The organism is Mesorhizobium sp. C432A, assembly GCF_030323145.1.
Taxonomy (GTDB): domain Bacteria; phylum Pseudomonadota; class Alphaproteobacteria; order Rhizobiales; family Rhizobiaceae; genus Mesorhizobium.
Map to the genome: position 1 here is coordinate 5,958,345 of NZ_CP100470.1, position 57,671 is coordinate 6,016,015.

At 62.1% G+C, this 57,671-nt stretch carries 42 protein-coding genes and 3 pseudogenes (2 of these 45 cut by a window edge); 19 read left to right on the forward strand and 26 right to left on the reverse strand.

Annotated features, from left to right (window positions below):
• From NLY33_RS29195 to NLY33_RS29205, 3 genes and pseudogenes are all read left to right on the forward strand, one after another.
• On the forward strand, window positions 1-383 hold the 3' portion of the coding sequence (locus NLY33_RS29195) for an SDR family NAD(P)-dependent oxidoreductase (RefSeq protein WP_245261085.1). Its footprint begins 319 nt before the window's first position; 383 of the gene's 702 nt are visible here — the last part of the coding sequence; the start codon falls outside the window, past its left edge; the stop codon is at window positions 381-383.
• A gap of 32 nt (window positions 384-415) precedes the next feature.
• Window positions 416-1,015 (forward strand): NADPH-dependent F420 reductase, encoded by a 600-nt coding sequence (locus NLY33_RS29200; protein WP_023708105.1) that lies wholly within the window; start codon window positions 416-418, stop codon window positions 1,013-1,015.
• A 137-nt stretch (window positions 1,016-1,152) separates the two neighbouring features.
• Window positions 1,153-1,783: pseudogene (locus tag NLY33_RS29205) on the forward strand (class I SAM-dependent methyltransferase).
• 270 nt (window positions 1,784-2,053) lie between these two features.
• Here NLY33_RS29205 and NLY33_RS29210 read toward each other — a convergent pair.
• Together NLY33_RS29210 and NLY33_RS29215 are read right to left on the reverse strand one after the other, a co-directional pair.
• Window positions 2,054-2,647, reverse strand: coding sequence for a DJ-1/PfpI family protein (locus NLY33_RS29210; RefSeq protein WP_023667783.1), 594 nt, complete (start codon window positions 2,645-2,647; stop codon window positions 2,054-2,056).
• Between the two features lie 158 nt (window positions 2,648-2,805).
• The gene (locus NLY33_RS29215; RefSeq protein ID WP_023704694.1) at window positions 2,806-3,504 is read right to left on the reverse strand and encodes a GntR family transcriptional regulator; all 699 of its coding nucleotides are present in this window, start codon (window positions 3,502-3,504) and stop codon (window positions 2,806-2,808) included.
• 172 nt (window positions 3,505-3,676) lie between these two features.
• On the opposite strand from NLY33_RS29215, the gene NLY33_RS29220 reads away from it, so the two are divergent.
• The 3 genes from NLY33_RS29220 to NLY33_RS29230 are packed head-to-tail and all read left to right on the forward strand — an operon-like array spanning window position 3,677 to window position 7,237.
• Window positions 3,677-4,906 (forward strand): iron-containing alcohol dehydrogenase, encoded by a 1,230-nt coding sequence (locus NLY33_RS29220; protein WP_023704693.1) that lies wholly within the window; start codon window positions 3,677-3,679, stop codon window positions 4,904-4,906.
• A 58-nt stretch (window positions 4,907-4,964) separates the two neighbouring features.
• The gene (locus tag NLY33_RS29225; RefSeq protein ID WP_245261083.1) at window positions 4,965-6,413 is read left to right on the forward strand and encodes an NAD-dependent succinate-semialdehyde dehydrogenase; all 1,449 of its coding nucleotides are present in this window, start codon (window positions 4,965-4,967) and stop codon (window positions 6,411-6,413) included.
• Complete coding sequence (locus tag NLY33_RS29230) at window positions 6,410-7,237, forward strand: alpha/beta hydrolase (protein WP_023708103.1); 828 nt, start codon at window positions 6,410-6,412, stop codon at window positions 7,235-7,237. The genes NLY33_RS29225 and NLY33_RS29230 overlap by 4 nt, the downstream gene beginning before the upstream one ends.
• Window positions 7,238-7,569: 332 nt before the next feature.
• Here NLY33_RS29230 and NLY33_RS29235 read toward each other — a convergent pair whose 3' ends face one another.
• On the reverse strand, window positions 7,570-8,466 hold the full coding sequence (locus NLY33_RS29235) for an NAD(P)/FAD-dependent oxidoreductase (protein WP_023704690.1): 897 nt from the start codon (window positions 8,464-8,466) through the stop codon (window positions 7,570-7,572).
• A gap of 129 nt (window positions 8,467-8,595) precedes the next feature.
• Between NLY33_RS29235 and NLY33_RS29240 the strand changes: the two genes are divergently transcribed.
• The 3 genes from NLY33_RS29240 to NLY33_RS29250 all read left to right on the forward strand — a co-directional run bounded on the left by NLY33_RS29240 (window position 8,596) and on the right by NLY33_RS29250 (window position 11,487).
• Window positions 8,596-9,225, forward strand: coding sequence for a TetR/AcrR family transcriptional regulator (locus NLY33_RS29240; RefSeq protein ID WP_023704689.1), 630 nt, complete (start codon window positions 8,596-8,598; stop codon window positions 9,223-9,225).
• A gap of 527 nt (window positions 9,226-9,752) precedes the next feature.
• Window positions 9,753-10,928: a zinc-dependent alcohol dehydrogenase gene (locus NLY33_RS29245; protein ID WP_023704688.1), complete on the forward strand. Its 1,176-nt coding sequence runs from the start codon at window positions 9,753-9,755 to the stop codon at window positions 10,926-10,928.
• 10 nt (window positions 10,929-10,938) lie between these two features.
• A complete protein-coding gene (locus NLY33_RS29250) occupies window positions 10,939-11,487 on the forward strand; it encodes a hypothetical protein (RefSeq protein WP_023704687.1) in 549 nt (182 codons plus the stop codon).
• A 256-nt stretch (window positions 11,488-11,743) separates the two neighbouring features.
• Here NLY33_RS29250 and NLY33_RS29255 read toward each other — a convergent pair whose 3' ends face one another.
• A complete protein-coding gene (locus NLY33_RS29255; RefSeq protein ID WP_156932581.1) occupies window positions 11,744-11,968 on the reverse strand; it encodes a hypothetical protein in 225 nt (74 codons plus the stop codon).
• A gap of 981 nt (window positions 11,969-12,949) precedes the next feature.
• Here NLY33_RS29255 and NLY33_RS29260 point away from each other — a divergent pair.
• Complete coding sequence (locus NLY33_RS29260) at window positions 12,950-13,207, forward strand: hypothetical protein (protein WP_245261076.1); 258 nt, start codon at window positions 12,950-12,952, stop codon at window positions 13,205-13,207.
• A gap of 156 nt (window positions 13,208-13,363) precedes the next feature.
• Here NLY33_RS29260 and NLY33_RS29265 read toward each other — a convergent pair whose 3' ends face one another.
• Together NLY33_RS29265 and NLY33_RS29270 are read right to left on the reverse strand one after the other, a co-directional pair.
• Window positions 13,364-14,560 (reverse strand): IS256 family transposase, encoded by a 1,197-nt coding sequence (locus NLY33_RS29265; RefSeq protein ID WP_023700062.1) that lies wholly within the window; start codon window positions 14,558-14,560, stop codon window positions 13,364-13,366.
• A 257-nt stretch (window positions 14,561-14,817) separates the two neighbouring features.
• On the reverse strand, window positions 14,818-15,237 hold the full coding sequence (locus NLY33_RS29270) for a hypothetical protein (RefSeq protein ID WP_245261240.1): 420 nt from the start codon (window positions 15,235-15,237) through the stop codon (window positions 14,818-14,820).
• 451 nt (window positions 15,238-15,688) lie between these two features.
• On the opposite strand from NLY33_RS29270, the gene NLY33_RS29275 reads away from it, so the two are divergent.
• The 3 genes from NLY33_RS29275 to NLY33_RS29285 all read left to right on the forward strand — a co-directional run bounded on the left by NLY33_RS29275 (window position 15,689) and on the right by NLY33_RS29285 (window position 18,694).
• Window positions 15,689-16,300, forward strand: a complete 612-nt coding sequence (locus NLY33_RS29275; protein ID WP_245261241.1) for an EF-hand domain-containing protein — start codon at window positions 15,689-15,691, stop codon at window positions 16,298-16,300.
• A gap of 1,211 nt (window positions 16,301-17,511) precedes the next feature.
• Window positions 17,512-18,171: a L,D-transpeptidase gene (locus NLY33_RS29280; RefSeq protein ID WP_023748784.1), complete on the forward strand. Its 660-nt coding sequence runs from the start codon at window positions 17,512-17,514 to the stop codon at window positions 18,169-18,171.
• Between the two features lie 10 nt (window positions 18,172-18,181).
• Entirely contained in the window at window positions 18,182-18,694 is a 513-nt protein-coding gene (locus NLY33_RS29285; protein WP_023667764.1) for an OmpA family protein, read from the forward strand.
• 306 nt (window positions 18,695-19,000) lie between these two features.
• On the opposite strand, the gene NLY33_RS29290 is transcribed toward NLY33_RS29285, so the two are convergent.
• The 10 genes from NLY33_RS29290 to NLY33_RS29335 all read right to left on the reverse strand — a co-directional run bounded on the left by NLY33_RS29290 (window position 19,001) and on the right by NLY33_RS29335 (window position 26,804).
• Window positions 19,001-19,870: an SDR family oxidoreductase gene (locus NLY33_RS29290; protein ID WP_023707232.1), complete on the reverse strand. Its 870-nt coding sequence runs from the start codon at window positions 19,868-19,870 to the stop codon at window positions 19,001-19,003.
• Window position 19,871: 1 nt separating this feature from the next.
• The gene (locus tag NLY33_RS29295; RefSeq protein WP_023695159.1) at window positions 19,872-20,036 is read right to left on the reverse strand and encodes a hypothetical protein; all 165 of its coding nucleotides are present in this window, start codon (window positions 20,034-20,036) and stop codon (window positions 19,872-19,874) included.
• Between the two features lie 23 nt (window positions 20,037-20,059).
• Window positions 20,060-21,826, reverse strand: a complete 1,767-nt coding sequence (locus NLY33_RS29300; RefSeq protein ID WP_023707233.1) for a thiamine pyrophosphate-dependent enzyme — start codon at window positions 21,824-21,826, stop codon at window positions 20,060-20,062.
• 10 nt (window positions 21,827-21,836) lie between these two features.
• On the reverse strand, window positions 21,837-21,980 hold the full coding sequence (locus NLY33_RS29305; RefSeq protein ID WP_023686882.1) for a hypothetical protein: 144 nt from the start codon (window positions 21,978-21,980) through the stop codon (window positions 21,837-21,839).
• A gap of 132 nt (window positions 21,981-22,112) precedes the next feature.
• Window positions 22,113-22,301: a hypothetical protein gene (locus NLY33_RS29310; protein ID WP_023707234.1), complete on the reverse strand. Its 189-nt coding sequence runs from the start codon at window positions 22,299-22,301 to the stop codon at window positions 22,113-22,115.
• 174 nt (window positions 22,302-22,475) lie between these two features.
• Window positions 22,476-22,721: a hypothetical protein gene (locus tag NLY33_RS29315; RefSeq protein WP_023707235.1), complete on the reverse strand. Its 246-nt coding sequence runs from the start codon at window positions 22,719-22,721 to the stop codon at window positions 22,476-22,478.
• Between the two features lie 13 nt (window positions 22,722-22,734).
• The gene (locus NLY33_RS29320) at window positions 22,735-22,950 is read right to left on the reverse strand and encodes a hypothetical protein (protein WP_023686879.1); all 216 of its coding nucleotides are present in this window, start codon (window positions 22,948-22,950) and stop codon (window positions 22,735-22,737) included.
• Between the two features lie 187 nt (window positions 22,951-23,137).
• On the reverse strand, window positions 23,138-24,265 hold the full coding sequence (locus tag NLY33_RS29325; protein ID WP_023707236.1) for an NAD(P)/FAD-dependent oxidoreductase: 1,128 nt from the start codon (window positions 24,263-24,265) through the stop codon (window positions 23,138-23,140).
• Between the two features lie 60 nt (window positions 24,266-24,325).
• Window positions 24,326-25,867 (reverse strand): amino acid ABC transporter permease/ATP-binding protein, encoded by a 1,542-nt coding sequence (locus NLY33_RS29330; RefSeq protein ID WP_023695154.1) that lies wholly within the window; start codon window positions 25,865-25,867, stop codon window positions 24,326-24,328.
• Between the two features lie 94 nt (window positions 25,868-25,961).
• Window positions 25,962-26,804 carry an ABC transporter substrate-binding protein gene (locus NLY33_RS29335; protein WP_023818616.1) on the reverse strand — a complete coding sequence of 281 codons (843 nt, stop codon included), beginning with the start codon at window positions 26,802-26,804 and terminating at the stop codon, window positions 25,962-25,964.
• 213 nt (window positions 26,805-27,017) lie between these two features.
• Here NLY33_RS29335 and NLY33_RS29340 point away from each other — a divergent pair, with 213 nt between their 5' ends.
• On the forward strand, window positions 27,018-28,112 hold the full coding sequence (locus tag NLY33_RS29340) for a LacI family DNA-binding transcriptional regulator (protein WP_023707239.1): 1,095 nt from the start codon (window positions 27,018-27,020) through the stop codon (window positions 28,110-28,112).
• Window positions 28,113-28,289: 177 nt separating this feature from the next.
• On the opposite strand, the gene NLY33_RS29345 is transcribed toward NLY33_RS29340, so the two are convergent.
• The 9 genes and pseudogenes from NLY33_RS29345 to NLY33_RS29385 all read right to left on the reverse strand — a co-directional run bounded on the left by NLY33_RS29345 (window position 28,290) and on the right by NLY33_RS29385 (window position 38,398).
• A complete protein-coding gene (locus tag NLY33_RS29345) occupies window positions 28,290-29,762 on the reverse strand; it encodes an NAD(P)/FAD-dependent oxidoreductase (RefSeq protein WP_245262872.1) in 1,473 nt (490 codons plus the stop codon).
• Window positions 29,705-30,568, reverse strand: coding sequence for a PfkB family carbohydrate kinase (locus NLY33_RS29350; RefSeq protein ID WP_023686873.1), 864 nt, complete (start codon window positions 30,566-30,568; stop codon window positions 29,705-29,707). Before NLY33_RS29350 ends, NLY33_RS29345 begins: the two co-directional genes overlap by 58 nt.
• Window positions 30,565-31,419: a sugar phosphate isomerase/epimerase family protein gene (locus NLY33_RS29355; RefSeq protein ID WP_023686872.1), complete on the reverse strand. Its 855-nt coding sequence runs from the start codon at window positions 31,417-31,419 to the stop codon at window positions 30,565-30,567. Before NLY33_RS29355 ends, NLY33_RS29350 begins: the two co-directional genes overlap by 4 nt.
• A gap of 21 nt (window positions 31,420-31,440) precedes the next feature.
• On the reverse strand, window positions 31,441-32,301 hold the full coding sequence (locus tag NLY33_RS29360; protein ID WP_023707241.1) for a carbohydrate ABC transporter permease: 861 nt from the start codon (window positions 32,299-32,301) through the stop codon (window positions 31,441-31,443).
• Complete coding sequence (locus NLY33_RS29365) at window positions 32,298-33,257, reverse strand: carbohydrate ABC transporter permease (RefSeq protein WP_023682778.1); 960 nt, start codon at window positions 33,255-33,257, stop codon at window positions 32,298-32,300. Before NLY33_RS29365 ends, NLY33_RS29360 begins: the two co-directional genes overlap by 4 nt.
• A gap of 11 nt (window positions 33,258-33,268) precedes the next feature.
• The gene (locus NLY33_RS29370; protein WP_023686870.1) at window positions 33,269-34,591 is read right to left on the reverse strand and encodes an ABC transporter substrate-binding protein; all 1,323 of its coding nucleotides are present in this window, start codon (window positions 34,589-34,591) and stop codon (window positions 33,269-33,271) included.
• A gap of 28 nt (window positions 34,592-34,619) precedes the next feature.
• On the reverse strand, window positions 34,620-35,633 hold the full coding sequence (locus NLY33_RS29375) for an SIS domain-containing protein (protein WP_023686869.1): 1,014 nt from the start codon (window positions 35,631-35,633) through the stop codon (window positions 34,620-34,622).
• Window positions 35,634-35,806: 173 nt separating this feature from the next.
• Entirely contained in the window at window positions 35,807-36,829 is a 1,023-nt protein-coding gene (locus NLY33_RS29380; protein ID WP_023724728.1) for a LacI family DNA-binding transcriptional regulator, read from the reverse strand.
• Between the two features lie 372 nt (window positions 36,830-37,201).
• A pseudogene (locus NLY33_RS29385) lies at window positions 37,202-38,398 on the reverse strand (IS256 family transposase).
• A gap of 1,472 nt (window positions 38,399-39,870) precedes the next feature.
• On the opposite strand from NLY33_RS29385, the gene NLY33_RS29390 reads away from it, so the two are divergent.
• The 4 genes from NLY33_RS29390 to NLY33_RS29405 are packed head-to-tail and all read left to right on the forward strand — an operon-like array spanning window position 39,871 to window position 45,453.
• Window positions 39,871-41,319: a TolC family protein gene (locus NLY33_RS29390; protein WP_023704343.1), complete on the forward strand. Its 1,449-nt coding sequence runs from the start codon at window positions 39,871-39,873 to the stop codon at window positions 41,317-41,319.
• A gap of 37 nt (window positions 41,320-41,356) precedes the next feature.
• Complete coding sequence (locus NLY33_RS29395; RefSeq protein WP_023691465.1) at window positions 41,357-43,489, forward strand: type I secretion system permease/ATPase; 2,133 nt, start codon at window positions 41,357-41,359, stop codon at window positions 43,487-43,489.
• A gap of 43 nt (window positions 43,490-43,532) precedes the next feature.
• Complete coding sequence (locus tag NLY33_RS29400; RefSeq protein WP_023667951.1) at window positions 43,533-44,822, forward strand: HlyD family type I secretion periplasmic adaptor subunit; 1,290 nt, start codon at window positions 43,533-43,535, stop codon at window positions 44,820-44,822.
• On the forward strand, window positions 44,812-45,453 hold the full coding sequence (locus NLY33_RS29405; protein WP_023667950.1) for a ribbon-helix-helix domain-containing protein: 642 nt from the start codon (window positions 44,812-44,814) through the stop codon (window positions 45,451-45,453). The genes NLY33_RS29400 and NLY33_RS29405 overlap by 11 nt, the downstream gene beginning before the upstream one ends.
• An 85-nt stretch (window positions 45,454-45,538) precedes the next feature.
• On the opposite strand, the gene NLY33_RS29410 is transcribed toward NLY33_RS29405, so the two are convergent.
• The gene (locus NLY33_RS29410; RefSeq protein WP_023704344.1) at window positions 45,539-46,483 is read right to left on the reverse strand and encodes a transglutaminase-like cysteine peptidase; all 945 of its coding nucleotides are present in this window, start codon (window positions 46,481-46,483) and stop codon (window positions 45,539-45,541) included.
• A gap of 4,112 nt (window positions 46,484-50,595) precedes the next feature.
• Here NLY33_RS29410 and NLY33_RS29415 point away from each other — a divergent pair.
• Window positions 50,596-57,671 (forward strand): annotated as a pseudogene (locus NLY33_RS29415) (cadherin-like domain-containing protein); its annotated part runs 910 nt beyond the window's last position; the annotation flags it as partial.

The following is a 57,671-nucleotide window of genomic DNA, read 5'->3' on the forward strand; positions in this document are numbered from 1 at the left end:
CCCTGTTCAAAGACGGCGGTTCGATCATCCTGAATTCTTCAGTGTCGAACGTGTTGGGGCTTCCAGGGTTTAGTACCTACGCCGCGAGCAAGGCGGCTGTACGCAACTTCGCGCGCGCTTGGACACTGGAATTCAAAGACCGCAAAATCCGCGTCAATGCAATGAGTCCGGGACCAATCGAGACGCCGGCCTTGGAGACAACGACTGGCCTTACCCCTGAGCAAGCCGAGCAAGCGGCCGCCCAGTTTGCGTCACAGATCCCAATGGGTCGCAGGGGCAAACCAGAGGAAATCGCTGCTGCCGTCACGTTCCTCGCCTCCGATGAAAGTTCTTTCGTCACCGGCGTGGATCTCGCCGTAGACGGAGGCATGGCGCAAGTCTGACCCCGGCATTAGCACCAGATCGGAGAAGTACTATGAACTATGCAATCGTAGGATTCGGCAATATCGGACAGGCCCTTGCCAAGGCGTTTGCCCGAAACGGCATCGAAGTTTCCGTTGCAACCACACGCGACCCGGAAAGCTTTGCCGCCGATGCGGCCGCGATCGGACCCACGATCATCCCCAAAAAACTGGCGGAAGCCATCAAGGCGGACATCATCTTTTTGGCTGTCCGCTTCGAGGCGCACCCGGATCTCGCGAAGGCGCTCCCCACCTGGCAGGGGAAGACGATCATCGATGTGACCAATGCCTATGGCGTGCCCCCGGAGGAACTGGGAGGACAACCTTCTTCCAAGTTCATTGCGCAGGCCTTCTCTGGCGCAAAACTGGTCAAGGGCTTCAACCATCTGGTCGCCCCGGTGCTTGATCAGGATCCGGCCGTACATGGTGGCCGGAGGGTCGTGTTCCTGGCAAGCGACGATGATGCTGCCGCAACACAGACTGGGGAGCTTGCGGAAAATCTCGGTTTCGCGCCGATCAAGCTTGGCGGGGTGTCGGAAGGTGGCCTGCTGGTCCAGGCGCGCGGAGACAGCTGGGGTCATCTGATCTTCAAGGACTTGGTCAAATTCGACTGACGAGCGCGACGTCCCCACCGGCAAAGAAACCACGCACTCGATCGGAACTCGGATCGGATCAAGCGCGATCCGATCCGAGCAAAATGGAGAAATCACTATGAGCACCGAGAAGAATATCCACTCCTAAGGAGATTTCGATGTACGACCAATCCAAGGTATCCGAGTTAATCCGGTTCGCACGAATCGAGGCGGGCTCCACCGTGATCGACGTCTACCCTGGCGACGGAGACTGGACGCGCCTCTTCTCCGACATCGTCGGATCAGAGGGGCGGGTCTACAGCTTCGTGCCGGCCGAAGTCGCCCACTTCAAGAACGATCCGGTCGGCCTCATGCGGACGCTCGCGAAGGAGCCGGGCCGAGAGAACGTCGAAGCCGCCTCGGCGGATCTCGTCGCGATGCCGGAGGTCACGCCGCCAGCGGATGTCCTATGGCTGCACCTGTTTTACCACGATCTTCACACCGCCCTGGTCCAGAAGAAGGGTGCGACGGCGGCCGACTTCAATCGAGCTGTCTACAAGCGGCTGAAACCCGGTGGGTCCTACGTCATCGTCGACCACGCCGCCGCCGCTGGGTCGGGCACGAGCGACCCGGTCGCTGCATCGGATCGACCCTGCATTCGTCGGCGAGGAGGTGGAGGCGGCCGGCTTCGTACTGGACGCGGAAAGCACCGTGCTGGTGAATAAGGATGACCCGCACTCGATCAAGGTGTTCGATCCCGCGATCAAGGGCGAGACCGATCGCTTCGCGTTTCGGTTCGTGAAGCCCTGACAGCTCCCGGGCGCCGACTTCATGTCGACCTCCCATTGAGTCCATCAACTCGGGTTCGCACCCGTCAAGCTGGGAAAGCTCAACGAGGATGGCGCGCTGGTGCACGCACGCGATGCGGCAGCGCCTTGAAGGCGTCCGAGGTGATGATGGCACAAGGTTCTGGAGCACACCTGCCGCAGGTTCCTGATCTGAACTTGATGAAATGACGGAAGTCGCCGCGCCGTTGAGGGAGCCGGCGCATCCCCTCAGGGATGCGCCGGGACAAACGGTTCAAGAATGGTGGATTTCCGTTCCCAGCACCTTCAGGCATTCACGGATGAACGCCGCAAGCGCGGTCCAGCCTTTGGCTGAAACCATGGTCCCATCGACATAGGCGTCGGTGGGAGACAAATCGATATAAGTGCCGCCGGCAAGCGTCACCTCCGGCTCGCAAGCGGCGAGCGCCGCCACCTTCTTGCCGCGCACGACGCCGTCGACCGCGATCAGAATCTGGACGCCATGGCAGATCGTGAAGATCGGCTTTTTCGCCTCGTGGAAATGGCGCACCATTGCCTGTATCCGCTTGTCGGTGCGGATGTATTCGGGGCCACGACCGCCGGCGCAATAGACAGCGTCGTACTGGCTCAGCTGCTTCTCGGCGTCGGCAAAGGTCTTGTTGATCAGCGCGTTGTGGCCGGGCTTTTCGGTGTAGGTCTGATCGCCCTCGAAATCGTGCAGCGATGTCTTGATCATGTCTCCGGCGCTTTTGTCGGGGCACACGACATGAACGGTGTGTCCCACCGCTTCCATCGCCTGCTGATAGACGAAGATTTCATACTCCTCGGTGAAATCACCGGTCAGCATCAGGATTTTTTTGGCTGGCATGTCTTTTCCTCTCGGCTTGTTTCAGGGGCGAGGTGCACTGCGCCTCCTTCCCGGTATCGAAATCGGCTCAGAACGGGGAGTAGAATTCGTAGGCGGCAGGCTGGGCGAACAGCGGCGCGCCGCGCTTGAGGGTGCCTCGGGCAAGCAACATCGCCAGGCTACTCGAACGCAGGCAGGAGCCTGTCCCGCGAATTTTCGATGTGCGCACGCATGGCTTTTTCGGCGGCGTCCGGATCGCCCGCGGCAAAGGCAGCGAGAATAGCCTCGTGCTCGTCGAGCGCCTCTTCGGTCACCCTGGAGTGATACATCAGGCGGAAGATATGGAAGTGGGTATGCTGGTGATTCAGCGTCTCGCGAATGAGTTCGTTCTGGGCGAACTCGACGATCTTGTCGTGGAAGATCGCATCCTGACGGGCGAAGTTCGAATAGCGCAGGCGTTCGTCTTTCCCCACCCGCCGAGCCATGACGCCGGCCGTCTCCTGCAGCGCGGCAAGGCGCTCGCCGTCCATTGTTGCGGTGGCTTTGGCCGCGGCGGCAGGTTCAAGCAATAGACGCAGCTCGTAAAGCTCGTCGAAGCGCCGGCGGGTGATTTGCGGGGCGGCGCGATAGCCGATCAGGTGGGTTTTCAGAACCAGCCCTTCCCCCTCCAGCCTGCCAAGCGCTTCACGAATGGGGGTATGCGAGACGTTGAATTCCTTGACGAGATTGTCGACGGTGATGCGCGATCCCGGAGCAATCCTCAAAGACATGAGCTGCGCGAAGATTGCTTCGTAAACGTCGCCAGCCAGACTGTTGGCGCGCTGAATACGACCGGTCGCACGGGCTTCATTGTCAACCGTCAGGTCCGTGTTCTGCATCGTTTGCCTCTTGACAGAACCACCCACTAACATGATGCTCCGCGAAACTCAATCCTATATCCTATACGATTTTATGAGGATATCGCATGATCATGACCTGCAGCGCCGAGGTCGGCCTCTGGCACGAAGCCAAGCCTGTCGGCTTCCAACCCGTCTTCGCAGGATCTTGTGCATGAGCTTGTTTGCAGCGGCGCGCCTGCCGAGCGAGATTCTGTTCGGCAAAGGCCAGCGCCATGTCCTCCCTGCCATCGCCGCCAAATATGGGCGCCGCGCGTTCGTCTGTACCGATGAGCGCTTCGCGGCGACGTCGCAGTTCGCCGAGATTCTCGCTGGCTTGCACAACGCGGCGATCGAGACGTTGGTCTTCGACCGAACGCTGCCGGATGTGCCGCGCGACAGCGTCGCCGCCTGCATTGCGCAAGCGAAAGATTTCAAGCCGGACATGGTGATCGGCATCGGGGGCGGCAGCTGCCTGGACATGGCCAAATGCGCTGCACTTCTGCTCAGCCATGGCGGCAAGCTCGAGGACTACTATGGCGAGTTCAAGGTACCCGGCCCTACCCTTCCGGTAATCGCAGTGCCGACGACGGCTGGAACAGGCTCCGAGGTGACCCCCGTCGCCGTGATCTCCGACCCGGATCGGACGCTGAAAGTGGGTATCGCCAGTCCGCATCTCATCGCGGCAGTGGCGCTTTGCGATCCGGATCTGACGGTGACCTGTCCACCGTCCTTGACGGCGATCGCCGGCGCCGACGCGCTGACGCACGCAATCGAGGCCTATACAGCGGCCAAACGCGGCGTCGACCCTCATTTACCGCAACAGCACGTGTTCATCGGCAAGAGCGCTCTGACCGACCATTTCGCGCTTCTGGCCATCAGGCTGCTCGGCCGCAGTCTCGAAAAGGCATATCGCGACGGATCGGACGAGGATGCGCGCGCCGACGTCATGATGGGAGCGCTGGCCGCCGGTTGCGCCTTCGGTACGGCGGGAACGGCCGCCGCCCATGCGGTGCAGTATCCCGTTGGCGCGCTTACCCACACCCCGCATGGCCTGGGAGTGGCCACGATGCTGCCCTACGTGATGACCTACAATCTGGCCGCAGCAGCCGCGGAGATTGCGGAAGTCGGCACTGCTCTCGGCCTTTCCCATCAGGGCGGCGGCGACGCCGATGCCTTGGCGCACGCCACCATCCGTGAGGTGAGCCGGCTGTTCGGCGCCATCGGCATCACACCGACATTGGCCGAACTGGGTCTTCCCGAAGACAAGATCGACTGGACGGCTGAGCAGGCGCTGGGCATCGACCGGTTGATCAAGAACAATCCCCGCCCGTTCGACCTTGCCGCGATGCGACGGCTGGTCAGGGCTGCTTATGGCGGCGACATGTCCGCCACCATGATGTGACCGACCAGGAGTTCATCCAATGAACATTGCCGCAGGCATATCCGACGAGGATCAAGATATGTTCGACTACGCCACGGTCTCGCACGGTCTCTACATTGGCGGACGCTGGCGGCCTTCATCGGAGGGTCGCGTGATCGAAGTGGTCGATCCCTCGACTGAAGCCGTGATCGCTGCGGTTCCCGATGCAACGCTCGCCGACGCCGCCGCCGCCGTCGACGCTGCCGCGAAGGCGGCGGCCGGCTGGCGCGAGACCCCGCCACGCAGGCGATCGGAAATCCTGCGGCGCTGCTTCGAACTGATGACCGAACGGATGGAGACGTTGGCTGCGCTGATCTCGCTGGAGAACGGCAAGGCGCTGCGCGATGCGCGCGGTGAAGTCGCCTACGCCGCTGAGTTTTTCCGCTGGAACGCCGAGGAGGCGGTCCGCATCAGCGGCGAGTTCGGCCTTGCACCCTCGGGCGCGAACCGGATCATTGTCGACTACCATCCCATCGGCATTTGCGTGCTCATCACGCCATGGAATTTCCCAGCCGCCATGGCGACACGTAAAATCGCTCCGGCGCTGGCGGCCGGCTGTACGGTGATCCTGAAGCCCGCCAGCGAGACGCCGCTGACGGCCTATGCGCTTGCGGCGCTCTACGAGGAAGCCGGCGTGCCGCCCGGCGTCGTCAACGTCCTGACGACCTCGACCCCCGGACCGGTGACGGCGGCCATGCTGGCCGATCCGCGCGTGCGAAAGCTGTCCTTCACCGGCTCGACCGGCGTCGGGCGCGTGCTGCTGGCCGAAGCCGCAAAGCACGTCATTTCCTGTTCCATGGAGCTTGGCGGCAACGCACCCTTCATCGTCTTCGACGACGCCGACCTGGAAGCCGCCCTCGACGGTGCGATGGTTGCCAAGATGCGCAACGCCGGCGAAGCCTGCACGGCCGCCAACCGGCTTTACGTCCAGGCCGGCATCCATGATGCCTTCGCGGAAGGCTTGAGCAAACGCATGGCGGCACTCAACCTGGGCCCGGGCACAGACTCAGACACAGAATGCGGGCCGATGATCACCAGGAAGGCTGTGCACAAGATCGACCGGCTTGTGCAGGACGCCGTTGCCCGCGGCGCCAAAATCCTGTGTGGCGGCGGCGTATCTGAAGGCAGAGGCTTTTTCTATCCGCCAACGGTGCTCAAGGACGTGCCGGCCGACGTTGCCATGGCTCACGAGGAGATCTTCGGTCCCGTGGCGCCGATCAGTCGCTTCGACAGCGAGGCGGAGGTCATCGCCAAGGCCAACGACACAGAATACGGTCTCGCGGCCTACATCTACACGCGCGACCTGGCCAGAGGAATGCGCGTGGCATCAAAGATCGAGTCGGGCATGATCGCGCTCAACCGCGGCCTGATGTCGGATCCGGCGGCGCCCTTCGGCGGAGTCAAGCAAAGCGGGTTGGGGCGAGAAGGCGGCCAGAAGCATGGCGTTGCCGAGTTCATGGAGGCCAAGTACATCGCCGTGACCCTGTGAGCGGACATCACGCCAAAGATCCGTTTCGCATTCGCGATCATGTGGTCGAGTTCGACGACATGGTCGCCGAGATCGTTCGCAGAAGCGAGGACACCAGGGCGAATGTTCCCATGGTCGCCGATGTCGCCTACGGGGCTGACGCCACCGAAACCGTGGATCTGTTCTTTCCCGAGGGCAAACGGGACCGCCTGCCGGTGCACATGTTCATCCACGGGGGCTATTGGCGCATGTTCTCCAAGCGCGACTATTCCTACGTCGCCGAGACCGTTACGAACGCAGGTGCGATCGCGGTCATTGTCGACTACGCGCTGATGCCGACCGTCAGGATGGCCAGGATCGTCGACCAGGTGCGCCGCGCCAAGCGATGGGTATTTGACAATGTCGCACACCATGGCGGCAATCCCGGCCTGCTGACCGTTAGCGGTCATTCCGCCGGTGCGCATCTGGCAACAATGCTTTTCGACGGTGACGAGCGGGCTTCCGGCATCAAAGCTGCGCTGCTGCTTGGCGGCCTTTACGACCTGAAGCCATTGCAGATGTCGTTCCTTGCCCCCGAGATCGCGATCACCGAGGAGGAGGCCCGCCGATTCTCGCCCATCGATCACAGTTTCGATCCATCCGTGGGCGTAGATATCTTGGTCGGCGCCGATGAAACGCCGCCGTTCCACAGCCAGGCCGCACTCTTCACGGACCACCTTGACACACAGGGACTGACTGTTTCGCGCACGACCCTTGGCGGGGCCAATCACATGAGCAGCGTCCGTGACCTTGGCTTGGCTGGTACCGAGGCCTCGTCACTGCTGGCCCGCGTCGTGGCCGCCTGAGACTTCCGCCAGAAGCGCTGCTGGACGCGACCGTTCTGCAAAGTAGCGTCGCAGCATCGGGTACCGACAGCGGTGGCGAATCTCCCGCCACCGGTCCCCATACCGTAAGCCCGCCGTCGATGTCGACGTCGACGTGGTTCATGCTTTCCAGCGTGATTGAGCTTGATAACCGATGTCGGCGATCGCCGTCATGCAGGCAGCCCAGTTGAGTTCTCAAGGCTGGCCGGCCAGAGACGCCCCTCGGGGGAGAGCGAGCCGACGTTCCGTAACACCGGCCCGCAACCTTCAGAATACGATAGCCCGCGGCACCCCGGAGAAGGGAATCTGCGCTCTCACACCAGCATCGACTGCTGGGCGAAGATGCCCGCCATCGCGCCGTGCGATATTGCCAGGGTGACCGATGGCGGCGTGAGGGGGTTGGCGAGGTCGCCCGCGGCGTAGATGCCGGGCATGCTGGTTTCGCGGCGCTCGTCGACCTTGAGGATTACGCCGAGGGGCGTATCGACCGTGGCGAGGCCCAGTGATTCATGCAGGCTAGCGGACGGCTTGTTGCGCGGATGCGCGAACAGGATGTCGACCGCGACCTTGGGGCCGGTATCGAGCTTGACGGTGGCGTTATGCCCCCCGTGATGGGCGATCTCGCTGATCCGGCCGTCGACGACAGGTATGTTGCGGCGCGCCAGACCGGCCCGGATATCGGGCGGAATGTCGTGACCATCAGCGAAGACCGTCAACCTGTCGGTCCAATCGTGGAACAGCCTGACCTGATTCATCGACTGTGGGCCGGACCAGACGAGGCCCCAATGCTGGCCGGCGACTTCAAAGCCGTCGCAATAGGGGCAGGGCACGATGGACGTGCCCCAACCTTCGGCAAAGCCCGGAACATCAGGCATCTGGTCGGCGACGCCATAGCTCAGGATCAGCCGGCGCGCGCCGAGGCTTCCGCCATCGCCAGTGAGGACGGAGAAATCGTCGATGGCCCCGGAGAGGCTGTCGGCCCGGGCATTGACCAGCCTGATCGTGGGATAGCGCGCCAGCTGCCGCCGCGCCTCGGCCAAGATGTCCAGCGGTGGCTTGTGATCGTGGCCGAGCAGGCCATGCGAGTGGCCGGCGAAGCGGTTGCGCGGCAGGCCGGTATCGAGAACGGTGACCTTGCGGCGGGCACGGCCGAGTTGCAGGGCGCCGGCGAGACCGGCAAAGCTGCCGCCGATGATGATGACGTCATCCATGATGGGCTCCGTGTTGTGGATGAGGGGCTGGTTGGACCTGGTTGAAACCTACCCATCGGCTTGCGCATTTCAGAAACTACATGGTATCGTAATCCGAGAATTTGGATACTGTCAAGGACTGGAATTGTCGTGACCGAAAATAGCCAGGGCCGGCGCGGCCGGCCCGCCAACGAGGCGCTTGGCCAAACGATACTCGACGCTGCGTCCGAACTCTTTGTGGAATTGGGTTTTCAAGCGACCACATTGGACAAGGTCGCCCAGCGGGCGAAGATATCCAAGCTCAGCATCTATCGGCATTTCGAGAACAAGGAGGCGCTGTTCAGCGCGGCCATCTCGGCCGGCTGCCATCAGTTGTTTGCGCCACTGGCCCTTCTTGAAGGCGTCGGCGGTTCGGTCGAAGATCAGCTCATGGCGGTGGGATCATCCCTGCTTCGGACGCTGTTGAGATCAGACGTCCGCAGTGTCGAAGCCATGGTCATGGCCGACCAGACGAATCCAAGGTCGTTAAGCAAGCTCCATTTCGAAGCCGGCCCCGCCCATGTCATCGCCCAAATCGAGGTCCTGTTGCGTCAGTTGCACGCGAAGGCGGTTCTGAACGTGCCCGATCCTCTCCGGTCCGCCCGCTTGTTTGCCGCGCTTTTCAAAGGATCCGATCTTTTGATTATCGCACGCTTCGATGAGGCGAGAGCGGCGGACGACAACGAAATCGAATCCTATTGCCGGTCGGCCGTCGCCATGTTCATCGCTGCGCACGGCTAGCAGTCCGCCCTGCCCGCTAATCATTGTATTTCTGCGAAATACTCCGCTAGAGTCGCCGTCGCGATGGCGCCCATCCACCTCGTGTCGATCGCGTCGGGGTCGGACTGCGCGCCCGCCGGTGAGCGGCATCTCCTACCTGCTCCGGTCACAGCGCTGCTTCGGCCGACCCTGTGCGGGCGAGGAAGAGAATGCCGGTTACGGACGCCAGAACCGAGCAGATGACGTGTCAGCCGCCGCGAAGGACACCTGCGGACGGAACGTTTTTTGGTACACTTGAGTACGTCCATTCGTGGGTCGGACTCCAGCGGCTCGTGCCCGACGCGCCCCGGGGAAGGCCGCTGGTGCCCGCGACAGATCCTTCCAAGGTGCGGGTCTGGAACGGCCCAAAAATTCTCTCGAGCTCCCGGAACATCGGTCCGCCCCTGTGGTTCGACAAGCAGCGGCACAGTCGATCCAACCAGGCATCGGCCCGCTTAGGACAGGCGCGAGGTCCCTATCCACAGATCTTGCGAAAATAGGAGCAAGCTATGCGAGCGTTGGTCTGGCACGGCAAGGAAGACATACGCTGCGATCAGGTTTCGGACCCGGAAATTGAGGATGAACGTGACGCGATCATCAAGGTGACGAGTTGTGCCATATGCGGCTCCGACCTTCACCTCTACCACAACTATGTGCCAGCCATGCTGCCCGGCGACATCATGGGCCACGAGATGATGGGAGAGGTCGTCGAGGTCGGCAAGGGCGTCAACGGCGCTCTGAAGGAGGGAGACCGCATCGTCGTGCCGTTCACCATAATCTGCGGTGAGTGCGACCAGTGCAAGCGACAGAACTTTTCGGTTTGCGAACGCACAAACCGCAAGAAGAATCTCGGTGACAAGGTGTTCGGGCACACTACCGCGGGTCTGTTCGGCTACACTCATTTGACCGGCGGCTATCCCGGGGGACAGGCGGAATACATGCGTGTGCCGTTCGCCGATGCCACGCACGTAAAGGTGCCTGACAACCTTACCGACGAGCAGGTTCTCTTCCTCGGCGATATTTTTCCTACCGGCTGGCAGGCGGCGGCACAGTGCGACATTGAGCCCACCGATACGGTTGCGGTGTGGGGCTGTGGCCCAGTCGGGCAGATGGCCATACGCAGCGCCCTGCTGCTCGGCGCGAAACAGGTGGTGGCGATCGATTGCCTGCCGGAGCGGCTTTCCATGGCCGCGGCCGGCGGCGCCATCGCCATCAATTTCGCCGAGGAAAGTGTCGTCGAACGACTGCGGGAACTCACCGGCGGAAAGGGCCCGGAGAAGTGCATCGATTGCGTCGGCATGGAAAGCCACGTCTCGCTGGCCCAGCCCGATACCGTCTACGATCGCGCAAAGCAGTTGATGCTGATGGAAAATGATCGACCGCACGTTCTGCGTGAGATGATCTATGTCTGCCGGCCGGCCGGCGTGATCTCGATCCCCGGCGTCTACAGCGGGCTGGTCGACAAGATTCCGATGGGACAGGCAATGAACAAGGGGCTCACCTTCCGAATGGGGCAGACCCATGTCAACCGTTGGACCGAGGATCTGTTGCGCCGCATCGAAGATGGCCAGATCGACCCATCCTTCGTCATCACGCATACCGTGGGGCTCGAGCAGGGACCCGAGATGTACAAGGTGTTTCGCGACAAGCAGGACAGCTGCATCAAGGTTGTACTGAAACCGTAGGGAAATCGTCATGAACGTGATTGCCAAACTTACCAACATCACCCGATCGGCTGGCGATCCCAAAGTGCTGAAGACTGGGCAGAGTGCGGTCGCGGCCTCCGATGGCCTTGCCCGCAAGCTCGGCTGGTTCAGCATCGCGCTCGGCGTCGCCGAGCTGGTTGGCGCCGAGCGGATTGCCGGCGCGCTCGGCATGCGCGGCAAGGAAGATCTGATCCGCGCTTATGGGGCGCGGGAAATAAGCAGCGGCATACTCTCGCTTTCAGTGGACAAGCAAGCGGGGCTGTGGAGCCGGGTGGCCGGCGACGGCCTGGATATCGCGACATTGCTGACAGCGTATCGGCCTGGCAACCCAAAGCGCGATAATGTAGGCCTTGCGCTTGCCATGGTCGCCGGCATCACATTGCTCGACATCATCGGTGCGAAAAGCGTGACCGCGCGCCACTCTCGGAGCGGGACCAAGCCACGCGACTACAGCGATCGAAGCGGCTTTCCCGGAGGCACTGCCGCAGCCCGCGACCGTGCCCGCTCGCAGCGCAGCCAGGAGGCCGGCGCAGCCTGATAGAGATTGCCGAACCCCTGGCGCCATGCGACCTGGACAGGTGGCATCTCGTCAGGCCCTAACGCCAGAGGTGGTAGCTCTCGGCGAGCCGAGTTTGCTGGAACAGAGTGGACCGTCGCGCGGCCGTTCTCGCCGTCTCCTGGGTCACCGCCGCGCATGGGTTGTGTGGCCGGTGCGTTAAAGGCACGAAGCAAGCAGCGATCCGACCGGCGTCGAGCCTTCCATGTCTCTTGCCTTGGCAAGGTTCCGGCGATCCTCAGGCCGAGCCGCGTTCGGGAAGCTCGGTCTCTTCCGCCACCCCTTTCCGCAGGTCTCGGCGCAAGCGTTCCGCATCGTCGGAATTATTATCGTCGTCTGTCCGCTCGAGTTCGCGATCGATTGTCTCGCGCGACCCCTCTGCCGGATCCTGTTGCGGAGATGTGTTCGGGCCGGTTTCGATCTTGCCGTCGCCGGGAACGGTGCGGTCGCGAGACTTCGTCATCTTCAGCTTCCCTTTCATCTGTCATCTGCCTCGGCATCTCCGATGGCATGAATTTTGGCCGCTTCCTGCCGAACCGGATCGTCGACGCTTTGTTCCGGGAAAGCCCCCGCAGGTTCGTGCTGGTCGGCCCGGGGCATTGGTCGATGCCCATGCCGGGAAGCATCCTATGCCAACGAGGTCGGCGGCAGCCTCATCGATGTCGTTATCAACATGTGGGCTGTTTCGGCCCGGACACGCGAGCACGCCAGGCTCGCGGCGAGTTTTCGAACCGAAGCAGATGCGCAACGTAACAACTGGATGTATACGGAAAAGGCTGCCTCATCCACATCGCGCTTCGGGAGGGCCGGCGGCATGCTCGCCTGGGCGGTCCGGCAGCTGGTAGCGAACTGGTCATAGGCCTTTGCAAAGCCGCGTCGATGAAGCGGGTGCGGTAGCGCTGGTCGGTGTAGCGTCGAGGCATCTGTCAATCGGAGACAAGCGCGACCGCTTTTGGGACTTCACTGTTTTTTCCACCGGGACTCGACATCTCACTATCATAGTTGATTGTGGCTGCCGGTGACCCCGCGTAATGGATAGCCATTCCAACTCTCCAACAGGAAAACGGTATGTTGTATCCGGGTCGGTTTTTGGGGCCAAGCGAGATTGAGATGCTCGCCCAGGTTTGTCACACGGTCTGCAAAGAGCGCGCCCTACCTCTTGCTTCGCAGAACGGAGAGCGCATAGCTGCGCATATACTCAGGCTGTTTATGAACGGCTTGATTGAGCAGAATGAACTGCTCGATGCCGAGAGGAACTGGGCTCTTCGGCTTGACCGTTCGGTCCAGCAGACGATGTCACCTACGCGCACATGAGAGGCCGCGGGACCCAGTTTGGTAGTCGGAAAGCCGCCAAGGCCGGTTGGGAACAAACCTGACATTTGAGCGTTTGTAGAGCCCTTTCACCGGGCAACTCACCGAAATGCTTCTTGCCGTGAATGATGCGATGTCGACGGCCGTTTTGGCGGGCAGGAGCGCCAATGCGGAAGTATTCGGTGTGGTCGACCTCACCAACAAGGCTGAGGTCGACATCGGCATCACCAGCTTGGGAAGAGCCATCCAGTTCGTGGCCAACGCCTCGGTGCTTGGATATGACATTCGCGGCGCCATGGTCTTCTATGGCGCGCCCGGCACCCGGAGCCTAAGGGCGAGAGAGTGCGAGCGCTTGTGGGCGCAGTTTGGCGGCGCGCTTCTACAGCCGTAGCTCTATCAGGACGTTCGCCCCACCCGTTCATGGGCGCACGGAGCTAGGCGCTACCCAGCCGCAGCGGGAATCTCTCGGTGCTAGGTCGCACTAAGCAGCTTTTCGGTGATGGGTTGTGTGCGTCAAGTTCTGCAAAATGGGCGATCATGAAACTGGTCATGCGGCTTGGCGTAGAGCGAGCTTCTTGTGCTCGCGCAGATCATCCATGTTGATATAGCGGTTGGCCTCCATCCAGTTTTCGTTGGTTTCGACGGCCAGCGCCCTGACCAGGCGCAGGCAGCTTTCGGCGTTCGGGAAGATGCGCACGACATAGGTGCGCCGGCGGATTTCCTCGTTGAGCCGTTCAAGCATGTTGGTGGACTTGAGGTGCTTGTGATGCTGACGCGGCAGCCGGAAGAAAGTCAGCGTCTGTTCTATGGCTTCTTCCGCCCAGGTGGTCAGCCGCGGGTAGCGGGCGGACCATTTGGACAGCCACGCGGCGAGATCGGCCTTGGCCTCGGCGAGATCGCGCCGGTCGTAGAGCCAGCGCAGTTCCTGCAGACAATCGTCGCCGTGCTTCCTGGGCAGGTGATCGAGCGCGTTCCTGAGGAAGTGGACGTAGCAGCGCTGCCATGCTGCTTCCGGGATCACCTCGCCGATCGCCGCGACCAGGCCGGCATGGTCGTCGGACACGGCCAGTTCGACGCCCTTGAGACCGCGTCGTTTCAAGCCGACGAGGAAGTCCTTCCAGGCCGAGCGGCTCTCGCGATTGGCCATCTCCACGGCCAGGATCTGCCGGCGCCCGTCCCAGTCGATGCCGACCGCGATCAGCACCGCCTGGCTCATCACGATGCCGGCTTCGCGCACTTTCTCGTAGCGGGCATCGAGAATGAGGTAGGGGAATGGCTCCTGAAGCGGTCGTTCGGCAAACGCCTTCAGGCTCTCGTCCAAGCGCTTGTTGATGGCCGAGATCGACGAAGCCGAGAACGCATGACCGCACAGCTCTTCCGTGATCGCCTTGACCTTGCGGGTCGACACGCCCTGCACATACATCTCCGCAAGCGTCGCCACCAAGGCCCGCTCGGAACGCTGGTAGCGCTCGAACAGCTCGGTGGAGAAGTGACCCGCCCGGTCCTGTGGAACCCGCAGCTCAAGCTTGCCCACCCGGGTGACCAGGGTGCGGCCGTAGTAACCCGAGCGATACCCAAGGCGCTCAGGCGTGCGTTCGCCCTTCGAAGCACCCAGCGCCTCCTCCATCTCGGCCTCGAGAACCTCCTGCATTACCGCACGGATCACTTCGTGCAGCCCCTCCGGGTTCGAAAGCAGAATGTCTTTGACGGCAGCGCTGGTCGATTTACCTTCTGTCTTGGTCATGGTGGCGTTCCTTCCAGGAATCGGTGACGTTGAACATCACCAGCCTGCCATGACCGCCCTCTCTCAGCGAATTTGCAGAACTCTCAGCACACTACCCGGTGATGGGCTTTGAGGGGTTGAGCCAGCGTGAGAACGCCCGCCCGCATACCTGCCGCTACCTGCTTTCATGTGACTGGGCGGGGCTATTGGGGAGCCGGGTTGACCACTGGGCCCTTAGCCGAGGGAAGCACAGTACGGCAACCTCGCTCCTTTGCTGGCTAACATCCTTCCGCTCTCAGGGACCGGACCATGCGCATAACAACAGGGTCATACGGCTTCTTTTCGGATTTCCGATAATTCATTGTGAAAAGCGCGGCACGCTGGTTGCAGACCATAATTGCACGGACGTAGCGAATCTCGCCATTCTTGACCCCGGAGTAGCTGGCCCATTTCGGGGCTAGGCGCCGATAGGTCAGTCGCCAACCGGCCTTTTCGTCCTCGATCATGCGATGTTCGATCTCGGCGCGAAAACTTGCTTTGCCCAGTCGCGCGCCCCAAACGACCAGAAACGCGTCTCTTGGGCCCTGAAAAGCCGCGCCCTGCTCCGAATTCTGGGTCAGGACGAAATTCGGAGGAATATCGAAACTAAAGCCAAGCTGTCGGACGCCGAAGGGCTGCCACGCCTCGGCCTGAAGCAACGTGGTCCAAAAGAGAAAAACTGTAAGTCCCAGCAGTAGGCGTCGCATTGCTCTGATTTAGCGCTGGCTAACATCGTGTCCAGACGGACAGAGGTCCGTGACATAAAAAATATGCATCATGGCCGCGCAGCATATGGGCGTGGGATTCGCGATTGACGGCGTGCGGTCGAAACGGCTTCCGTCCCACGAAAGGAGAGGACGCAGAGGGAATTGGTGCGTCGGTATGATCGACTGGCAGAAAATTGGCGAGGCCGAATGTCCAACGTTCATTGCCCGCAAAAATGGGCGCCGGCTTCCTCTTGTGCCTAGGGAAGAAGAGCCGAAATTATTCCCTGACGAAGACCCTGATCTACCTCAGACGGGGGCATGCCCTGTAACTTCGCCGTGACCTGATCCCCTTCGGGGAACAATCAGATCGAGCTCCAGTTTGGCCTTCCAAGCGAAAGCACTGATGGAGCATGCCATGAGATTTCCACACAGCACGACGGCCGCCACCGCCGTTTTCATTGCCCTGACCTCCCCCGCGCTCGCCCAGACAAGCGGAACACCATCACCCTCGACACCTGCACCCGCTCCGGCAACCGAACCGCCGGCCGCCGGACAGTTGCCGGATGCGACCGGACAAGCGGATGCACCAACACGCGAAATGATCCGCCAGATGGTTGAGCAAGCTGTCCGGGAGAGAATGCAGCAGGATCGCGGTTCCGAAGAAGGTTTCCGCGAGGAAGATAGTCGCAACTATCAAGGCGATCGCAACGAGGGTGCTGACCGCCACGATGAAGATGGCGGCCGTTGGCAGAACCACGGTGGCCGCGATCGTGGACACAGAATGGCTGGACGCTGGCATCATCAGCTGATGCGCGGTGCCGGCATGCGACTGATGTTCGGGCTGTTGGACACCGATGGCGACGGATCGGTGTCCGAGGACGAGGTTCAACGCGCGGTGGGCAGGATGTTCAGTAGCATTGACGAGAATGGTGACGGCAAGATCGATGCGGACGAGATCCAGTCCTTCATGCATGGCTCCAGCATGCATGGCACTGATAGCGAGGACACGCCGTAGCTGCCTTCAAAGTGAATGCCCTCCCTCGGACAAAGCGGGCGAGCGCCTGGCGGTCGAATTCGAAGCGGTGTCTCTTGGCTGTTAGGCGCGGCGGCCCTAACAGCACCCTCCAGCCTTGCGCTATTCCCGCGGTCCCGGAGACGCCGGCCGTGACAAAAAAACGGCTGCGCAGTGCTGATCAAGGAACGATCGAAGCCGACCAACGCAGGGTCACTCGGGCGCCCGGTCCTCCTCGCAATTCGACATGATTAGTCATCCTTTGCCTTGGGGTTTCACGCTGCCGAACGCAATGCTTCAGCGGATGTTCCGAATTTGGCCATCAGTCTTATGGGATAGGACTTGCGTCTGATGGCGGTTGGAAGAAGCCCGAACGGCGGAACACGCAGCCGGACGCCGAATTGGAAACCGACCGTCGATCGAAGTCCCTTGTCGCCGGTTGATATTCCGCCATCTCACTGTCGAGAGGGTGGCGGGATCGCCTTCCGAGGAGCGAGCGCATATGAGGTAATAGATATTTGGCAGATGTACTCACGGCCATCCTGCTCGCTTCTTTTGTCTGCGCATGTTCATTCTTTTCGGGAAACCCCATCTCTCCAACAACACGCAACACCGCGTTGCTACCCATGATGATGCGATGACAACTGCATCAACAAGCAAGGCGTCTTCGCCTAAGGTGCGATTGCCGGGGGCTTTCGACTTGAACGTCGTCCAACGGGTCCCGGTGGTCAGGCGGTGGCGTTCAGCAGGAGCTAGGTAGACTCATCGCGAAAATCCCGCAGCGAGGCATGTCGCAAGTCCTCCTCGCCGCGTGCGGAGACCGAGCGCGGAAACCGCCTGGTTCGTTGTAACAGGCATGCGAAGATGAGTGTCGGCGCATGGACGCGGAAAAACCCGCCAGCGTGAGCCAGCGGGCCTTGTGATGGGATGGCCCGCGCGTGCGGTCAAGGCTGCGCGGGCCGACCATGATGAATGAGGGGACATCTTGGTCACCGGCACGACCGATGAAGAACGAGCCGGGTGTGACAAAACACCCTTGGAGCGAGGATGTTCCCGTCCGCACAAAAAAGCCCGCCGGCGTGAGCCGGCGGGCAGCCGCTATTTTGCCGTCAAGCGGACAGACCGCTTGCGGCCCACCCACTGCAGCATTTTCCACTTTGAGCCGAAATCATTCTCAACTATGGTTCGCCAGGCTTAAGGCATGGGGATTGCCGATGGTTTTATCACGCAGGGGTGTCGTGCTCGGCGGTCTGGCGCTGGTCGCGGTCGGTGGAACCGGCAATATTGTTCAAGCCGCGGGGGCAAAATCCTTTTTCGCCGGTACCGCCAGCGATAACGATTTCGTCTATCGCAAGACCAACTTCGCCAAGATCGACAAGAGATGGCATCGCCAGATCGTCAAGTATTTCAGCAGCGAGCCGGTCGGCACCGTCGTGGTTGATACCCGCCACCACTTCCTCTACCTCATCATGGAAAACAAGACTGCCATCCGCTACGGCGTCGGCGTCGGCAAGGAAGGCTTCAAATGGTACGGCCGCGCGACGATCGATCGCCGCGCGCTGTGGCCGCAATGGGTCCCGCCCCCCGAAATGCGTGAGCGCAAACCGGACTTACCGCCCATGATCGCAGGCGGCGCGTCCAACAATCCGCTCGGGCCGCGCGCGCTCTATCTGTACCGCGACGGCGCCGACATCGGCTACCGCCTGCATGGCACGCTGGAGCCATGGAGCATCGGCACCGACGCTTCCAGCGGCTGCATCCGCATGTTCCCCGAAGACATCATCGACCTCTACCAGCGGTGCCCGATCGGCACCGCGGTGGAGGTCCTGCCGCACATCGCCGACCAGGCGCCCGCTTCCACCACTGTCGAATGATTGGCGCATCATGAACCGCATGATTGAAAACACGCGCCGGCTGCTCGCCGCCGGCCTGCTGGTTGTGGCCACATCCTGCTCGACCAGCAACACGCTGGCCCCGTCGACGCCCGACGTCACCAACGCCGAGATTGCCGGCTTCCAGAACGTGCAGCCGGGCAGCGAGGAGGATTTTATCCTCAATGTCGGCCGCCGCACCTACTTCACGAAAGGTTCGGCCGCGCTCGATTCTGTCGCCAAGGCCACCCTCGACACCCAGATCGCCTGGTTGACAAAGCATCCGCGCTGGCTGCTCAAGCTGCAGGGTTTCGCCGACGATCCCGGCGCAAGCGAAACGGCGCTGTCACAGCAGCGCGCCGATGCGGTGATGGACTACCTCGCCGCCGGCGGCATAGACCGGAACCGCATGTGGGCCAAGGGCTACGGCAAGGACAGGCTGGTCCGCGACTGCCCCGACTCCGCCTGCAGGTCGCAGAACCGCCGCGTTGTGTCTAATTTGCGCGATGAGAGGGACGAGTCGTAGAGGCTGCTGTTTTGCTGGTCGCCAAATCAGTCTCACAACGCGACGGCGGCATGGCTGCAATGCGCCTATCGGGGACATTCACCCAGCGTTTGCCCCTCCCCGAAAGCTGACGCTCCGGTTGAACCCGGAGTGAAGTCAGCTTCCCGTCTACCAACCTCCGGTTCAGGGTCTGGTGGGAGGCTTCGGCATCCGCCTCGACCAGTTTGCGGACGTGGCGGTTGTCCGCGATCCTGATCGCGCATGAGCCTCGCCACATGTCGGTGTGCTACCGGGAGTGGGCGCCGTGGAGCTGGCAGGTACGCTCGCTCAAAGCATCGGCCGTCCACCGGTGACCTCGTAGAGTGCGCCGGTGGTGTAGCTCGATCCTTCCGAGGCAAGCAGCACATAGGTCGCTGCAAGCTCTGCCGGTTGCCCGGGACGCTTGAGCGGTGTGTTCTTCCCGAACTCCTTGACCTTCTCAGAGGGCATTGTCGACGGGATCAGCGGCGTCCAAATCGGCCCGGGAGCGACCGCGTTTACCCGAATGCCGCGTTCAGCTACCAGTCCTGCAAGTCCGGCGGTGAAGTTGGCGATCGCTCCTTTGGTAGTGGCGTAGGCAAGCAGTGCCGGCGAGGGACTGGTCGCGTTGATCGAGGATGTGTTGATGATGGTCGAGCCGGGTTCCATGTGCTTCACTGCTTCCTGGGACAGATAGAACATCGCATAGACATTGGTGCGAAAGGTGAGATCCCATTCCTCCGCGCTGATGTCCTCCAGCTTCTCGAACGACGCCTGGTGGGCTGCATTGTTGACGAGGATGTCCAGGCGCCCGCATTCATCGATAGCTCGCTGCACAAGCGACCGCGCGAAGATTTCGTCCGAGATGTCGCCGCGTGCGAGCACCGCCTTGCGCCCCGCTTCCTCGACCAAGCGCGCCGTCTCCTGCGCATCTTCGTCCTCTTCAAGGTAGGAGATGATGACGTCGGCGCCTTCGCGTGCAAACGCGATCGCCACCGCCCGGCCGATGCCCGAGTCCGCGCCGGTGATCAGCGCGACGCGGTCCGTCAGCTTACCGCTGCCGCGATAGCTCTCCTCTCCGTGGTCGGGCCGTGGATCCATCTCGTCGGTATAGCCGGGCATGTCCTGCTGCTGTTCGGGAAGCGGCGGCTGAGGATATTTCTGCTGGGCATCCTGCATGTCAGCTCCTTTTTTGGCTGGAGTTGCGGTTGTGTCGATCCGGTTCCGTGATCGGTCCCTTGGCGGCTTTCGAGCCACCGCCCCATTCCTCGGCCTTGCACGCTTGGTCGCCGCCCATGAGGTCCGGCGAACTGCGATTTGCGGTGCCGCTGTCGGTCTTGTTCAACTCGTGCTCCTTCTTGCGTGTGGTCAGTCTTTGTCGCCGGCGGTAATCATCGACCTAAGCGGCTCTTGCGCCACATTCGCCTCGATTTCCGCGCGTCCGGGGGTATCCGGTAGCGCCTTGCGGAAATTTCTCGCATAATCCGGTGGCATCTTCGGTGGCATCATCGGTTCGTACGGATCGACCACGGCCTCGATGACCACCGGACCCTCAGCAGCCAGGGCAGCGTCGAGAACGCCTTCCACCTCCTCGGCGCGAGAGACGCTGTAGCCAATGCCGCCCATGGCTTCGGCGGCCATGGCGAAGTCGATGGGCTGGAGTTCGCAGGCGAATTGCGGGTTGCCGAGAAACATCATCTGCTCCCAGGCGATCTGATTGAGCATGCCGTTCTTGAGCACGAGCACCTTGAGTGGGACCCGGTACCGAACTGCCGTCGAGAACTCTCCGAGCTGCATCGCGAGACCGCCGTCGCCGACGACCGCGAAGACCGGCCGGCCGGGAAAGGCCAGGCCCGCGGCGATCGCGTAGGGCAGTCCGCATGCCATCGAGGCCAGCGCGCCCGAGACGCCGAAGGCCTGCCCGTCACGCAGTTCGATATGGCGGGCCGCCATCTCGGTGTTCTGGCCGGAATCGGCAACCAGGATCGCCTCATCGGGCAATCGTTTCCCAAATGCGCGTGTGACCACCTGGGGCTTGAGCGAAGTGGCGGCCTTTTGCTCCGACTGCGCCATCATCTCGCGCCAGCGTCGCATGCCCGCCTGCGCCTTCTCGAGGAAGCTGCGATCATCCTTGCGCTTCAGGCGCTTGTTCAGCAATCGCAGCGTCACGGCGGCATCGCCGGCAAGGCCGGCCTCAATGGGATAGCGCAGGCCGATGCGCTGCGGGTCGCGCTCGATCTGCACCCCGCGCGCCTGTCCCGGCTTCGGGTAGTATTCGATGTAGGGAAAGGTCGAGCCGACGACGAGCAGCGCGTCACATTCCTCCATGATTTCCTGCGACGGCAGCGTGCCGAGAATTCCGATGCCGCCAGTCGTCAGCGGGTCATCGTCGGGCAAGGCAGCCTTACCGAGCAAGGCCTTTGCGACGGGGGCACCAAGCAGCTCCGCCGTCTCTTCCAACTCGTGCCTGGCACCAAGCGCGCCCCGACCGGCGAGGATCGCGACCTTCGTCGCCCCGTTCAGGATCTCGGCGGCTTTCGCAAGTTGTTCTTCGTCGGGAAGCCTGCTTCCTTCGAACCAACGATCCGGCGTATGCGACGGTTTGTTGCGCTTCGAGCGCTTGGCTTGGTAGAGCGTGTGCTCCTGCACATCGCTGGCGATCGACAGATGCGCAACGCCGCGACGTGCCAGCGCCGACCTGCAGGCGAGACCGGCCAGGCTTTCCATATGCGCCGCGTCGGAGACCTGCGCGTTGAAGACGGCGACATCGCTGAAGACGCGCGTCAAGTCGACATCCTGCTGGGTGAAGGTCTCGATGAGGTCGTGGAACTGCATGCCGGTAATGGCGAGCACCGGCGCTTGGTCGAGCTTGGCATCGTAGAGTCCAGTCAGGAGGTGTGTGCCGCCAGGGCCGGAAGTTGCGAGGCAGACACCGAGCTTGCCTGTCCATTTTGAGTAGGCGCACGCCATGAACGCCGCGGATTCCTCGTGCCGCACCTGAATGAAGCGGATGCGGTCCTGCCGCTTGCGCAGCGCCTCCATGATGCCATTGATGCCGTCGCCCGGCAGGCCAAAGATGATATCGACGTTCCAGTCGATCAGCGTCTCGATGAGGATGTCCGCGGCGGTCGGCATGTCTCAGTCCTTACCGCGATGCGGATCCCGCCGCCTGGCTGCTCTTGTTCGCGGTCTTGTCAGTCTTACGCTGGTCTTTGTTGCCGCCGCGATTGCCGCCATGCAACTCGTCGGAAGATTGAGCGGTCTTGCCGTCTTCCAAATTAGTGGCCATGCGCAAAGCTCCCTACATCCGGCCTGCCTAACCAGAAAGTCGGTGAGATGTTCCGTGCCCGAAGGCAAGGCCGCCTAGTCAGGTGCCGAAGGCAAACGTGTCAGTACCACCCGATGAGGCGCTGTTCGGCAGTCAGCGGCTGAACAGGCGAGGTGCGATCGAACAGACGAAGGCATCGAACTGCTGCGAGGCCGAGGATTGCATGTAGTGGCCGAGGCTGTCTGATCGCCAAAAGCTCTCGCGGCAGAGCTGGCCGATGTTCAGGTCGCGTCTTCGCAGGTCCCTATAGCCAGAGCGCAACGCCGCCCGGACCGTCCCCATAGGCGAACTCCTCGCACCCCTCGTCGACGATTTCTCGCGCGGGATTCCGCCTCAGTGGCGAAAGGACTCGTTCGTCGCGCACACCGCGGCGGGCGATGTGCGCCTCGACCATGCGGTGCCTGGCGTGCCGGTAGTCTGGGATGGCTCCTCGATAGCCTTAAAAAGACGGCAGGCTTAGTCGTCCTGCCTGCGCTTGTGGTGCTCGCTCTCCTGGTTTTCGCCGCGGATCATCTGGCGATCGTCCTTGTCGGTCAATTCCACGCCCTCGTCGCGTAGATTGGCGCCGTCTTGCCGCGCCTCGCGCTCCTGCTTGGATGTCTTCAGCTCATCCTCGGCATTGAAATCGTCGCCGGCATTGCTGGAGTTCTCGCGCTTTTCGATGATGCGCAGCTGCTGCTCGTGGGTCTTCCGGCCGGCCATGGCAAGGTGCCTCCTACTTGTTCGTGCGTCCGGTCTGGTCAGGGTTGATGCCGCCCTGAGGCGTGACGTCGTTCTCGACATCGCCTTCGAACGTATTGTCCCCATCGAGAGCATCGCTCTCGTCGAGCATATCGCCGCCCTTGACCGCGCCCTTCGAGGTGCCGATTCCCGGGTTGTCTCGCAGATCCTTGTCCGTGGGCTGTTTAGTCTTGGGGTGTTGGTTGGTCATGGAATTTCTCAGCGCTGGTTGAGCTTGGACGAAAGACGGTCCTGGCGCTGTCCAACTTCAACGTGGAGAAAATGTTCCGGAACATATTCGCTTGTCAGGTGCGCGTAAGCGGCCAGGCGGCCGCCGTCTCGGCTAGCGAAACTCCAAGCATGCCACATTACATCCCATTCCGAGGCGAATTGGCAGGCTAAAGTGAAAATCGAGACGGTCGAAAGCTTGCAAGGAGTGGGTGCTCTGTTCCGGTGGCGATCTCGGTTGCAAGCAGTTCGCCGGCAATCAAGCCAAGTGTTGCGCCGCTGTGGCTGAAGGCGACGTAATACCCCTCGATCTCCCGCAACTGGCCGAAGACCGGCTCGCCGTCTCCGGGGATCGGCTTGGGCCCGACACCGTAGCTCTCCAATTCCAATTTCGGATGACCGTCGAGAACATTCGACGCTTCGTCGAGAAGCCCCTGGATGGTCGATGCTTTTACGCGATAAGTCCCGTCCGGATTGACTACCACCTCTTTTTCCGACCAGGCAGAATCGAGCGCGAGGGCGCCATCAGGCGTCGGCCGGATGGCGACGCGCGGCGTGTTGAGCACGGCGCGTAGAGGCAAGTCGACTGGCTTGGTGCTGACCAGCAGCGCGATCGGTGTCCCATCGGCAATACGCTGACCGGCCACGGCAACCATTCGCGGCACATCCGCACCGGTCGCCAGAAGCACCGCGTTGGCGGCGAAGCTGATCCCGCTGGTGGTGGTGACGCCGGTGGCGCGGCCGTTGGCGACGGTGACGGTAGCGCTTCCGGCCTCGGTGACCACCTGGCCGCCCCGCTCCACGAATTCCGCGATCAATATTTCGATCAGCGACGGCAGGTCGACCCAGCCCTCGCCCGGGTTGAAGATCGCGCCTTGAGGCGTGACAGCGCTTGCGCAGACACCCGGCGCGACCAACCTTATGGCGTCCGCGGACAGATGCTGCGCATCATAGCCGAGACGTTTTTCGTGAGCGAAGACATCGGCGATCTCGTTTGAGGCATCGTCCGCATCCCACGTCAGGCCACCGTCGAAACGCAGCCAGGCGGCATCCGGGCATCGCGCCGACAAACTGCGGTAGCGGTCGATACCGATCATGCGCAGGCGATGATATTCAGCCGAGCGCCTGCGCGCCGAATTGATCCAGGCGAGCGAGCGGCCGGAAGCTCCCTTGGCGAGCGGTCCATCATTGACCAGCACGGTCTCGATGCCGAGCCTTGCAAGATGAACGGCCGAGGAGACGCCAAAAATGCCGCCGCCGACGACAACGACCTTGGAAACCTGATGTGATGCAGCCATGAGATATCTTTCACTGGTGGAGGTTGGTTTGGGCGGCCGTCTTGAAGGGCTCATGCGTGATCAAAGCACTTCGGCAAGGAAGTGCTTCAGACGCGGGCTTTTCGGCGTGTCGAAAATCGCGGCAGGCGTGCCGGCCTCGATGATGCGGCCTTCATCCATGAAGACGACCTGATCGGCGACCTTGCGGGCGAAGCCCATTTCATGCGTCACCACGACCATTGTCATGCCGCGCCGGCCGAGATCCGCCATGAGGTTGAGCACACCCTTCACCAGTTCTGGATCGAGTGCGCTCGTTACCTCATCGAACAAGATGACCTCCGGGTCCATCGCCAATGCACGAGCGATTGCCACACGCTGCTGCTGGCCACCGGAAAGGCTCCCTGGACGATGGTGTTTGCGGGTCGCAAGCCCGACGTCGGCAAGGCGCGCCTCGGCGATGCGCTCAGCTTCCTGTACAGGGAGCCCCTTTACCTTGGTCAGCGACAGCATGACGTTTTCGAGCGCGGTGTGGTCGGGAAACAGATTGAACTGCTGGAAAACCATGCCGACACGCCGGCGCAGTTTTTCAGGCTTCATCGCCAGGATGCTCGCACCATCGAGCAACACCTCACCGCCCTTGGGCTCGACCAGGCGGTTGAGGCAGCGCAGCAGGGTCGACTTGCCCGAACCTGATGGGCCGATCACGCATGTGACCGTGCCAGGCTTGACTGCCAGGCTGACGCCTTTGAGAACATCGAGGTCGCCATAGGCCATGTCGAGATCGGTAATGGCGAGACTGCCGCCCTTGAAGCGGGGCAGCGCTGAGCGGGCATCAGAGCCGGCCTCCGAAAGTGCACTGCCGGTGGCGCCCTCCAGTTCGCTCACTTCGGCCAGGCCGCTGATGACGAGGCCTGCCTTTTGCTTTCCGACCCGCAGCGAGTTGTCGATGTAGTTGACCACATGGGTCAACGGCACGGTGATGACGAGATAGAACACGCCGGCCAGAAGCAATGGCGAGAGATTTCCGGTGACCACTGCCTGGTCCTGACCGACACGGAAGATCTCGCGCTCCGAGGCGAGCAGACCGAGGAAGTAGACAAGGCTTGAATCCTTGACGTTGCCGATGAACTGGTTGACGAGGGCCGGCAAGACGCGGCGGATGCCTTGCGGGATCACGATCAGGCGCATGCCTTGGCCGTAGCTCATGCTGAGCGCCCTGCAGGCCTCCATCTGCCCGCGCTCGACGCTCTGGATGCCCGAGCGGAAGATTTCGCCGATATAGGCGCCGGCGATCAGGCTCAGCGCAAGAATGCCGAGCGGAAAGGGCGAAGGGCCGAAGATTTCACGGCCGATGCGGGCAAAGCCCTGGCCTATCAGCAGGATGGTGACGATCGCCGGCAGCCCACGGAATATATCCGTGTAGACCCGCGCCGGAATGCGCAGCCAGCGCGATTGCGAGATGCCCATGACCGCCAGGATCATGCCGAGGATGACACCCAGCACCGTCGACGCGGCGGCGAGGATCAACGTGTTCTTCAATCCGATGGTGATCATGCTGGGCAGCACGTCCGCCATGGCCTGCCAGTCGAGGAAACTGCGCCGCAGGTTTTCGAGCCAGTTCATTCGCCCCCCTTTCGGTTGCGCTATTCACATCGTCCGCATCAAGGACGGCGGCGTAATCCGGCCGCCGGCATGAGAGCCAGCGGCCGGGTACGGTCTACTTCTTGGGAAGATACTGGTCGGGCATCGGCGAGCCGGGGAACCACTTTTCATAAAGCGTTTTCCAGGTGCCGTCCTGCATGGCCGCGTGAAGGGCGGTGTTCAGCGCATTGCGGAGCTTGTCGTTGCCCTTGCGCAGGACGAAGCCGGCCGGCGCGTCAAAGGAAGGAATATTGACCGCGATCTTCAGGTTCGGATAGCGAACGCCATAGTCCTTGGCAGCCTCGTAATCGAGGAAGTGGGCATCCACGGTTCCGTTGTTAAGCGCCGAAACGGCGGAGTTGTTGTCGGGGAATTTGACGAGATCGGTTCCGACAAAATTCTTCGCCGCGTAGATTTCCTGGAGCGTGCCTTGCACGACGCCGAGACGTTTGCCCTTGAGCCCGTCCGCCGACGTGATCGCCTTGTCGGCAGTAAGCACGGACAGATAGCCTGCGATATACCCGTCGGAAAAGTCGACGGTCTTCTTGCGTGCTTCCGTCGTGCCGATTGCCGCGACCGCGACATCGAAACGCTCGTTTGCAACCGAAGGCATCAGCGCCGAGAATTCCTGGCCGGTGAAGATCACCTGGTGGGGCTTGAAGCCAAGGCGGCTCGCGACGTTGCGGAACAATTCGATGTCGAAGCCGGTGAACGACCCATCGGCCTGGGTGAAAGCGTAGGGTTTGGCATCGCCCATGGTTCCGACGCTGATGACCTTCGCATCAATGAGGCCATAGGGATTGTCATCCGCGGCGGCCGCTCCTGAAACCAGCCCGGCGCCGACGCACATCGCCATAAGAGCCATTGCGCCGGTTCTGACCGGGCACATCAACGACTTGAGAATTTCTTTCCTGCTCATGTCTTTCTCCACTCTGAAGGTCTGTTCTTCTTGGTATTTCCGTCGAGCCGCCATCTGGCGCGCCGACATGCCCTTGCCGAAATCACGGTCCGTCATGCCTCTCGGCTCCACTCCTTTTAAAGAGACCGGTCTCATATTGCGTGAGACCGGTCTCTTTGTTAATCGTTATCGCCACGTTGACCTCCCGTCAACAACTCTTGTAGTCGTCATCCGATGAAAAGAACCGCCCCCAAGACCCCGTCGATAACGGTCAGCGACGTCGCCCGCGCGGCCAACGTTTCGAAAGCGACAGCCGCGCGCGTGCTCGGCGGATACGGCGTCGTCAGCGACATGATCCGCGCGGAAGTCATGGCCGCGGCCAAGGCCTTGGACTATCGTGCGAACGAGCTCGCCCGCAGCATGACGACCGGCCGCTCCGGCATCATCGGCGTGGTTGTCGGTGACATCGAGAACCCGTTCTTCAGCCTCGCGGTACGCGGCATCAGCGACGCGGCAAAGGCAGCCGGGTTCAACGTCATCCTGGCCAATTCCGGCGAGAAGATCGAGGCGGAAAAGGCGGCCGTGAAACTGCTCATCGGCAAGCGCGTCGACGGGCTGATCGTCACGCCGTCGGAATCGCGCGACATCGCGCACCTGCGCGATATCCACCGCTCGGGCCGACCGCTTGCCCTGCTGGATAGGGCGCTGGCAGATCTGGATGTCGATACGGTCACGACCGACGATCGCGGCATCGCCATGCTGGCGACCCGCTTTCTAGCCGATGCCGGCCACCGCAACATCGCCTATGTGACCGCGGTCGACGCCGAAGGGCACGAGTACCGCGATCTCGGGCAGATCTACACCTCGTCGGTCCGTGAGCGCATCGACGGTTTCCTCACCGTGTGCCGAGAGGCCGGACTTGATCGGCCAGAACGCTTTGTTCGCCTTGGCGCGACAAGCCCCACCGAAACGCGCAGGGTTGCCGGCGAGATGCTGTCGGCGCCGGATCGGCCGACGGCGATCCTCGCCTCCGACAGCGTCATTGCGCTGGAGATCTTCAAGGTGACCCGCGAGCGCGGCCTGCGGGTTCCCGACGACATTTCGCTCATCACTTTCCATGATGCGGACTGGACGAGCGTCACCACGCCGCCCATCACCGTTATCGACCAGCCCGTCTACGCGCTTGGCAAGAGCGTCGCGGAATTGCTCATCCGGCGATTGAAGGGAGATTCCCGCCCGGCGGAAAAGCTCATTTTGCCGACCGCCATCATTGCACGCGGATCCGTTGGCCCGCCCTCGAATGGAAAGCCGCAAGTGCGCCAAGCATAGGTGTGACGGCGATACGGCCCACATGAATACGTTACAACAAGGTCGACGCACTCCGCTTTAAGAATGTACGTCGATCAACCCAGCAAGCACCCTGATCGCAATGCCGCGTCCACCGTCATCGGGACGGCACGTGCCGGCTCATGGTTTGAAGAGCGTGACGATGAGCCAGATGCCCGGCTACTTCTTGGGCCTGCCTGGCTTCAGGGCTGCCAGAAGATTGGTGATCCTGCCCGCCTTTCGGTTGCGGATCTCGGCCTCGTTCTTGCGGCGGACCGCGGCGCGGACAAGCCTGGCGCCGAGATAACGCAAAGGCTCGGGCGGCAGCGACATGCGCCGCTCGATGCCGACCAGACCACTTTCGCTCCAGCGATCCTTTCGCTCGAGCACCAGGCTCGCCAGAATGCGTCCGGCTATCGGCGTCTGCGCGATGCCGGTGCCGTTAAATCCCATGCCGTAGAAGATATTGGGATGATCGCGCAGGTGGTCGAAGACAGGAACGTGTTCAGGCACGCAGTCGATCGGCCCCGACCAGTCATATTTGATCGCCACACCGCGCAGCGAGGGGTAGACCCGATGCAGCTCTCGCATATTGTCGCGACCGTGCTCCGGGCTGCGGTTGAAGCTGGCGCCGAAATTTCCACTGAAGGCGACGTTGCCGCTGCCACGACCGAAGACCACCCTGCCCCCGATGGTGCGCTGGTAGTAGAGCACCTGGGCCTGGGAATCGCAGATCGAGGCACCGTCGCGCCAACCGATGCTGTCGAGCAGTTCGGGAACGGCGGCAGTGGCAATCACCTCGCTGCCGACGACATAAAGATGTCGCCGCAGTTCCGGCAGCGCGGAAAGCCAGGCGTTGGCGGCAAGCACGATTTTGTCAGCCCGTACCGCGCCATGCGCCGTGCGCACCGTGCATGTCATGCCGGGTTCGATGGCGAGGACCGGGCTGCGCTCATGGATGATGACGCCGCGTGCCAGTGCCAGCTTGCGCAATCCGATGGCAAGTTTGGCGGGATGGACCGTGCCGGCAGTGGTCTCGACGACGCCGACATAGGAGGCCGATGAACCGGTGCGGCGTTGAATGTCCTCGGCTTTCAGCGGGCTGAAACGGTTTTCTCCAACAACCGCCGTCAAGGCCACGGCGGTCTCCCAGGCGCCTTCCTGCGCAATGGAGCTTGCTGTCCACAACCATCCGTCCAGCCTCAGGTCCATGTCTATGGTGCCGTTTTGCTGCAGCGTCTTCAGCTCCGCGATCGATGCCACCGTGTCGGCGCACAGCAGGCGCGCTTCCTCGAGACCGACGACCGCACTGATCTGGTCGATTTCGGCGAACCATGAATGGACCTGACCGCCGTTGCGCCCCGAGGCCCCCGATCCGCACAGATCGGCTTCAAGGATCACCACCCGTGTTTGCGGCGCAAGTTCAAGGATCCGCAGCGCCGTCCACAGACCGGTATAGCCGCCACCGACGATCACCACGTCGGCGCGCTCGTCGCCTCGCAATGGCTCGGTCGCAGGGGCGGCGGCAATGTCCTGCAGCCAAAACGACCGGTCAGATGCAAGCGCGACCGCAGGCTGCCGCAAACGAATTGTACTCACGCTTGGGCTCCCTGCGCATCGACAATGAAGCTGGCATATTTGGCTGGCAGCCAATCGGGTATCGGACGCGGTCTCTGGGGAAACCCGCCAAGATGGGTGCAGGTCTGCGCCGCCGCGATCGACGCCCTGTGCAATGCCTCCAGGGCGCCGAGGCCGCCGAAATGGAAGCCGGCGAGGAAAGTGGCAATGAAACTGTCGCCGGCGCCACACGTATCCACGACATCGACAAGCGTCGCCGGCGCATGCACGACATTCGTGCCATCGTCGAAGTAGGAGCCGCGTCGACCACAGGTCAAAACTACCTGCCTTGCGCCGGCCGCCCTGAGCGCGCCCAGCGATGGCTCGATGGGAACATCGACATCGTCCGGTCCGGACGCAAACAAAAGCGGGACACCGTCGAGCGGCAGCGCCATATGGGCGGTCGATAGATCGATGCTGAACGGCACATGGTCCGTCACCAATCGTTGAACAAGGTGCTTGTTGGCGTTGGTGCCGAGATGCACCCAGTCAGCCGCGGCGATGACCGCATAATGCGCGGGCGCCGGCATGTAGTTTTCGCCCACACCGAAGGATTCGTGCAGGAACTTCCGGTCGCCGGATTCATCGCGCAGCAAGGTGACGGCCGTATCGCCGGGACGCCGTTCGACGTCGTCCGGAGATAGGCCGGCACCTTGCAGTTCGGCAAGCACCACGTCGCCTTCGGGATCGTTCCCGACGGCGCCGAAATAGCGCGCGGACCAGCCGTTGCGCCGCCATTGCGCCGCGACATTCAAGGCATTGCCGCCCACCGTCATCAAGTTGTTGGTCAAATAGGCATCAAGGCAATTGTCCCCGACCGCGATAAGCTTTTTCGACCTCATGCCGGCACCGTTGCGCGATCGATATACGGCGCGATGGCGCCAAGGCAGCGTGTCCAGGCTTTTACCGGATCGAGCGCGTAGGAGCCGTTGCCGAACGGCTCGAAGGTGAACTTACCGGCATAGCCGAGGCGCGCGAGTTCGCTGACATAGTGGTCGAGCGGCAGCGTGCCCTCCCCCCACACCAGATGCCCGCCTGGCGTGCCGTCGACCAGATGAACATGCGCCAGCCGCGAGCCGAACAGGTCGACATAGCCGGCCACGGTGTCGCCGGCCGTGGCCATGGCGACAGTGTCGAGCACGATATCGATATTGCCGGCGCCCACCTCATCCAGCATTTGGCGCAGGCCTGCCGCATTATTGACGAGGTTGCTCTCGAACCGCTGCAACGGCTCGAGCAGGCAGCGCACCCCGTTTGCGGCGGCGCGCCGGGCGATCTCGCCGATCGAACCGACCGCGCGGTCCCATGCCGGTTGCCGGGGTTCGCTCTCGTAGCCCCGGCCGGGCGTCAGGAAGAGATAGCGGGCGCCAAGCGCCGCGCAGATGTCGGCTGCACGCCAAAACCGCTCGATGCTGTCCTGGCGCAGTGCGGCGTCGCCGGAGGCAATGTTGATTGGATACAACACCTGCTCAGGCGTAAAGCACCAGGCCGACAGCTCGTTGTCGGCGAGTACCCGGCGAACGGATTCGACACGTGCGTCCGTGGCGTGGAACAGGTCCAGATGCTGGGCAATCCCCCACAGCTCGATCTCGCGCAGGCCAAAGCCTCGGATCGTCCTGGCGACCTCATCGAAGGGGAAGTGCTGGAAGCTGAAATTGGCTCCGATCAGCTGATGAGCAGCGAGCTGCGGCATGAAGGCTCCTTTCGGGAATTGTTATTTGCCGATGCCTTCGGCCAAGCCACGGATGAAGTAGCGTTGCGCGCCAAAGAACACGATCACGATAGGCAGCGCCGAGATCGTCATGGCCGCGAACACCACGGCATAGTTGGTCCCGTGGGTTGCCATGATCGACGTCAGTCCGACCGGCAGCATCTGCACATCCGAGCCGCTCGTGAAGATCATGGCGAAGAGATATTCGTTCCAGGCGAACAGGACGTGCAGGATGACGCAGGAAATGATGATCGGCCGGCACAGCGGCAAGGTGATGCGCCAGAAGATCTGACCCTCGCTGGCGCCATCCATCGTCGCCGCCTCGTCGATGTCTTCAGGCAGATCCAGCATGTAGGCGCGGATGAGGAAGGTGGTGAACGGCACACGGAACGCCGTGTAGAGAATGATCAGCGCCCAGTAGGTGTTGTAGAGACCGAGCGCCTGCAACATCTTCACCAGTGGAATGATCGCCACCGTGGGGCTCAGCATCAAGCCGCCCAGAACGATGGCGATAACCAGCGGCTTTGCCGGCATCTTGGTGCGGGTCAGGCCGAAAGCCGTCCAGGCGCTGATCAGCACGGTGCATATGGCCGAAGCGACGGTCACCAGCACCGAGACTGTCACGTAGCCACGCACGCCCTGGTTCCACGCTTGCACGTAATTGTTCCACGACCAATGGGTGGGCAGGGCGAAGGGATCGCCGAAGATCTGCGCATTGTCCTTGAAGCCGCTCAGCGCCATCCAGATCAGCGGATAGATGACGACGACACCAAGGCAGACCAGGAATGAATAGAGCAACGTCCTGGCGATGACCGACCACACATTGACGTGCCGGCTGCGACCGGCTGCGACCATCGCACTCATAGCTGCACCCGGCGGCGCTTGGTGTACCAGAGCTGTGCCGCACCTGTGAGCATGGTCAACATGAAGATGACGGCGGCGATCGCCGCGCCATAGCCGAAATTGTCCTCGATGAAGGCCTTCTGGTAGAGCCACGTGCCCAGCACCTGGCTGCTGTTGTTGGGCCCGCCTGCGGTCATCACCATGACCTCGTTGAACACCTGGAACGCGCCCGTGATGGTGACGATGATCATCAACCCCGTCATTTCCCGGGTCAGCGGAAAGGTGATGCTCCACAGGCGGCGAAGAGGACCCGCGCCGTCGATCGTTGCGGCATCGTAGAGGTCGCGCGGGATCTTCTGGATGGCGATGGCGAACAGCAGCGTCGAATAGCCAAAACCCTGCCATTGGCTCATGGCGATGATGGCATAGATGGCGGTGTGCTCATTGCCGAGCCAAGGCATGACGAGCTGGCTCAGTCCAACACGGCTGAGCGCGGCATCCAGCAAGCCGATCTGCGGCTGGTAGATGAAATAAAACAGCAGGCCGGTCACCGTGATCGAGATTGCCGACGGCACGAAATAGACGGCGCGCCACAGCCGGCGCCAGCTTTCGCTTTTCAGGTCCTCGATAATGGCCGCCAGCAGGAACGCGCCGAAGACCTGGAAGATGACGGAGATGAGAGCGTAGAGGCAGTTGTTCCACAGCGCCAGCAGCACGACCGGGTCATGCAGCAGCCGGTCGTAGTTGGCGAGGCCGACATTGGTGACCTCGCCGGTGTAGATGTCCTGGTCGGTGGTGCTGACGATGAAATTGTCGACGATCGGATAATAGACGAACCAGCCGATGAGGATGAGCGCGATCGCCGCCCATCGCAACGACAACAGGTTGGCGAAGCAGGCCCGCCGGCTCTTTGGCCGTTGCGGCCTGGCGACGCCGATGTCGGCGCCGCTGTCCACTGTGTCCGAGGCCCTTGCCATGCTCGCCTGCTTTATTTGGCCGCGGATGCGGCTTTGCGCACCTCGTCCATCACTTGCTCGGGCGTCATCGAGCCGCCCGCCAGCGCCTGCAGGCTGGACAGCCAGACGGCGGCGACGCGCGGTGGGTTGGCCGTATCCAGCCAGGGCATGAGGTATGAGGCGGCGTTGATATCCTTGAGGCCATCGACCACAGCCGCGCTCATGTTCGATTCCGAGGCGCCGCCGATGGTGGCGCTCGGCTGGCCATAGGGTGGCGCAGACAAGACCTGCGCATTTTCCTTCGAGGTCACGAACTTCATGAAATCGATCGCCAGCGGGATGTTCTTCGATGCCGCATTGATCATGTAGCCCTCCGGCGCGCCCTCGATCGACTTGGCGTCACCCTTGGCGCCGGCGGGCACCGGCAGCCGGAAGAATCCGAAATCGGCGGGCTTTAACGCCGACTCCGGCGTGGCGGCCTGATCGAACTCGATGATTTCCTGGTAGTACATGGCCGACTGGGCGTTGGTGAAGGCCTGGAGAGCCGAGGCATAGGATGTGCCGTTGACGCCGGCGCCATCGGTGCAGCGCTCGACAAGCTGGCTGAACTGCTTGAGTGCTGCGACATAGCCTGGATCGCTGTATTGGGCGGTGGCCGGATCGAAGTCGCGTTCCAGCGTTGCCTGCGGCACGTTGTAGGCGAGCAGCTGGCCTGCAAAGTGGATCGCCGGCCAAGCCTCCTTGTTGCCGAAGGAGATCGGTGTCACGCCGGATTTGCGGATGGCGTCGCAGCTGGTCAGCAAGTCCTCGAAAGTGGCGGGTGCCTTGAGGCTGAGCTTGGCGAAGATCTGCTTGTTGTAGCCCATGAACTTGGCATCCTGGTAAAGCGGAATGCCATAGAACTTGCCGTTGTACTGGAACGCCTTGACGGCGGCTGGAGACAGCGACTTGCCCCACTCGGTATCGGCAGCAATGACGGGCGTGAGATCAACGGCGCGATTGCCGCGCACGAAATTGCCACCCCAGCTGCCTGTCCAGGAGAAATAGATATCGGGCAGCGAGTTGGAAGCGACCAGCGTCTTGGTCTTGCCCTTCACGCTGTCGTCGCTCTCCTGGATAAGTTCGACCTTCACATCCGGATGGAGCTTCTCATAGGCCTGTGCCAGGTTGACGAAATAGGGCGACAGCTGTTGCAGCCCGAACTTGGTCAGGACCGAAAGCGTGCCGGTGTATTCCACCTTGGCGTTTGGGTCGGCCGTGACAGCCGGCGAAGCGGCGGAACTGCCGCTTATCGACAACCCCAATGATGATACCGCGGCCACCGTGACCGCCACGACTTGCAGCGAACGTTTCATGGATAGCTCCTTCAGAGGTAAGAGGGGATCAATATTCCACGCGTTTGTAGTAGCGACGGGTGGTCAGCGGGTGGTTGCGCAGCACCTCGAGATGGGCGCTCAGCCGCTCGAGCAAGGTGGCGAGCAGAACCGGCGAGATCATGCCGCGGACCTTTGCGGAGATGCCCGGCAACTTGACCGAGGCCGCGTCCAGCGTGCGAACGCGGTCCGTGTAGCGCCTGGCGAAGTTCTCGACCCGGTCGGCCAGGGGCCGAAGGGCATCTTCGCCCTTGAACACGAAAACGCTGACGCCCGGCTCGACCAACTCGAGCGTACCGTGGAAGAAGTCGGCGGCGTGCACCGGGCGGGTGCGAATCCACTGCATCTCTTCGAGGATGCACATGCCGTAATAGTGTGCCTCCGGCCACACCGAGCCGGCGCCGGTGAAGATGTGATAGGTATCGTCCTTGATTGTCTGGGCCAGTTCGGCCGCCCTGTCCTCAAAGGCAGCCTTGGCGTCGGCAAGCAGATCCGGCAGCAGTTTGAGTTCGGCGACAGTGCCATCAAAATCATCATATTCGCCGCGCTCTTCCAGCAGGGCCAGGACGATCAGCAGCGTCTGCAGGTAGAAGGATTCCGACGAGGTGTCGTCTTCGGCGAAGTTCGTGAAATTGTGGTCAGCCTCCCGTGCGATTGGCGTATCCGAATGGCCGGTGAGCGAAATCGTGCGCACACCACGTTTTTTCAGAAAGGCCATGAGCTCGACGCCTTCCTTGGTCGTGCCCGACAAGGACGGGATGACCACCACGGCCTTGCTGTCGAGACCGGCGGGCGGATCGATCACGACCTGCGCCGGATAGGCACCGCTCACCGGGAAGGTAGAACAGCGCTGCGCCAACTCGATCGCGGGCAAGGTTAGAAGCTGCACGCCGCCGGTGCCCATGAAAAACAGCCGCTCGACGCCATCTGCCAGCAGTGTGCGCATGAGTGAGCGAACCTCACCTGCGACGGCGACGGCCCCGCTTTGGATCTTCACGAAGCGGTCCCTATCGAAGTTCAGCATGACGTTTTCCTTGTATTTCGCATGTGACAGGCCTCTAGCCCGCCTTAGGCGTCGGTGGGCCGTCTAGCTCGTTTTTCCGATGTGAGATCGATCTCACAAGCAATAATGGGCACGCAATTTCGCCAATGGCAAGTCCTTTAGACGAAATTCTCCGAAATCGAGGGGTTTGCTCTTTAGCGCACAGCGCGCCGGGCAACCGATCCGCGTACGATCAAGCGGGTCTGAAATCGGGTACGGCGCGGTGCAACCTTTTTGCCGGCAAGCCGCTCCAGCAGATATCTGGCGGCGAGCGGTCCGATCTCGGAGATGGGTTGCGCCACGACCGTTATCTGCGGATCGGTGAACGTGGCGAGGTTGAAGTCATCGAAGCCAACCACCGACACATCATGCGGAATCGAGAGCCCCATTGAACGCAGGCCAAGAAGCGCGCCTTGCGTCATGAGGCTGTCCACCGTGAACAGTGCGGTCGGGCGATTGCGCCGGCTGAACAGGCGGATCGTGGCTTCGATGGCGTGCTCGACGGTCGAGCGCGATACGCCGATGAGCGCTTCATCGATTGCGATCCCATGCGAGTGGAGCGAGTTTTGGTAGCCAGCCAAGCGTTCCTGTGCCGTAAAGATGCGTGACTCGTCGCGCAAAAGACCGATCCGGTGGTGACCGTTGCCAACTAGATAGTCCACCGCCTCGCGTGCCCCGCCCTCGTTGTCGACGACGACGCTGTCGCATTGCAGGTCCTTTACCACGCGGTCGATGAGCACGATCGGTGCGCCTTCGCGGGCCAGTTGCACAATATGCTGGCTGTCGGTTGCAGACGTTGGGGCAAGGATGAAGCCGCGAATGCTGAGCGAGCGAAGGCTCTCAAGCAGTTCTTTCTCCTGTTCTACATTCTCCTCGCTGCTGGCAATCAGAAGATTGTGGCGGTGCTTGCGCAGTTCCACCTCTATGTCGTGCGCGATTCGGGCGAAGAACGGATTCTGGATATCGCCGGGCACGAAGCCTATGATCGGCAATTGTCCGCTGCGCAGCGCCTGCGCGACGAGGTTGGCCCGATAGCCCAGCCTTTCGGCTGCCGCAACCACGCGGAGCGCCGTCTCGTCGCCAACGTAACCGTAGCTGTTGAGCGCACGGGCGGCCGTGGCGCGCGACACCTTAGCCGCTGCGGCAACGTCCTTTAGTGTGATTCCTTTCTGGGTCACAGGTAACCGTCCTTCTTGGATCTGAACATTGCGTCAGATCATCCTCGGCTCGTCTTGCCGGCATCGTTGTGGGGCATATCGGACGATTCTCAAACTGCGAACATAGCTTTCGCAACTCCTTGCCACCTAATCGAGACACGCGCGCTGTTTGGCTATCTGGAAATTTGATCCACGAATGCACTTACATCTTGTGCAGTCAGTTAATTGCCTCGCACTGCCAGCATACGGCAATGAGTTCACGCTATGGTCTAGGCGCCCTCCCTGGTATCGGTCATAACACTGATGGAGACGACTAGCCTTGCGGCCAAACTCGTCCAGCGATTGCAGGTTGTGTGCGTCAAGTTCTGCAAAATGGGGCAGCCATGATGCTGGTCATGCGGCTTGGCGCAGAGCGAGCTTCTTGTGCTCGCGCAGGTCGTCCATGTTGATGTATCGGTTGGCCTCCATCCAGTTTTCATTGGTCTCGACGGCCAAGGCCCTGACCAGGCGCAGGCAGCTTTCGGTATTGGGGAAGATGCGCACGACATAGGTGCGCCGGCGGATTTCCTCGTTGAGCCGCTCCAGCATGTTGGTGGATTTGAGATGCTTGTGGTGCTGTCTCGGCAGCCTGAAGAAGGTCAGGGTTTGTTCGATGGCATCCTCGGCCCAGCCTGTCAGGCGCGGATAGCGGGCCGACCATTTGGCAAGCCATGCGGCAAGATCAGCCCTGGCCTCTGCGAGATCGCGCCGGTCGTAGAGCCAGCGCAATTCCTGCAGGCAGTCGTCGCCGTGCTTCCTCGGCAGATGATCGAGCGCGTTCCTGAGGAAGTGCACGTAGCAGCGTTGCCAGGCGGCTTCGGGGATCACCTCGCCGGTCGCTGCCACCAGGCCGGCGTGATCGTCGGACACAACCAACTCGACGCCCTTGAGGCCGCGCGCCTTGAGGCCGACGAGGAAGTCCCTCCAGGCCGAGCGGCTCTCGCGATTGGCCATCTCCACGGCCAGGATCTGGCGCCTTCCGTCCCAGTCGATACCGACCGCGATCAGCACCGCCTGGCTCATGACAACACCGGCTTCACGCACCTTCTCGTAGCGCGCATCGAGGATGAGGTAAGGAAACGGCTCTTGAAGGGGGCGCCTGGCAAAGGCAGCGAGGCTCTCGTCCAGCCGCTTGTTGATGGCCGAGATCGACGAGGCCGAGAAGGCATGGCCGCACAGTTCTTCCGTGATCGCCTTCACCTTGCGGGTCGACACGCCCTGCACATACATCTCCGCCAGTGTCGCCACCAAGGCCCGCTCGGAACGCTGGTAGCGCTCGAACAGCTCGGTGGAGAAGCGCCCGGCCCGGTCCTGCGGAACCCGCAGCTCGAGCTTGCCGACCCGCGTCACAAGGGTGCGGCCTTAATAGCCCGAGCGATAGCCAAGCCGTTCGGGCGTGCGCTCGCTCTTCGAGGCACCCAGCGCCTCGTCCATCTCGGCCTCAAGCACCTCCTGCATCACCGCACGGAGCACTTCGTGCAATCCATCCGGGTTCGAAAGCAAAATGTCTTTGACGGCAGCGCTGGCGGTCTTAACTTCAGTCTTGGTCATGGTGGCGTTCCTTCGCGGGAATCAGGTGACGTGAACAATCACCAGCCTGCCATGACCGCCCCCTCTCAGCGAATTTGCAGAACTCTCAGCACACTACCCGATTGCAGGCGAGCTTCCAAAAAGGTCGACCCAGACTCTCAAGGCCTGCTGCACAGAGCCACAGGCTGGGGGACTCTGAGCAAATCGGAAATCTGAGTCGCTTGCTCTGAACCGTCCGCGTCATGCTGCTGACCGGTTTTGATCCTCCGGGGCTCCGCATGGGCAATAGCGACGAAAATGCTGTCGAGCAGATCCTTGTCGCGGAGGAACTTGCCAAGCAAGGGACCTCGGCCAGTACGCAAAAACGCCCGGCACTCTTGCGATAGCCGCGGAATATGCGGAAGGTCCGTCAGGCGGTCCGTCAAAGGCAATCTCTAAGCACCGATTGTCGCTGATCATCCTGAAAGGATTTGTTTTTATTTCAGCGCGTTACGTCAGATTGGCGTATTTTCGGCGGCGTTTGAGTGGGCCTGAATCATTCCCACTCGATTGTTTATACAGCCTATAACCCATTGAACGACTGTCAGTATTTTCCATCACAGCAAAAAAGTCCGCCACCAGAACCGTCAAAAAATTACCCTTTTGATTTAAAGGAAAAATCGGCGCAAAAAATATTTTGAGGTTTCACCAACTATCGGGATCAATCGGACGATTTTTTGCAGTTTGTGGCGTTCGACAGCCGCGCCCAACACTTTTCGAAATTACCGTCACTGCTCCAGGTGCATTTGCGCGTTTCAAAATCAATGGCTATGGTAGGCCCGGAGGGCGAATGAAAATCGTTGATTTTGTTGAGTTCTTCGTGGGCCAAAATCTGAAAGCTTCCCGTATGCTCCCGCGACCCCGAACTGCCGACCATAGCTGACCTCGTTTTCCAAACCTTGGGAGACCAGGTCCAGAACGTCGGAAATTGGGGCCGGTTGCAGATCGGCAGCTGTGGCAACAGCCGCGCGACCAGCTGACGGTCTAGCGTCTCGATATGGCCGATGAGACTTGGGAAGTACGAACATGCGGCAGCTTGCAGGCAGTTGTAATCCGTGGAACGGATTTACGAGTTGACGCGCCGGATTAGGACGGGCTCACTTGCCTCGAAGTTCATCCTGTTGCCAACCAATTGCCATGTGGGCTCGCAGATGAATATGCGCCCCAGAAATAGTCAGGCTATCTGAGCAGATTGGTTGTAAGTTGCCACTGCGGTCCCTTCCCGGGGAGCATTCTCCTTTGCCTGCGCGAACCCGGATGGCTGTTGCCAGAAACCGCACCTGAGTATCTTTATGTGCTATTTTTGCTACATTCCTTAGATTTATGGCTTGAACTCAGCGTTTTACCGGTCACTAAATCAATAAGCGCTCACATATTTTGTAAATTTGTGAACAATCACGCTTGAGTTGTAGCGCCCGGAGATAAGGGCGCGGGGAAACGTTGGGATGGGCAAAATGAAAACAATAGTTATGCCGGCCATTGGCAAGCGCCTTGGCCTGCTGACGACGGTCGCCATATTGAGCTGTGGGAATGCTCACGCGCTCACTCTCCAGGAGGCGATGGCGGTTGCGGTGGAGTCCAACCCCGAAATTGGCCAAGCGATCGAAAACCGCGAAGCAATCGAATTCGAGCTACGCCAAGCGAAGGGACTTTATCTTCCCAGCGTCGATGTCGAGGCGTCGGCGGGGGTTCGTCGTCTCGACAATTCCTCCCGGCGTTCGCTGTCCATAGAGGATGACGCGCTCTATCCGGCGGAAGCCGATGTCGTTGTCACGCAGACGCTTTATGACAGCGGCGCAAGGCGGGCGGAACTGAACCGTCAGGCGTCGCGGGTCGACGGCGCATCGTTCCGGGTGCTGGAACGGTCTGAATTCATTGGACTGTCTGTCGTCCAGGACTATCTCGAATACATGCTGCAGGCTTCGATCGTTTCGGAAGCGAAGAAGAATCTGGGCTTTCACCAGGCAATCCTCGGCGACATCCGGCAAGGTATTGCAGGCGGCGCGTTGAACGAGGCTGATCGCCAGCAGGCCGAGGAGCGGCTGTTCGCTGCCAAGGCACGTATGCAGGAGGCGACCGAAGAACTGGAGGCTTCCAAGATACGGTTCTTCAAGACGGTCGGTAAGCCGCTGACCAACGCGTCAAGGCCAGGCGATGTCTCGAGCGCGCTGCCAAGGTCGCTCGACGACGCGCTAGGGCTGGCGCGACAGAACAATCCGCGCGTCCACATGGCCAACAGCGATATCGACGCCGCCGCCTCCCTGGTGGATGCGGCGCGGGCGAAATTCGGGCCCTCCGTCATCGCCGAAGGCCGCGCCCGCGGCGGCTATGACATCGACGGCGACGATGGCGACGCTAGCGACCTGCAGGCGCGGCTGGTGCTGCGCTGGAACCTCTATCGCGGCGGCATCGACAAAGCCAACGAGCAAGAGCAGGTCCGCCGCACCAGCGAGCAGCGCCTTGTGCTGCACCAGGTTCTGCGCGAGATCGAGGAAGCCGTCCGTACGTCATGGGATCGCCGCTTCCGGCAGGCCGATCTGGCAAAGACATTGAAGCTTCAGGCTGCCGCCAACGAAAGGCTGGTGGCGTCCTATCGCGAGCAGTTCAAGGTCGGACAGCGCTCGCTGCTCGACGTGCTCGACGCGCAGAACACGCGGTTCAACACAGCTACGCTTGCCGACACCGCATCCTACGCGTCGCTTTTCGCGCAGTACCGGCTGCTGGCGGCAACCGGGCAGTTGCTGAAGACCATGAATCTTCAGCCGGCAAAACAGGCCACCGCCTATGCCAAGGCCGAGTTCAATGCGCCTGAAACGGCCGACACCGAAACGTATGCGCGCACGCCGTCGGAGCAGACGAACGATCTGCCTTTCGACATCCTCGCACCGGTAAGAAAGAAGTAGGAAGGTCAAGGACGAACGATAGTCCTGCGGGCTGATCGTGAACCCACAACCCAAAATCCTCTCCCCAAAAGAGGCGTTCAAGGCCTGCTTCTCCGCTGTTGCCGGGTACCTCGGCAGGCCGAGTTCCGAGACCGTGCTGTTTGCCGGCGTGCCGCTGTCAGACACCCGCATCGATATCGACGCCATCCGGCATCTTGCCGAACGCATCGGTCTTGAAATCACGGAATTCAGCCATCGCGACTTTCTTCGCGGACGCATCGACCTTCCCGCCATTCTGTTTCGCGTCAGCCAGTTGCCGGTTGCGCTGCTTGCCCAGACCGAGGACGGTGGATTTACGACCGCTCCCCAGGAAGACGGGCGCACCACAATTAGCAAATCCGAGTTTTCCGGAAGTTATATTAGTGGCGGCGTTTCCTTCTCGATAACCTATGCCAACGCAGTAGAGGCGATGAGCGTCGGTTCGGCGGCCAAGATCGAGCGGCGACATTGGCTGACCGGCACGATGGGGCCGTTCTGGCGCACCTATTCGAAGGTCATCCTGTCGGCGGTATTCATCAATCTGCTGGCTCTTGCCTCACCGATCTTCACCATGAACGTCTACGACAGGATCTTGCCGAACAAGGCGATATCGACGCTCTGGGTGCTGTCGATCGGGATCGGCGCGGTCATTCTGTTCGACCTGCTCTTGAAGACCGCCAGAGCGTCACTGATCGACTATGCCGGGCGCAAGGCCGATCTTCGCATCTCCTATATGCTTTTCGAGAAGGTGCTGAATTCGTCCTTGTCCGCAAGGCCCGGCTCAACCGGCGAATATGCAAATCGGGTGACCCAGTACGAGTTCGTGCGCGAGTTTTTCACGTCGAACACCATCAGCGTCTTCATCGACACAGCCTTCGTCTTCGTCTTTCTTCTTGTCATCTATGCGATAGGCGGTTGGCTGGTCGTCATACCGGCCATTGCCTTTGTCGCCTCGGTGATCGTCGGGCTGATCACGCAACGGCGCATCGGCAAACGCGTTGCCGCTTCCATGAACGAGGCTTCGCAGCGCCAGGCCCTGCTGGTGGAATCCATCTCCACGCTGGAAACGATCAAATCGCTGCGCGCAGAGGCTTACCTTCTGCGAAAATGGGCGGAGCATTCCAAGAACGCATCCAACACGTCCGAGAAGATCAAACAGCTTTCGGCTGCCGCCGGCAACATAACCCAAGCCATCCAGCAGATGGTCACCGTCGCTTTGATCGTGGCCGGCGCCTATGCCTTTTCGGAAGGGCATGTCTCGACCGGCGCCATCATCGGCACCGTCATGCTGGCGGGCCGGGCGGTGGCCCCGCTTGGGCAGATTGCGATCACCTTGTCCAGACTTCGCCAGGCGATGCTGTCCCTGCGAATGGTGAATTCGATCATGGCGCAGCCTGAGGATCGGCCGGACACGGTTGGTTTCGTCAACCGCCCCATTCGCAACGGTGCAATGGCATTCAGGAATGTCGGCTTTGTCTACCCGGGTTCCGAAAACGAAGTGCTGACCGGCCTGAATTTCTCGGTGAAGCCCGGTGAGCGGATCGGCATCATCGGCCGCATAGGCTCGGGAAAGACGACCATGGGGCGGCTGATCGGCAGGCTTTTCCTGCCGACCTCCGGCGAGCTGCTGCTGGACGGGATCGACATCCGCCAATACCACCCATCTGAGGTTCGCGCCGCGGTCGGGATCGTCGCGCAAGCCAACGATCTATTTTCCGGCACCATCAAGGAAAATCTCCTGATGGCGTGCCCGGAGGCGACCGATGAGCAGATCGTCGAGGCGGCCAAGGCTGCAGGCGTCGACGACTTCGTCTCCCGCCATCCGCGAGGCTACGACATGAATGTCGGCGAGCGCGGCACCAATCTCTCGGGCGGTCAGAGGCAGACAATGGCAATTGCCCGCCTGTTGCTGACCAAACCGAAAATCGTGTTCCTGGACGAGCCGTCCGGCTCGATGGATCTGGCTTCCGAGCGCCAGCTGATCAAGCAGCTCAAAGTGGCTTTCGATCGCAACACGACCCTGATCGTATCGACGCACCGCTTCAGCATGCTCGAGCTGGCCGACCGCCTGATCGTCATCGAGCAGGGCAAGATCGTTGCCGATGGACCGAAAGACCAAGTGATACAAGCGCTGCAGAAAACAAGCGCCTGACGAACAGAATTATGCGTGAACACAGCACGTTGGGACGTGGTAAATGCTAGCCAGGGAAGACCGTCCGCCGCTTTTTGCGTCGGCTTCGATATTCATTATCGGGGCGCTTTTTGCGAGTTCGGTAGCCTGGGCATCCTTCGCCGAGGTCGATGAAATCGCACGCGGCGACGGCAAGATCATACCGGCGTCGAAGACCCAGATCATCCAGGCCAGCGAGCCGGGCGTGGTTCAGGAAATCGCCGTGACGATCGGTCAGGTCGTCAAGAAGAATGACCTCATCATTCGTCTCGACAACACCTTCAACACTTCCAGCCTTGGCGAGCAGCAGGCCAAGGCGCGGGCGCTGCAGACGCGCATTGCACGGCTCCAATTCGAACAGACCGGCAGCCTCGAGGGCGCGTTTCCCTGTCCGTCAGAGATCCAGAAGGTGGCGCCGGAAATCTGTGACAACGAGCAGAAGCTGCTAATCGCGCGGCGCGACAACTTCGAAGTCAAACTGTCGGTTCTAAAGTCGCGGCTCGATCAGCGTGAGAAGGAACTCGACGAAGCCAACGCCAATGCCGATCGCCTCACCAAGAACCTGGCCGTCAGCGACCAGGAGGCGAAGCTGGTCGAAGCGATGGTCAAGAAAGGCCTGATGGCGCGAACCGAGCAGCTCCGCGTCGAGCGCGAGCAGACCGAGCTCAATGGTCAGCTGACGCTTGCCGGAGAGACCATCAAGAAAGCCAGGTCTGCCATCACGGAAGCCAAGCTTCAGGTCGACGAACTTGGCCTCCAGCTGCAACAGGAAGCGCTCAGCGATCTGACGCAGGCGCTGGCCGATCTCTCGGTGGTGGACGAGACGATACGCGGTGCCACCGACAAGGTGGCGCGTACCGATATCCGTTCGCCTGTCGATGGTATCGTCAACACGCTTGACATCAACACGGTCGGCGCCTTCGTCCAGCCCGGCGCGGTCGTCGCGGGTATCGTGCCGACGTCCGAGACCCTGCTGGTCGAAGCCCGGGTCTCACCGCGGGACGTCGCCTTCATCCGGCCGGGCCAGGATGCCCTGATCAAGGTGACCGCCTATGACTTCTCGATCTTCGGCGGCATCGAAGGCAAGGTGTCGAACATCACTGCCGACAGCCTTGTCGACCAGAAGACCGGCGAACCGTACTATCAGGTGCGTGTCGCCACCGACAAATCGACCCTGACACGCGACGGCAAGACCTATTCCATCATCCCCGGCATGATCTGTTCGGTCGACATCAAGACCGGACGCAAAACGATTCTCACCTACCTTCTGAAACCAATCAACAAGGCGCGGGAGGAGGCAATGAGTGAGCGATAGTGCGATCTCCCGCCCGGTCGATCGCGACCGGCTGCTGCCACCGCTGGCGAGTGAGGATTTCGGTCTCGAGTTCCGGGTTGTGGCGCGTGGCGGCACGCGCCGCGGCATTCGTCTGGAACGGGCGTTCTGGACATCGCTGAAGCAGATGGCGGAAAGCCGCAAATGCACGATCGGCACACTGATCGAGGAAATTGCAGAGAGCCACGCCAACGCCGGAAACCTGACATCGGCAATTCGCGTAGCCTGCATGCGTGGATTGGCCGACCAAAACCTCACCTTGCAGAGGCTCGCGTCGATCAAGACCATCAGCGCCATTCTCGTCGCCTGTCCCTCGCCGGCCTTTGCCCTGGCATCGTCGAAGAAGATCCTGACCTTCAATGCGCCGTTCCAGCAACTGGTGCGGCGGCAATTGCCGGTGGCGCCGAACGAGGACGCGCGCCAGGATCTCAAGCTGGCGCTGGACCTCAATGTCGCCGACATATTCGCCAGGCTCGACGCCAATGGCGAGACGCCGGTCGCGACCGGTTTCGTCATAGGCGCCGGCGACCGCCGCTACCGCGGTCAACTGAGCGCGGTGCGGGCGCCGGTGGTCGAGCCGGAACTGCTGATGGCGTTCGTCTTCGGCGGCTAGAGCAATTCCGGGAAAAGTGTGAGCGGTTTCCGTGGAAAATTGCGTCAAACAAGAGATAGAGCGCTCAAGACTCTCTGATGGGAGCTTACGGCTGCACACCTTCACCAGGCGCGACCGTCGAAAGGCCGCCCTTGATATCGGCTGTTTGAGCAGAACCGGTCTTCGCGCCATGGATCCACGCGCGATCGGTGCTGAACGAATACAGCGGCACGTAGGTCGGCAGGTCTGTGTCGCGGGAAACTACATTGCTCAAACTGTCGAGAATGAAGACGCCGCTGCCGGTGCTGACCGACAGCACGGCATGAAAGAAACCGCGCTTGCGATCCTGCAAGACGACCAGCGACATGCTCTGCGCCGGGATGCCTGCATGCAGCAGCGCGGCCATCTTGAGGATGGCGAAATCCTCGCAGTCCCCTGCCCGCCGCTCAAGGATTTCCGCGGGCTTGGCCCAGTAGTCGAGCCTGCCGTAAACCGCGCTGTCCTTCTTGTAGGCGATGGCGCGATTTATACTTGAGTTGACGAAGGACAACTTGTCGATGAAGCGCTTGTTCCCGGCTGCCTTGACGATCTCGGCAAAGGCGCTGTTCTTGCGTTCGCACGCGCTGCTCGCGGTACAGTCGACAATTGCCTTGTAGACCGGCGCCCAGCGCGCCGAAACCGGGAAATTGCGCATCGACAGGGCAACAGAACCGAACACGCCGGGAATGATCGCCGCCGTCTGGATCGGGTCGATCCCGGCGGCGGGCGGCGCGATCGAAGAACCACGCTTTTCATCAACGGCAACAGGACCATAGCTGCTGAAAATCATGCCGATCCGGTAGGCTGGAACCGGCTGCCATGGCTGCGGCCGAGCCAGCGAAACGCCGCCGAGACTGGAAGGGGTTTCGACCGCCGCCAGAACTCCAGCGGCAGCGCCGGCATTCACGGCAATTGCTTTCGCGGATGATGGCTGCGGCAGGCTTGTGATCGCCATTGCCAGCAGGATGAGCCTGAGCCCGGTTATTCCCAGGGCAGTTTTTTCTTTTTTCATAACGCCCACCTCTTGACTGTGGACGGTACCAATCTTGTCTCAAATTACTGGAAAGGAAGGTGGATAAGTTTCCTTCAATCGGGAATACCCATTTTGTGTAAAATTTTATTCAAATTTATACTTCTGTTTACCAATCCAGCTCAGCCGGCGGATATCAAACGAGGCGCGGCGCGGCCAATGCATATCAGATTATATCTTCCGGGTTTACCACGCGTAAAAAATGCCGAGACTTGCATACCAGGATATATGAAATTGATTGCGGGACAGTTGCAAAGCAGAAGTCGTCACTGTCTCTATCCGGGAAATGCCGGAGGGGTTTGGCGATGACGACGAGTAACGATTTGGATACCGTCTCGAATTCTTGGGACGAGCACTCTTCACATGAACATGGCGGCTCGCCATCGCAGGCAGGCATCCAGGTAGCGCAGGCCGCTCAGGCGGCGCCTGCCGAGCCGGTGCCGGTCGATGTCGGCAGTGGCGCACCCGTTCAGCCGGCAGCACCCGCGGAGGCGAAAGCGCCGGCGGCAGCCGCGCCGCATGAATACGTGGCCGACGCCAGCAACATCGTGAAACTTCCGGCGGACGTCTCCATCGACAACATCAAGGTCGACGGCCACAATCTGTTGCTGGAACAGGCGGACGGTTCAGTCATCCTCATCAAGGATGGCGCGCTCAACGTGCCGACCTTCATCATCGGTGATGTCGAAGTTCCGCGCGTGGCCTTGCTGGCCGCTCTTGAAGCGAGCCACGTCGATGTCGCCTTCGGTGCCGATGGTTCGATCTCGGCCGGCCCGGGCGGCGCCCCAGGCAGTGCCGGCGGCGACTTCACCATTCCCCCAGGTGGTATCGGCGACGGCTTCGATCTTTCCGCATTGTTGCCGCCGACGGACCTGCAATTTGGACGGCTGGAGCCGCGTGAGCTGACGATCGGGGTCAGGGAAGAAGATACGACGCCGACAATCGACATTGGCTCCGGATTTGTCGTCAACGAGGCCGCGCTTTCCGACGGGACGGACCCGGCCAGCACCGCCGAGCAGGTTTCAGGGACCTTCAACATCGTCTCGGGTGATGGCATCGGGACGCTTGTCATTGACGGTGTGGACGTGACCAACGGCGGCAGCGTTGCCGGGCAATACGGCACGCTCGTGGTCACCGGCAATCCTACGAACGGCTATAGCTGGATTTATACCCTTGCCGACAACACTCTTGATCATCACGACAACTCATCGACCGGAACGACCGAGGGGGTTTCCGACAGCTTTGCCGTCGTGGTTACAGACACAGACAATGATCCGGCCACCGCGACCCTCAATATTGGTGTGCTGGACGACGGCCCTACGCTTTCGGTCCAGGCAACCGCGCAAGCGGCACAGTTGCTTTCGGTCGAGCTCGACGAGACGGTCGGCGGCGACCGCTATAATGCCGGCGAGACCGAAGATGCCGGCGGCAACGCCAACACCGATGACGGCGTTGGCCTGGCCCAGGTGACGACCGGCCTGGCGGGTGGCCTTTCTTCGCTGTTCGCCGTTGGCGGCGTCTACGGTGCCGACGGGCCAGGCAGCACGACCGCGCAGTTGGCATTCACCGGCATTCCGGCCGGTGGCCTTGCCACGAATCTCATTGCCACGGACGGCGGGGCCATTACGCTCTTCCTCGAAGGAGGAGTGATTGTCGGCCGCGACACGCAGGGTGATCAGGTCCTGACCATTGCGATCACCGGCGCGCCCGGCGCAGAGCAGTTGCAGACCACGCTCTACGAAGCGCTCAACCATGGCGCCGACGGCAACAAGTTCGATTCCGAACTCAATCTGTCGCTGACCAATGGCGGCCAGGTTCAGCTGCAATATGAGGTGACGCGCCAGGACGGCGACGGCGACACCGTCATCGAGAAGGCTACCGTCGATCTGATCGACGGCAACGGCTCGGCATTCTCCTTCGACGATGACGGGCCAAGCCTTACGGTCGGCACCCACGATGGAGCCGCTGGCCTGCTTTCGGTCGAGCTCGACGAGACGGTTGGCGCGGACCGCTACAATGGCGCTATCGGCGAGACCGAAGACGCCGGCGGCAACGCCAACACGGATGATGCCGGTCCGGGCCTGGCACAGGTCAACACGGCAGTATCGGGCGGACTGACCAATCTGTTCACGATCGGCGGCAGCTATGGTTCGGACGGTCCTGGAACCGTCACCGGAACTTTGAGCTTCACCGGCATTCCGGCCGGTGGCCTTGCCACGAATCTCACTGCCACCGATGGCGGCGCCATCACACTGTTCCTCGAGGGCGGCGTTATCGTCGGCCGCGACACGCAGCTCAATCAGGTTCTGACCATCGCGATCACTGGCGCGCCGGGCGCCGAGCAGCTGCAGACCACGCTCTACGAAGCGCTCAACCATGGCGCAGACGGCAACAAGTTCGATTCCGAACTCAATCTGTCGCTGACCAATGGCGGCCAGGTTCAGCTGCAATATGAGGTGACGCGCCAGGACGGCGACGGCGACACCGTCACCGAGAAGGCGACCGTCGACCTGATCGACGGCAAGGGCTCGGCATTCTCCTTCGACGATGACGGGCCGAAGGCCATTGGCACCGCCCAGATCACCGCGAATGTCGACGAGGATGGCCTGCACAACAGCCAGTCCACCGGAAATGCCGACAATCTTCAGCCTGGCGAAGTGACCGGAACAAACTCCGCGGTTGCCATCGGTGCTGCCGGCGCATTGAATGCAATCGTCGACTTCGGCTCTGACGGCCCGAATGCGACTTCGGCCTTCGGCCTTGTCACCCAAACCACCCCATCGGATTCGGGATTTGATTCGAAAGGCGGCAATGTCCTCATCGTCTCCGACGGCACGACCCTGACCGGCTATGTCGATGTAGGCGCCGGCGCCGGCTATCAGGCGGGCACGGATCGTCCTGTTTTCACCCTGACCGTCGGTGCGGACGGCTCCTATGTCTTCACCCTGATCGATCAGATCGATCATCCGACTCTGGATATGCTCCCGGGCGACAACACCGAAAATACGCTTGCCAATGGCGGTATCGATCTTTCGGCCTTTGTCGTTGCCATGGACGGTGACGGCGATACCATCGGACTGGCGGCTGGTACATTCAAGGTCCAGGTGCTCGACGACGTTCCGCAGATCGTCGCGCGGGATGCCGGCACGACGACCACAACCACGACCGAAACGATCGTCTACACGCTGCAGGCCGGCAACACCGATGTTCGCGGCATGGATGGCGCAGGCAACCACGACATCAAGCTCAGCGCCGTCGACATCAACGAAGGCGACAATTCCGTCAACACCACCGGCACCAAGATCGGCGTTGGCGACGGCCAGATCATCGACGGATACGAAACCCATCCGCATTTGACCGGCCCCGAAATCGTGACGATGGACTTCGTCAACAATCTTGTCATCGCCCCCAACAATCCGAATCCGCCCAGTATCACCGACGGTGGTTCATACGACGTCGACTCGGTCAAGTTCACGATCGATGTTGCGGAAGCCCAGGGTGTCGAAGCCGCCGTGATGTTCATCGGCGCCAAGGACGGTGGCACATTCGAGCCGTTCACCGTGAGCATCAATGGTGTGCTGACGGCCGGCACGGCTGTCTTCGAGGGCGGCGCGCAGGTGGGCTATGCCTTCGCCGGCGTGCCGGATGGTGCGACTGTCGAGGTCATCGGCAGCACCCCGTTCGACCAGCTCAAGGTGGGCAACTACAACGATTTTACCTTCGATTCCAACGCTGGCGGAACCGATGCGACCTTGACTGGCGGCAACCCCTTCAAGATCTTCGGCATCGAAGCCAAGATCACCACCGTCACCACGCAGACGGAGGTCTTCAGGGTCAGCCACGACGAATCCGCCGGCGTCAACAATGCCGCGGATCCCAATCCGGCCAACGACACCGCGCTTCCCCCGCCTGCCCTGGTCACCGAACCAGACGCACTAGGTTACGCAAAATCATCAGCCAGTGCACTCGGCCTGTTCAATGCGTCGGTTGGCGCGGACGACGACGCGACGTTCTCCTTTGCGGTGACGGATGCGAACGGCAACCCGCTGGCAAACATCGATTCGGGCCTGAAGACACTCGACGGCCTGGCAATCATGCTCTCGACAAATTCGGACGGCGTTCTCGTTGGTTCTGCCAACGGCGTCGACGTCTTCAAGGTTTATGTCGATCCGACCGGAGCGGTCTGGATCGGGCAATATCAGCCGATCGCTCACAATGTCGACGGTTCAAGCACCGCAGCCTTTGACGACATAGCGACCGTCGCCGCCGACCTGCACGTCAAGGCCACCATCACCGATTTCGACGGCGACACGAGCACCGCCGTATCCCATGTCGCGTTGAGCATCGAATTCCAGGATGATGGCCCGGTTGCGGTCAACGATCAGGACTCGGTCACCGAAGATGGGCCGCTCACGGCGGACGGCAATGTGATCACGGGCGTGGGTGGCGCCGACGCAAACGCAACCGACGGCCAGGCGGATCACCTCGGCACCGACGGCCTGGGCTCGATCACCTGGGACGGCGCCGTTGCCAACCACGTTGCTGGAACCTACGGCCAGCTTACGGTGGGCGCCGACGGCAGCTACACATATGTGCTCTACACCCAAGCCCAGAACCCGGCCGGGTATGCCGCGGTACAGGCGCTGGATGTCGGCCAGACCGTGGCCGAGAGCTTCGACTATGCTGTGGCGGATGGCGACGGCGATACCGCTCTGGCGTCCCTGACCATCACCATCAACGGCACCAACGACGCGCCGCAGATCGTCGTCAACCAGGGTAATCCGGCCGGCGCCCACGACCTGGTCTATGAAGCGGGCCTTCCGGCGGGTTCAGCGGCCGGCAACGGCAGCACGGTGGCGACCGGCACCTTCACCGTGTCGGACCCCGACGGCCTCGACGACGTCCAGAGCGTCACCATCGGCGGCACCACGGTTGCCATCGGCAGCCTCAACGGTTCGACCTTCCCGGGCGACCACGGCACGCTGCTGATCACCGGCTACAACGCGGTAACCGGCGTAGCGACCTACCAGTACACGCTGACCAGCCCGACCACGGACGTTCCCGCCGTCACCGAGACCGAGACCTTCTCGCTCACCGTGTCGGACGGCACCTCCTCGTCAGCCCCGGCGGCGATCGTGATCGATATCGTCGACGACGTGCCGACGGCCACCGCCGACAGCGGCAATGTCAATGAAGGCGCCCTGCTGACGGTCGCCGCGACCGGCGTGCTGGGCAACGACGTGGCCGGCGCCGACGGCGCCACCATCGATGGCGTGCGCGCCGCCGGCGGCAACACCACGACGGCCGTATCGGGCGGTGTCGGCACCGACATTGCCGGCCTGCACGGCACTTTGCATCTCAACGCCGACGGCTCCTACACCTACCAGTCGACGGCCAACAACATCGCCGCCGACACCACGGACGTGTTCGTCTACACGCTCAAGGACGGTGACGGCGACCTGTCGACGACGACGTTGACCATCAACCTGGCCGATGCCGGGCTTGTTGCACCGGCCGACAACGACGTGACGGTCAACGAAGCCGCACTCGACACCACCACGAGCGGCGCCGACCTTGCGCACGGCTCGGTGACCGGCTCGCTGCCGGCCCTGGCCACCGAGACCGATGCCTCCAACCAGCTCAACGCCACTGGCGGCTTCGCACCGCTGACCTATCAGCTGCTGAGCGGCGGCAATGCCGCCACCGCAGGCACCTACGGCACCATCCAGGTCAATACCGACGGCACCTATGTCTACACGCTGACCTCACCGGTGCATGGACCGGCGACCGCCGGTACCGACACCGTCAACGCCGCAGAGAGCTTCACCTACAAGGTCACCGACGCCAACGGCAACACCACCACCGGCACCATCAACGTCGCCATCGTCGACGACGTGCCGACGGCCACCGCCGACAGCGGCAATGTCAATGAAGGCGCCCTGCTGACGGTCGCCGCGACCGGCGTGCTGGGCAACGACGTGGCCGGCGCCGACGGCGCCACCATCGATGGCGTGCGCGCCGCCGGCGGCAACACCACGACGGCCGTATCGGGCGGTGTCGGCACCGACATTGCCGGCCTGCACGGCACTTTGCATCTCAACGCCGACGGCTCCTACACCTACCAGTCGACGGCCAACAACATCGCCGCCGACACCACGGACGTGTTCGTCTACACGCTCAAGGACGGTGACGGCGACCTGTCGACGACGACGTTGACCATCAACCTGGCCGATGCCGGGCTTGTTGCACCGGCCGACAACGACGTGACGGTCAACGAAGCCGCACTCGACACCACCACGAGCGGCGCCGACCTTGCGCACGGCTCGGTGACCGGCTCGCTGCCGGCCCTGGCCACCGAGACCGATGCCTCCAACCAGCTCAACGCCACTGGCGGCTTCGCACCGCTGACCTATCAGCTGCTGAGCGGCGGCAATGCCGCCACCGCAGGCACCTACGGCACCATCCAGGTCAATACCGACGGCACCTATGTCTACACGCTGACCTCACCGGTGCATGGACCGGCGACCGCCGGTACCGACACCGTCAACGCCGCAGAGAGCTTCACCTACAAGGTCACCGACGCCAACGGCAACACCACCACCGGCACCATCAACGTCGCCATCGTCGACGACGTGCCGACGGCCACCGCCGACAGCGGCAATGTCAATGAAGGCGCCCTGCTGACGGTCGCCGCGACCGGCGTGCTGGGCAACGACGTGGCCGGCGCCGACGGCGCCACCATCGATGGCGTGCGCGCCGCCGGCGGCAACACCACGACGGCCGTATCGGGCGGTGTCGGCACCGACATTGCCGGCCTGCACGGCACTTTGCATCTCAACGCCGACGGCTCCTACACCTACCAGTCGACGGCCAACAACATCGCCGCCGACACCACGGACGTGTTCGTCTACACGCTCAAGGACGGTGACGGCGACCTGTCGACGACGACGTTGACCATCAACCTGGCCGATGCCGGGCTTGTTGCACCGGCCGACAACGACGTGACGGTCAACGAAGCCGCACTCGACACCACCACGAGCGGCGCCGACCTTGCGCACGGCTCGGTGACCGGCTCGCTGCCGGCCCTGGCCACCGAGACCGATGCCTCCAACCAGCTCAACGCCACTGGCGGCTTCGCACCGCTGACCTATCAGCTGCTGAGCGGCGGCAATGCCGCCACCGCAGGCACCTACGGCACCATCCAGGTCAATACCGACGGCACCTATGTCTACACGCTGACCTCACCGGTGCATGGACCGGCGACCGCCGGTACCGACACCGTCAACGCCGCAGAGAGCTTCACCTACAAGGTCACCGACGCCAACGGCAACACCACCACCGGCACCATCAACGTCGCCATCGTCGACGACGTGCCGACGGCCACCGCCGACAGCGGCAATGTCAATGAAGGGGCCCTGCTGACGGTCGCCGCGACCGGCGTGCTGGGCAACGACGTGGCCGGCGCCGACGGCGCCACCATCGATGGCGTGCGCGCCGCCGGCGGCAACACCACGACGGCCGTATCGGGCGGTGTCGGCACCGACATTGCCGGCCTGCACGGCACTTTGCATCTCAACGCCGACGGCTCCTACACCTACCAGTCGACGGCCAACAACATCGCCGCCGACACCACGGACGTGTTCGTCTACACGCTCAAGGACGGTGACGGCGACCTGTCGACGACGACGCTGACCATCAACCTGGCCGATGCCGGGCTTGTTGCACCGGCCGACAACGACGTGACGGTCAACGAAGCCGCACTCGACACCACCACGAGCGGCGCCGACCTTGCGCACGGCTCGGTGACCGGCTCGCTGCCGGCCCTGGCCACCGAGACCGATGCCTCCAACCAGCTCAACGCCACTGGCGGCTTCGCACCGCTGACCTATCAGCTGCTGAGCGGCGGCAATGCCGCCACCGCAGGCACCTACGGCACCATCCAGGTCAATACCGACGGCACCTATGTCTACACGCTGACCTCACCGGTGCATGGACCGGCGACCGCCGGTACCGACACCGTCAACGCCGCAGAGAGCTTCACCTACAAGGTCACCGACGCCAACGGCAACACCACCACCGGCACCATCAACGTCGCCATCGTCGACGACGTGCCGACGGCCACCGCCGACAGCGGCAATGTCAATGAAGGCGCCCTGCTGACGGTCGCCGCGACCGGCGTGCTGGGCAACGACGTGGCCGGCGCCGACGGCGCCACCATCGATGGCGTGCGCGCCGCCGGCGGCAACACCACGACGGCCGTATCGGGCGGTGTCGGCACCGACATTGCCGGCCTGCACGGCACTTTGCATCTCAACGCCGACGGCTCCTACACCTACCAGTCGACGGCCAACAACATCGCCGCCGACACCACGGACGTGTTCGTCTACACGCTCAAGGACGGTGACGGCGACCTGTCGACGACGACGTTGACCATCAACCTGGCCGATGCCGGGCTTGTTGCACCGGCCGACAACGACGTGACGGTCAACGAAGCCGCACTCGACACCACCACGAGCGGCGCCGACCTTGCGCACGGCTCGGTGACCGGCTCGCTGCCGGCCCTGGCCACCGAGACCGATGCCTCCAACCAGCTCAACGCCACTGGCGGCTTCGCACCGCTGACCTATCAGCTGCTGAGCGGCGGCAATGCCGCCACCGCAGGCACCTACGGCACCATCCAGGTCAATACCGACGGCACCTATGTCTACACGCTGACCTCACCGGTGCATGGACCGGCGACCGCCGGTACCGACACCGTCAACGCCGCAGAGAGCTTCACCTACAAGGTCACCGACGCCAACGGCAACACCACCACCGGCACCATCAACGTCGCCATCGTCGACGACGTGCCGACGGCCACCGCCGACAGCGGCAATGTCAATGAAGGCGCCCTGCTGACGGTCGCCGCGACCGGCGTGCTGGGCAACGACGTGGCCGGCGCCGACGGCGCCACCATCGATGGCGTGCGCGCCGCCGGCGGCAACACCACGACGGCCGTATCGGGCGGTGTCGGCACCGACATTGCCGGCCTGCACGGCACTTTGCATCTCAACGCCGACGGCTCCTACACCTACCAGTCGACGGCCAACAACATCGCCGCCGACACCACGGACGTGTTCGTCTACACGCTCAAGGACGGTGACGGCGACCTGTCGACGACGACGCTGACCATCAACCTGGCCGATGCCGGGCTTGTTGCACCGGCCGACAACGACGTGACGGTCAACGAAGCCGCACTCGACACCACCACGAGCGGCGCCGACCTTGCGCACGGCTCGGTGACCGGCTCGCTGCCGGCCCTGGCCACCGAGACCGATGCCTCCAACCAGCTCAACGCCACTGGCGGCTTCGCACCGCTGACCTATCAGCTGCTGAGCGGCGGCAATGCCGCCACCGCAGGCACCTACGGCACCATCCAGGTCAATACCGACGGCACCTATGTCTACACGCTGACCTCACCGGTGCATGGACCGGCGACCGCCGGTACCGACACCGTCAACGCCGCAGAGAGCTTCACCTACAAGGTCACCGACGCCAACGGCAACACCACCACCGGCACCATCAACGTCGCCATCGTCGACGACGTGCCGACGGCCACCGCCGACAGCGGCAATGTCAATGAAGGCGCCCTGCTGACGGTCGCCGCGACCGGCGTGCTGGGCAACGACGTGGCCGGCGCCGACGGCGCCACCATCGATGGCGTGCGCGCCGCCGGCGGCAACACCACGACGGCCGTATCGGGCGGTGTCGGCACCGACATTGCCGGCCTGCACGGCACTTTGCATCTCAACGCCGACGGCTCCTACACCTACCAGTCGACGGCCAACAACATCGCCGCCGACACCACGGACGTGTTCGTCTACACGCTCAAGGACGGTGACGGCGACCTGTCGACGACGACGTTGACCATCAACCTGGCCGATGCCGGGCTTGTTGCACCGGCCGACAACGACGTGACGGTCAACGAAGCCGCACTCGACACCACCACGAGCGGCGCCGACCTTGCGCACGGCTCGGTGACCGGCTCGCTGCCGGCCCTGGCCACCGAGACCGATGCCTCCAACCAGCTCAACGCCACTGGCGGCTTCGCACCGCTGACCTATCAGCTGCTGAGCGGCGGCAATGCCGCCACCGCAGGCACCTACGGCACCATCCAGGTCAATACCGACGGCACCTATGTCTACACGCTGACCTCACCGGTGCATGGACCGGCGACCGCCGGTACCGACACCGTCAACGCCGCAGAGAGCTTCACCTACAAGGTCACCGACGCCAACGGCAACACCACCACCGGCACCATCAACGTCGCCATCGTCGACGACGTGCCGACGGCCACCGCCGACAGCGGCAATGTCAATGAAGGCGCCCTGCTGACGGTCGCCGCGACCGGCGTGCTGGGCAACGACGTGGCCGGCGCCGACGGCGCCACCATCGATGGCGTGCGCGCCGCCGGCGGCAACACCACGACGGCCGTATCGGGCGGTGTCGGCACCGACATTGCCGGCCTGCACGGCACTTTGCATCTCAACGCCGACGGCTCCTACACCTACCAGTCGACGGCCAACAACATCGCCGCCGACACCACGGACGTGTTCGTCTACACGCTCAAGGACGGTGACGGCGACCTGTCGACGACGACGTTGACCATCAACCTGGCCGATGCCGGGCTTGTTGCACCGGCCGACAACGACGTGACGGTCAACGAAGCCGCACTCGACACCACCACGAGCGGCGCCGACCTTGCGCACGGCTCGGTGACCGGCTCGCTGCCGGCCCTGGCCACCGAGACCGATGCCTCCAACCAGCTCAACGCCACTGGCGGCTTCGCACCGCTGACCTATCAGCTGCTGAGCGGCGGCAATGCCGCCACCGCAGGCACCTACGGCACCATCCAGGTCAATACCGACGGCACCTATGTCTACACGCTGACCTCACCGGTGCATGGACCGGCGACCGCCGGTACCGACACCGTCAACGCCGCAGAGAGCTTCACCTACAAGGTCACCGACGCCAACGGCAACACCACCACCGGCACCATCAACGTCGCCATCGTCGACGACGTGCCGACGGCCACCGCCGACAGCGGCAATGTCAATGAAGGCGCCCTGCTGACGGTCGCCGCGACCGGCGTGCTGGGCAACGACGTGGCCGGCGCCGACGGCGCCACCAT

Bases quoted from the DNA above. Each gene is read 5' to 3' on its own strand.
- NLY33_RS29200 (WP_023708105.1), top strand. From the start codon at position 416: ATGAACTATGCAATCGTAGGATTCGGCAATATCGGACAGGCCCTTGCC.
- NLY33_RS29210 (WP_023667783.1), bottom strand. From the start codon at position 2,647: ATGCCAGCCAAAAAAATCCTGATGCTGACCGGTGATTTCACCGAGGAG.
- NLY33_RS29215 (WP_023704694.1), bottom strand. From the start codon at position 3,504: ATGCAGAACACGGACCTGACGGTTGACAATGAAGCCCGTGCGACCGGT.
- NLY33_RS29220 (WP_023704693.1), top strand. From the start codon at position 3,677: ATGAGCTTGTTTGCAGCGGCGCGCCTGCCGAGCGAGATTCTGTTCGGC.
- NLY33_RS29225 (WP_245261083.1), top strand. From the start codon at position 4,965: ATGTTCGACTACGCCACGGTCTCGCACGGTCTCTACATTGGCGGACGC.
- NLY33_RS29235 (WP_023704690.1), bottom strand. From the start codon at position 8,466: ATGGATGACGTCATCATCATCGGCGGCAGCTTTGCCGGTCTCGCCGGC.
- NLY33_RS29245 (WP_023704688.1), top strand. From the start codon at position 9,753: ATGCGAGCGTTGGTCTGGCACGGCAAGGAAGACATACGCTGCGATCAG.
- NLY33_RS29250 (WP_023704687.1), top strand. From the start codon at position 10,939: ATGAACGTGATTGCCAAACTTACCAACATCACCCGATCGGCTGGCGAT.
- NLY33_RS29255 (WP_156932581.1), bottom strand. From the start codon at position 11,968: ATGACGAAGTCTCGCGACCGCACCGTTCCCGGCGACGGCAAGATCGAA.
- NLY33_RS29260 (WP_245261076.1), top strand. From the start codon at position 12,950: ATGTCGACGGCCGTTTTGGCGGGCAGGAGCGCCAATGCGGAAGTATTC.
- NLY33_RS29265 (WP_023700062.1), bottom strand. From the start codon at position 14,560: ATGACCAAGACAGAAGGTAAATCGACCAGCGCTGCCGTCAAAGACATT.
- NLY33_RS29275 (WP_245261241.1), top strand. From the start codon at position 15,689: ATGGAGCATGCCATGAGATTTCCACACAGCACGACGGCCGCCACCGCC.
- NLY33_RS29280 (WP_023748784.1), top strand. From the start codon at position 17,512: ATGGTTTTATCACGCAGGGGTGTCGTGCTCGGCGGTCTGGCGCTGGTC.
- NLY33_RS29285 (WP_023667764.1), top strand. From the start codon at position 18,182: ATGAACCGCATGATTGAAAACACGCGCCGGCTGCTCGCCGCCGGCCTG.
- NLY33_RS29290 (WP_023707232.1), bottom strand. From the start codon at position 19,870: ATGCAGGATGCCCAGCAGAAATATCCTCAGCCGCCGCTTCCCGAACAG.
- NLY33_RS29300 (WP_023707233.1), bottom strand. From the start codon at position 21,826: ATGCCGACCGCCGCGGACATCCTCATCGAGACGCTGATCGACTGGAAC.
- NLY33_RS29305 (WP_023686882.1), bottom strand. From the start codon at position 21,980: ATGGCCACTAATTTGGAAGACGGCAAGACCGCTCAATCTTCCGACGAG.
- NLY33_RS29310 (WP_023707234.1), bottom strand. From the start codon at position 22,301: ATGGGGACGGTCCGGGCGGCGTTGCGCTCTGGCTATAGGGACCTGCGA.
- NLY33_RS29315 (WP_023707235.1), bottom strand. From the start codon at position 22,721: ATGGCCGGCCGGAAGACCCACGAGCAGCAGCTGCGCATCATCGAAAAG.
- NLY33_RS29320 (WP_023686879.1), bottom strand. From the start codon at position 22,950: ATGACCAACCAACACCCCAAGACTAAACAGCCCACGGACAAGGATCTG.
- NLY33_RS29325 (WP_023707236.1), bottom strand. From the start codon at position 24,265: ATGGCTGCATCACATCAGGTTTCCAAGGTCGTTGTCGTCGGCGGCGGC.
- NLY33_RS29330 (WP_023695154.1), bottom strand. From the start codon at position 25,867: ATGAACTGGCTCGAAAACCTGCGGCGCAGTTTCCTCGACTGGCAGGCC.
- NLY33_RS29335 (WP_023818616.1), bottom strand. From the start codon at position 26,804: ATGAGCAGGAAAGAAATTCTCAAGTCGTTGATGTGCCCGGTCAGAACC.
- NLY33_RS29340 (WP_023707239.1), top strand. From the start codon at position 27,018: ATGAAAAGAACCGCCCCCAAGACCCCGTCGATAACGGTCAGCGACGTC.
- NLY33_RS29350 (WP_023686873.1), bottom strand. From the start codon at position 30,568: ATGAGGTCGAAAAAGCTTATCGCGGTCGGGGACAATTGCCTTGATGCC.
- NLY33_RS29355 (WP_023686872.1), bottom strand. From the start codon at position 31,419: ATGCCGCAGCTCGCTGCTCATCAGCTGATCGGAGCCAATTTCAGCTTC.
- NLY33_RS29360 (WP_023707241.1), bottom strand. From the start codon at position 32,301: ATGAGTGCGATGGTCGCAGCCGGTCGCAGCCGGCACGTCAATGTGTGG.
- NLY33_RS29365 (WP_023682778.1), bottom strand. From the start codon at position 33,257: ATGGCAAGGGCCTCGGACACAGTGGACAGCGGCGCCGACATCGGCGTC.
- NLY33_RS29370 (WP_023686870.1), bottom strand. From the start codon at position 34,591: ATGAAACGTTCGCTGCAAGTCGTGGCGGTCACGGTGGCCGCGGTATCA.
- NLY33_RS29375 (WP_023686869.1), bottom strand. From the start codon at position 35,633: ATGCTGAACTTCGATAGGGACCGCTTCGTGAAGATCCAAAGCGGGGCC.
- NLY33_RS29390 (WP_023704343.1), top strand. From the start codon at position 39,871: ATGAAAACAATAGTTATGCCGGCCATTGGCAAGCGCCTTGGCCTGCTG.
- NLY33_RS29400 (WP_023667951.1), top strand. From the start codon at position 43,533: ATGCTAGCCAGGGAAGACCGTCCGCCGCTTTTTGCGTCGGCTTCGATA.
- NLY33_RS29410 (WP_023704344.1), bottom strand. From the start codon at position 46,483: ATGAAAAAAGAAAAAACTGCCCTGGGAATAACCGGGCTCAGGCTCATC.